General features: G+C 65.0%; 58 protein-coding genes and 1 tRNA gene (1 of these 59 only partly in view). 22 read left to right on the top strand and 37 right to left on the bottom strand.

The window, feature by feature from the left end; translation table 11 throughout:
* Positions 1-99: 99 nt before the first annotated feature.
* The 6 genes from JJE66_RS13785 to JJE66_RS13760 all read right to left on the bottom strand — a co-directional run bounded on the left by JJE66_RS13785 (position 100) and on the right by JJE66_RS13760 (position 4,884).
* Entirely contained in the window at positions 100-729 is a 630-nt protein-coding gene (locus JJE66_RS13785) for a Maf-like protein (RefSeq protein WP_200470280.1), read from the bottom strand.
* A 156-nt stretch (positions 730-885) separates the two neighbouring features.
* Positions 886-1,353: a low molecular weight phosphatase family protein gene (locus tag JJE66_RS13780; RefSeq protein ID WP_200514789.1), complete on the bottom strand. Its 468-nt coding sequence runs from the start codon at positions 1,351-1,353 to the stop codon at positions 886-888.
* Between the two features lie 5 nt (positions 1,354-1,358).
* Positions 1,359-1,856: a UPF0262 family protein gene (locus tag JJE66_RS13775; protein WP_200514788.1), complete on the bottom strand. Its 498-nt coding sequence runs from the start codon at positions 1,854-1,856 to the stop codon at positions 1,359-1,361.
* Positions 1,853-3,148, bottom strand: a complete 1,296-nt coding sequence (hisD, locus tag JJE66_RS13770) for a histidinol dehydrogenase (RefSeq protein ID WP_200514787.1) — start codon at positions 3,146-3,148, stop codon at positions 1,853-1,855. The genes JJE66_RS13775 and hisD overlap by 4 nt, the downstream gene beginning before the upstream one ends.
* A gap of 136 nt (positions 3,149-3,284) precedes the next feature.
* On the bottom strand, positions 3,285-3,734 hold the full coding sequence (locus tag JJE66_RS13765) for a DUF2948 family protein (RefSeq protein WP_200514786.1): 450 nt from the start codon (positions 3,732-3,734) through the stop codon (positions 3,285-3,287).
* A 211-nt stretch (positions 3,735-3,945) separates the two neighbouring features.
* Entirely contained in the window at positions 3,946-4,884 is a 939-nt protein-coding gene (locus JJE66_RS13760; RefSeq protein ID WP_200514785.1) for an SDR family oxidoreductase, read from the bottom strand.
* An 89-nt stretch (positions 4,885-4,973) separates the two neighbouring features.
* Here JJE66_RS13760 and JJE66_RS13755 point away from each other — a divergent pair, with 89 nt between their 5' ends.
* Positions 4,974-5,627, top strand: coding sequence for a TetR/AcrR family transcriptional regulator (locus JJE66_RS13755; protein ID WP_200514784.1), 654 nt, complete (start codon positions 4,974-4,976; stop codon positions 5,625-5,627).
* 12 nt (positions 5,628-5,639) lie between these two features.
* Here the strand turns inward: JJE66_RS13755 and JJE66_RS13750 are convergent, their stop codons facing one another.
* The 5 genes from JJE66_RS13750 to JJE66_RS13730 form a co-directional block, all read right to left on the bottom strand.
* Positions 5,640-6,464, bottom strand: coding sequence for an alpha/beta fold hydrolase (locus tag JJE66_RS13750; protein WP_200514783.1), 825 nt, complete (start codon positions 6,462-6,464; stop codon positions 5,640-5,642).
* A gap of 25 nt (positions 6,465-6,489) precedes the next feature.
* Positions 6,490-6,999 (bottom strand): hypothetical protein, encoded by a 510-nt coding sequence (locus JJE66_RS13745; RefSeq protein WP_200514782.1) that lies wholly within the window; start codon positions 6,997-6,999, stop codon positions 6,490-6,492.
* Positions 7,000-7,289: 290 nt separating this feature from the next.
* Positions 7,290-7,598 carry an EthD family reductase gene (locus tag JJE66_RS13740; RefSeq protein WP_200514781.1) on the bottom strand — a complete coding sequence of 103 codons (309 nt, stop codon included), beginning with the start codon at positions 7,596-7,598 and terminating at the stop codon, positions 7,290-7,292.
* A 124-nt stretch (positions 7,599-7,722) separates the two neighbouring features.
* Positions 7,723-9,429, bottom strand: coding sequence for an FAD-dependent oxidoreductase (locus JJE66_RS13735; RefSeq protein WP_200515355.1), 1,707 nt, complete (start codon positions 9,427-9,429; stop codon positions 7,723-7,725).
* A 48-nt stretch (positions 9,430-9,477) separates the two neighbouring features.
* On the bottom strand, positions 9,478-9,669 hold the full coding sequence (locus JJE66_RS13730) for a hypothetical protein (RefSeq protein ID WP_200514780.1): 192 nt from the start codon (positions 9,667-9,669) through the stop codon (positions 9,478-9,480).
* 316 nt (positions 9,670-9,985) lie between these two features.
* Between JJE66_RS13730 and JJE66_RS13725 the strand changes: the two genes are divergently transcribed.
* Positions 9,986-10,060, top strand: a tRNA-Thr gene (locus JJE66_RS13725).
* A gap of 866 nt (positions 10,061-10,926) precedes the next feature.
* Positions 10,927-11,670, top strand: coding sequence for a DUF5131 family protein (locus JJE66_RS13720; protein ID WP_200514779.1), 744 nt, complete (start codon positions 10,927-10,929; stop codon positions 11,668-11,670).
* On the opposite strand, the gene tcmP is transcribed toward JJE66_RS13720, so the two are convergent.
* The 4 genes from tcmP to JJE66_RS13700 all read right to left on the bottom strand — a co-directional run bounded on the left by tcmP (position 11,626) and on the right by JJE66_RS13700 (position 14,518).
* The gene (gene tcmP / locus JJE66_RS13715; RefSeq protein ID WP_200514778.1) at positions 11,626-12,525 is read right to left on the bottom strand and encodes a three-Cys-motif partner protein TcmP; all 900 of its coding nucleotides are present in this window, start codon (positions 12,523-12,525) and stop codon (positions 11,626-11,628) included. The two genes, JJE66_RS13720 and tcmP, sit on opposite strands and share 45 nt — an antisense overlap.
* 251 nt (positions 12,526-12,776) lie before the next feature.
* Positions 12,777-13,244: a Crp/Fnr family transcriptional regulator gene (locus JJE66_RS13710; protein ID WP_200514777.1), complete on the bottom strand. Its 468-nt coding sequence runs from the start codon at positions 13,242-13,244 to the stop codon at positions 12,777-12,779.
* A gap of 138 nt (positions 13,245-13,382) precedes the next feature.
* Positions 13,383-13,979 (bottom strand): ferric reductase-like transmembrane domain-containing protein, encoded by a 597-nt coding sequence (locus tag JJE66_RS13705; RefSeq protein ID WP_409362808.1) that lies wholly within the window; start codon positions 13,977-13,979, stop codon positions 13,383-13,385.
* A gap of 35 nt (positions 13,980-14,014) precedes the next feature.
* Positions 14,015-14,518, bottom strand: coding sequence for a Twin-arginine translocation pathway signal (locus JJE66_RS13700; protein ID WP_200514775.1), 504 nt, complete (start codon positions 14,516-14,518; stop codon positions 14,015-14,017).
* Positions 14,519-14,790: 272 nt separating this feature from the next.
* Here JJE66_RS13700 and JJE66_RS13695 point away from each other — a divergent pair, with 272 nt between their 5' ends.
* The 5 genes from JJE66_RS13695 (at position 14,791) to JJE66_RS13675 (ending at position 19,473) form a co-directional block, all read left to right on the top strand.
* Positions 14,791-15,786 carry an LLM class flavin-dependent oxidoreductase gene (locus JJE66_RS13695; protein ID WP_200514774.1) on the top strand — a complete coding sequence of 332 codons (996 nt, stop codon included), beginning with the start codon at positions 14,791-14,793 and terminating at the stop codon, positions 15,784-15,786.
* A gap of 221 nt (positions 15,787-16,007) precedes the next feature.
* Positions 16,008-17,303: an O-acetylhomoserine aminocarboxypropyltransferase gene (locus JJE66_RS13690; protein ID WP_200514773.1), complete on the top strand. Its 1,296-nt coding sequence runs from the start codon at positions 16,008-16,010 to the stop codon at positions 17,301-17,303.
* Between the two features lie 4 nt (positions 17,304-17,307).
* Positions 17,308-18,090 (top strand): alpha/beta fold hydrolase, encoded by a 783-nt coding sequence (locus JJE66_RS13685; RefSeq protein ID WP_200514772.1) that lies wholly within the window; start codon positions 17,308-17,310, stop codon positions 18,088-18,090.
* Positions 18,091-18,157: 67 nt separating this feature from the next.
* Positions 18,158-18,661: a DUF6496 domain-containing protein gene (locus JJE66_RS13680; RefSeq protein WP_200514771.1), complete on the top strand. Its 504-nt coding sequence runs from the start codon at positions 18,158-18,160 to the stop codon at positions 18,659-18,661.
* Positions 18,662-18,741: 80 nt separating this feature from the next.
* Positions 18,742-19,473, top strand: a complete 732-nt coding sequence (locus tag JJE66_RS13675) for an SDR family NAD(P)-dependent oxidoreductase (protein WP_200514770.1) — start codon at positions 18,742-18,744, stop codon at positions 19,471-19,473.
* Between the two features lie 133 nt (positions 19,474-19,606).
* Here JJE66_RS13675 and JJE66_RS13670 read toward each other — a convergent pair whose 3' ends face one another.
* The 9 genes from JJE66_RS13670 to phnG are packed head-to-tail and all read right to left on the bottom strand — an operon-like array spanning position 19,607 to position 26,556.
* The gene (locus JJE66_RS13670) at positions 19,607-20,218 is read right to left on the bottom strand and encodes a pyridoxamine 5'-phosphate oxidase family protein (protein WP_200514769.1); all 612 of its coding nucleotides are present in this window, start codon (positions 20,216-20,218) and stop codon (positions 19,607-19,609) included.
* Positions 20,219-20,245: 27 nt separating this feature from the next.
* Complete coding sequence (gene phnN, locus JJE66_RS13665; RefSeq protein WP_200514768.1) at positions 20,246-20,842, bottom strand: phosphonate metabolism protein/1,5-bisphosphokinase (PRPP-forming) PhnN; 597 nt, start codon at positions 20,840-20,842, stop codon at positions 20,246-20,248.
* On the bottom strand, positions 20,839-21,990 hold the full coding sequence (locus tag JJE66_RS13660; protein WP_200514767.1) for an alpha-D-ribose 1-methylphosphonate 5-triphosphate diphosphatase: 1,152 nt from the start codon (positions 21,988-21,990) through the stop codon (positions 20,839-20,841). Before JJE66_RS13660 ends, phnN begins: the two co-directional genes overlap by 4 nt.
* A 16-nt stretch (positions 21,991-22,006) precedes the next feature.
* Positions 22,007-22,705, bottom strand: a complete 699-nt coding sequence (gene phnL, locus JJE66_RS13655; protein ID WP_200514766.1) for a phosphonate C-P lyase system protein PhnL — start codon at positions 22,703-22,705, stop codon at positions 22,007-22,009.
* 22 nt (positions 22,706-22,727) lie between these two features.
* Positions 22,728-23,525, bottom strand: coding sequence for a phosphonate C-P lyase system protein PhnK (phnK, locus tag JJE66_RS13650; protein WP_200514765.1), 798 nt, complete (start codon positions 23,523-23,525; stop codon positions 22,728-22,730).
* Positions 23,518-24,414 (bottom strand): alpha-D-ribose 1-methylphosphonate 5-phosphate C-P-lyase PhnJ, encoded by an 897-nt coding sequence (locus JJE66_RS13645; RefSeq protein WP_200514764.1) that lies wholly within the window; start codon positions 24,412-24,414, stop codon positions 23,518-23,520. The genes phnK and JJE66_RS13645 overlap by 8 nt, the downstream gene beginning before the upstream one ends.
* Positions 24,411-25,526, bottom strand: a complete 1,116-nt coding sequence (locus JJE66_RS13640; protein ID WP_200514763.1) for a carbon-phosphorus lyase complex subunit PhnI — start codon at positions 25,524-25,526, stop codon at positions 24,411-24,413. The genes JJE66_RS13645 and JJE66_RS13640 overlap by 4 nt, the downstream gene beginning before the upstream one ends.
* A gap of 3 nt (positions 25,527-25,529) precedes the next feature.
* Positions 25,530-26,138 (bottom strand): phosphonate C-P lyase system protein PhnH, encoded by a 609-nt coding sequence (gene phnH / locus JJE66_RS13635; protein WP_200514762.1) that lies wholly within the window; start codon positions 26,136-26,138, stop codon positions 25,530-25,532.
* A 4-nt stretch (positions 26,139-26,142) separates the two neighbouring features.
* Complete coding sequence (phnG, locus tag JJE66_RS13630) at positions 26,143-26,556, bottom strand: phosphonate C-P lyase system protein PhnG (protein WP_246756372.1); 414 nt, start codon at positions 26,554-26,556, stop codon at positions 26,143-26,145.
* Positions 26,557-26,726: 170 nt separating this feature from the next.
* Here phnG and phnF point away from each other — a divergent pair, with 170 nt between their 5' ends.
* Positions 26,727-27,455, top strand: a complete 729-nt coding sequence (phnF, locus tag JJE66_RS13625) for a phosphonate metabolism transcriptional regulator PhnF (RefSeq protein ID WP_200514761.1) — start codon at positions 26,727-26,729, stop codon at positions 27,453-27,455.
* Positions 27,456-27,576: 121 nt separating this feature from the next.
* On the opposite strand, the gene phnE (JJE66_RS13620) is transcribed toward phnF, so the two are convergent.
* From phnE (JJE66_RS13620) to phnC, 4 genes are all read right to left on the bottom strand, one after another.
* Complete coding sequence (gene phnE, locus JJE66_RS13620; protein WP_200514760.1) at positions 27,577-28,422, bottom strand: phosphonate ABC transporter, permease protein PhnE; 846 nt, start codon at positions 28,420-28,422, stop codon at positions 27,577-27,579.
* Complete coding sequence (gene phnE / locus JJE66_RS13615; RefSeq protein WP_200514759.1) at positions 28,419-29,303, bottom strand: phosphonate ABC transporter, permease protein PhnE; 885 nt, start codon at positions 29,301-29,303, stop codon at positions 28,419-28,421. The genes phnE (JJE66_RS13620) and phnE (JJE66_RS13615) overlap by 4 nt, the downstream gene beginning before the upstream one ends.
* Before the next feature lie 71 nt (positions 29,304-29,374).
* A complete protein-coding gene (gene phnD, locus JJE66_RS13610; protein ID WP_200514758.1) occupies positions 29,375-30,304 on the bottom strand; it encodes a phosphonate ABC transporter substrate-binding protein in 930 nt (309 codons plus the stop codon).
* 64 nt (positions 30,305-30,368) lie between these two features.
* The gene (gene phnC / locus JJE66_RS13605; protein ID WP_200514757.1) at positions 30,369-31,178 is read right to left on the bottom strand and encodes a phosphonate ABC transporter ATP-binding protein; all 810 of its coding nucleotides are present in this window, start codon (positions 31,176-31,178) and stop codon (positions 30,369-30,371) included.
* Positions 31,179-31,361: 183 nt separating this feature from the next.
* Here phnC and JJE66_RS13600 point away from each other — a divergent pair, with 183 nt between their 5' ends.
* Genes JJE66_RS13600 through JJE66_RS13590 form a run of 3 tightly spaced genes read left to right on the top strand, consistent with a single transcriptional unit; the run spans position 31,362 to position 33,925 of the window.
* Positions 31,362-32,018 (top strand): chloramphenicol acetyltransferase, encoded by a 657-nt coding sequence (locus JJE66_RS13600; RefSeq protein ID WP_200514756.1) that lies wholly within the window; start codon positions 31,362-31,364, stop codon positions 32,016-32,018.
* On the top strand, positions 32,015-33,208 hold the full coding sequence (locus tag JJE66_RS13595) for an alpha-D-ribose 1-methylphosphonate 5-triphosphate diphosphatase (protein WP_200514755.1): 1,194 nt from the start codon (positions 32,015-32,017) through the stop codon (positions 33,206-33,208). The genes JJE66_RS13600 and JJE66_RS13595 overlap by 4 nt, the downstream gene beginning before the upstream one ends.
* Positions 33,209-33,226: 18 nt before the next feature.
* A complete protein-coding gene (locus JJE66_RS13590) occupies positions 33,227-33,925 on the top strand; it encodes a DUF1045 domain-containing protein (RefSeq protein WP_200514754.1) in 699 nt (232 codons plus the stop codon).
* Positions 33,926-34,034: 109 nt separating this feature from the next.
* On the opposite strand, the gene JJE66_RS13585 is transcribed toward JJE66_RS13590, so the two are convergent.
* From JJE66_RS13585 to JJE66_RS13565, 5 genes are all read right to left on the bottom strand, one after another.
* Entirely contained in the window at positions 34,035-34,976 is a 942-nt protein-coding gene (locus JJE66_RS13585; RefSeq protein ID WP_200514753.1) for a dihydrodipicolinate synthase family protein, read from the bottom strand.
* Between the two features lie 121 nt (positions 34,977-35,097).
* Positions 35,098-37,179: a methyl-accepting chemotaxis protein gene (locus JJE66_RS13580; protein ID WP_200514752.1), complete on the bottom strand. Its 2,082-nt coding sequence runs from the start codon at positions 37,177-37,179 to the stop codon at positions 35,098-35,100.
* Between the two features lie 117 nt (positions 37,180-37,296).
* Positions 37,297-38,067: an enoyl-CoA hydratase gene (locus JJE66_RS13575; RefSeq protein ID WP_200514751.1), complete on the bottom strand. Its 771-nt coding sequence runs from the start codon at positions 38,065-38,067 to the stop codon at positions 37,297-37,299.
* A gap of 12 nt (positions 38,068-38,079) precedes the next feature.
* On the bottom strand, positions 38,080-38,565 hold the full coding sequence (locus JJE66_RS13570) for a MarR family winged helix-turn-helix transcriptional regulator (protein ID WP_200514750.1): 486 nt from the start codon (positions 38,563-38,565) through the stop codon (positions 38,080-38,082).
* Positions 38,566-38,596: 31 nt separating this feature from the next.
* Complete coding sequence (locus JJE66_RS13565) at positions 38,597-39,217, bottom strand: TetR/AcrR family transcriptional regulator (protein ID WP_409362807.1); 621 nt, start codon at positions 39,215-39,217, stop codon at positions 38,597-38,599.
* A gap of 141 nt (positions 39,218-39,358) precedes the next feature.
* On the opposite strand from JJE66_RS13565, the gene JJE66_RS13560 reads away from it, so the two are divergent.
* Together JJE66_RS13560 and JJE66_RS13555 are read left to right on the top strand one after the other, a co-directional pair.
* Positions 39,359-40,615 (top strand): HlyD family secretion protein, encoded by a 1,257-nt coding sequence (locus tag JJE66_RS13560; RefSeq protein WP_200514748.1) that lies wholly within the window; start codon positions 39,359-39,361, stop codon positions 40,613-40,615.
* Positions 40,557-42,179, top strand: coding sequence for an MDR family MFS transporter (locus JJE66_RS13555; RefSeq protein WP_200514747.1), 1,623 nt, complete (start codon positions 40,557-40,559; stop codon positions 42,177-42,179). Before JJE66_RS13560 ends, JJE66_RS13555 begins: the two co-directional genes overlap by 59 nt.
* A 142-nt stretch (positions 42,180-42,321) precedes the next feature.
* Here the strand turns inward: JJE66_RS13555 and JJE66_RS13550 are convergent, their stop codons facing one another.
* The 3 genes from JJE66_RS13550 to serA form a co-directional block, all read right to left on the bottom strand.
* A complete protein-coding gene (locus JJE66_RS13550; RefSeq protein WP_200514746.1) occupies positions 42,322-43,776 on the bottom strand; it encodes a GntP family permease in 1,455 nt (484 codons plus the stop codon).
* 3 nt (positions 43,777-43,779) lie between these two features.
* The gene (locus JJE66_RS13545) at positions 43,780-44,799 is read right to left on the bottom strand and encodes a patatin-like phospholipase family protein (RefSeq protein WP_200514745.1); all 1,020 of its coding nucleotides are present in this window, start codon (positions 44,797-44,799) and stop codon (positions 43,780-43,782) included.
* A gap of 110 nt (positions 44,800-44,909) precedes the next feature.
* Positions 44,910-46,154, bottom strand: coding sequence for a phosphoglycerate dehydrogenase (gene serA / locus JJE66_RS13540; RefSeq protein WP_200514744.1), 1,245 nt, complete (start codon positions 46,152-46,154; stop codon positions 44,910-44,912).
* Positions 46,155-46,297: 143 nt separating this feature from the next.
* Here serA and JJE66_RS13535 point away from each other — a divergent pair, with 143 nt between their 5' ends.
* The 3 genes from JJE66_RS13535 to JJE66_RS13525 all read left to right on the top strand — a co-directional run bounded on the left by JJE66_RS13535 (position 46,298) and on the right by JJE66_RS13525 (position 49,389).
* Positions 46,298-46,915 carry an HAD-IIIA family hydrolase gene (locus JJE66_RS13535; RefSeq protein WP_200514743.1) on the top strand — a complete coding sequence of 206 codons (618 nt, stop codon included), beginning with the start codon at positions 46,298-46,300 and terminating at the stop codon, positions 46,913-46,915.
* 110 nt (positions 46,916-47,025) lie between these two features.
* On the top strand, positions 47,026-48,177 hold the full coding sequence (locus tag JJE66_RS13530; protein WP_200514742.1) for a UDP-galactopyranose mutase: 1,152 nt from the start codon (positions 47,026-47,028) through the stop codon (positions 48,175-48,177).
* The gene (locus JJE66_RS13525) at positions 48,178-49,389 is read left to right on the top strand and encodes a class I SAM-dependent methyltransferase (RefSeq protein ID WP_200514741.1); all 1,212 of its coding nucleotides are present in this window, start codon (positions 48,178-48,180) and stop codon (positions 49,387-49,389) included.
* Positions 49,390-49,395: 6 nt separating this feature from the next.
* On the opposite strand, the gene JJE66_RS13520 is transcribed toward JJE66_RS13525, so the two are convergent.
* Positions 49,396-50,178, bottom strand: coding sequence for a TylF/MycF/NovP-related O-methyltransferase (locus JJE66_RS13520; protein WP_200514740.1), 783 nt, complete (start codon positions 50,176-50,178; stop codon positions 49,396-49,398).
* Between the two features lie 217 nt (positions 50,179-50,395).
* Here JJE66_RS13520 and JJE66_RS13515 point away from each other — a divergent pair, with 217 nt between their 5' ends.
* The 5 genes from JJE66_RS13515 to JJE66_RS13495 all read left to right on the top strand — a co-directional run.
* Entirely contained in the window at positions 50,396-51,133 is a 738-nt protein-coding gene (locus tag JJE66_RS13515) for an SIS domain-containing protein (protein WP_200514739.1), read from the top strand.
* A gap of 164 nt (positions 51,134-51,297) precedes the next feature.
* The gene (locus tag JJE66_RS13510) at positions 51,298-52,068 is read left to right on the top strand and encodes a transaldolase (protein ID WP_200514738.1); all 771 of its coding nucleotides are present in this window, start codon (positions 51,298-51,300) and stop codon (positions 52,066-52,068) included.
* Between the two features lie 15 nt (positions 52,069-52,083).
* Complete coding sequence (locus tag JJE66_RS13505; protein ID WP_200514737.1) at positions 52,084-53,076, top strand: NAD(P)-dependent oxidoreductase; 993 nt, start codon at positions 52,084-52,086, stop codon at positions 53,074-53,076.
* On the top strand, positions 53,077-54,084 hold the full coding sequence (locus JJE66_RS13500) for an NAD-dependent epimerase/dehydratase family protein (protein WP_311979865.1): 1,008 nt from the start codon (positions 53,077-53,079) through the stop codon (positions 54,082-54,084).
* On the top strand, positions 54,081-54,984 hold the 5' portion of the coding sequence (locus JJE66_RS13495) for a PfkB family carbohydrate kinase (RefSeq protein ID WP_200514736.1). It continues 656 nt past the right edge of the window; the window shows 904 of its 1,560 coding nt (coding positions 1-904); the start codon lies at positions 54,081-54,083; the stop codon falls past the right edge of the window. The genes JJE66_RS13500 and JJE66_RS13495 overlap by 4 nt, the downstream gene beginning before the upstream one ends.

The following is a 54,984-nucleotide window of genomic DNA, read 5'->3' as shown; positions in this document are numbered from 1 at the left end:
GGAACGCGGCGCTGAAATTCCGCAGGTCCCACAAGCGCCGTTCTACTGTGCATGGGGTTGTTTTCGCGGTTTGGGAGCAGCGAGGCCAGTTCCCGCGCCTCACACGGCGGTGGCGTTGAGCCAGCCGAAGCGAATCGGAAAGCCTTCGCCGCCGAGCAGCGTCGTGGTCTCGTACAGCGGCAGGCCGACCACGTTGCTGTAGGAGCCCACCATCTTCACCACGAACGAGCCGGCGATGCCCTGCACGGCGTAGCCGCCGGCTTTGCCGCGCCATTCGCCCGAGCCGATATAGGCCTGGATGTCGTCCTCCGAGAGACGCTTGAAGCGGACGCGGGTCTCGACCAGGCGCTGGCGGAACGCCTCGCGCGGGGTCACCAGGCAGATTGCGGTGTAGACGCGGTGGTTGCGGCCCGACAACAGCCGCAGGCACTGCGCGGCTTCGTCGACGAGATTGGCCTTGGGCAGGATGCGGCGGCCGACCGCCACCACGGTGTCGGCGGAGAGGATGAAGGCGCCGCGCAGCTCATCGTCGAGCTGGACCGATTTCAGCGCCGCATCAGCCTTGGCCCTCGCGAGGCGGTTGGCACAGGCGCGCGGCAGCTCGCCCCGCTTCGGCGTCTCGTCGACGTCGGCTGGCCGGAGCGCGTCCGGGTCGATGCCGGCCTGGTTGAGCAGCGACAGGCGCCGCGGCGAACCGGAGGCAAGAACGAATTTGGGGCGGCCGAGCATCAGGTGATTTGGGGAGCGAGGCAGGGGGTGAATTGCGCGCGGAACCTATCGGACGGGGGCTGATTTCACAACCCGGGAACCCGAGGTTTGGTGATTCGAGGTGTCCGACATGCGTGTGCCCTTAGTCTGTGACGCGGGTGTTACGGGCGTCGAAGACTACCCGCTCGCCGCGCCGACCTTCGCGAACCGCCGGCGAATCCGCATCATCAGCTGGTCGCAGACCTCGCGATAGGCGGCGAGCTTCTGGTCGCGGCTGCCTTCGATGGTGGTGGGGTCCTGCGTCGGCCAGTATTCGACGTCGGCCGCGAGCGTGCGGGTCAGCTCCAGCGCCTTGTGGTGCGCCTCCGGCGACAGCGTGACGATGAGGTCGAAGTTCAGCCCCTCCCAGTCCTCCAGCTCCTCGAAGGTCTGCGGCTTGTGGGTGGAGATGTCCTGGCTGAGCTCGCCCATCACAGTGACGGCGAACGGATCGAGCTCACCTTTTCGGGCGCCGGCCGACTTCACGTAGAGGCCCTGCGGAAACATGTGCCGCAGCAGGCTCTCGGCCATCGGCGAGCGCACGCTGTTCATGGCGCAGGCGAACAGCACCGATTGAGGATTGCTTGCGCGTGGCGGACCCGCCATCGCGCCTAGCCCTTCCAGTGCAGGACGGTAATGAGCGTGAACAGCCGGCGCGAGGTTTCGAAATCGACCCGCACCTTACCCTTCAAGCGCTCCTGCAGCGTGCGCGATCCCTCGTCATGGATGCCGCGGCGGCCCATGTCGATGGCCTCGATCTTGTCCGGGGTCGCGGTGCGGATCGCCTGATAATAGCTGTCGCAGATCATGAAATAGTCCTTCACGATCCGCCGGAACGGCGTCAGCGACAACAGATGCGCGACCACCGGCGTGCCGTCCTCACGGCGGATGTCGAACATCAGCCGGCTGCCGGTGATGCCGATATGCAACGTGAACGGTCCCTGGCCGTCGGCGCCCTCGGGCGCAAACAAATTCTGCTCGACCAGGTCGTAGATCGCAATCGCGCGCTCATGCTCGATGTCGGGCCCGGAACGGCCGATCGAGACTTCGTCGAGGGTGACCGCAACGATGCGATTGGTCGAGTCGTCCTGTTCGGGCGGCTTTGTCATGACAGATTGAGGCGCAATCCAATCGAGCGCGAATGGGCGTCCAGCCCCTCCGCTTGTCCGAGCGTCATCGCGGCCGGGCCCAGCGCACGCAGCTGGTCCGGGCCGCATTTCAGGATCGAGGTGCGCTTGATGAAATCGGCGACCCCGAGGCCTGAGGAGAATCGCGCCGAGCGCGCCGTCGGCAGCACGTGGTTGGAGCCGCCGACATAATCGCCGATCGCCTCCGGCGTATGCGCGCCGAGGAACATCGCGCCGGCGTTGCGAATCTTGGCCGCGAGCGCGTCCGGATCATCAGTCATGATCTCGAGATGCTCGGCGGCGATCGCATCGGCCAACGGGACGGCGTCGGCCAGAGTCCTCACCATGATGATGGCGCCGAAATCGGCCCAGGAGGCACTTGCGATCGCGGTCCGCGGCAGCGTCTTCAGCTGCGCTGCGACGGCCTTTTCGACATCGGCGGCAAGACGCAGCGAGTCCGTGATCAGGATCGACTGCGCGCTGGCATCGTGCTCGGCCTGCGCGAGCAGGTCGGCAGCGATCCAGTCGGCATTGCCGGTGTCGTCGGCAATCACCAGCACCTCGGAGGGACCGGCGATCATGTCGATGCCGACCTTGCCGAACACCAGCCGTTTTGCGGCGGCGACATAGGCATTGCCGGGACCGACGATCTTTGCGACCGGGGCGATCGTCGCGGTGCCATGGGCGAGCGCGGCCACGGCCTGCGCGCCGCCGACGCGGTAGATTTCGGTGACGCCGCCGAGCGAGGCTGCCGCCAGCACCAGCGGATTGAGCTTGCCGTCGGGCGACGGCACCACCATCACGAGGCGCCTAACGCCGGCGACCCTTGCGGGCACCGCGTTCATCAGCACCGAGGACGGATAGGCCGCAGTCCCCCCGGGCACGTAGAGGCCGGCGGATTCGATCGCGGTGTAACGCCAGCCGAGCTCGACGCCGAGCGGATCGGTGAAACGCTCGTCCTTCGGCAGCTGGCGGGAATGGTAGGTCTCGATCCGGTCGCGTGCGAGCTTGAGCGCATCCAGCGTCGCGGCATCGCAAACCTTCACGGCAGCTTCGATCTCGGCGGCCGAGATGCGAAGGCCGGATGCATCCAGCGTCAGCCGGTCGAACTTTGCGGTCGCCTCGAGCAAGGCAGCATCGCCGCGCTTGGCCACGTCGTCGACGATGGCGCGCGCGGCCGCCTCGACGTCGGCCGAGACCTCGCGCTTGGCGGCCAGGAAGGCTACGAATCGCTGGTCAAAATCGGCGCTGCTACGGTCGAGACGAACTGGCATTTTTCGATGGTCTTTTGGCTGGTCTTTGGGGGCAGATCGACGTCACAAGGCCCCTGCTCAATGGCGCGGCGGCCCCCTTCCGTCAACCCTTGGCCGGAATGAGACCGGGGTTTCGCTGGTATACCGCAAGCGTGGCTCACCCTCCCCCTTCGACCTCCAACCCCGTTCCCAGCTCGTCCGCCCCCAGATCAGTCAGCTCGCATTCCAGGCATTCGACGTCGAGGCGGATGGCGCCGCCCTGGGCGAACAACAGCAACGCGCTGCCGCCGGGCTCCTCGTCGCGGCCGTCCTGAGGATGAAACTCGATGCCGACAAGGTCGAGGACCGCCTCTGGCGCCGCAAGATCGATGTCGCGCGACTTGCAGGCAAGCACGCGGTCGAAACGAAGCGCCGAAACCAGCCGGCGCGGCTCGGCCTCGCCCTCCAGCGTCTGCTCCCAGTCCAGCCGGCTCATGCCGACCACCAGGCGCTTCTCGCCCTGCCGCCAGATGATGTCGGAGGGCTGGACGCGGGCATCCTGCACATGGGTCGAGATCACGGCGAGATCGTCGGCGTCGAGTGCGATCAATTTAAGCTGGGGGGACATTCGCCGGCCCTTCTCCTGCGATGCAGATGAGGCACAACGCGCGCGGGTGCCAAAATATCCTCAAAGCTAACCACAGGGCGGATCAGAGGCTATTGATATCCGTCATCTCCAGCAGTTTCCGCGGAAAGCCCTCGCGGGCGACCCGGATCATGCCGCGGCAGTCGCGCCGAAATGATGACGCGCATCGGGACGTCCCCACCGAGATCGCCGCTCATGCGGCGGCCGCGATCTCGTCGAAGGATACACCGGTCAACGTCGCCGAGGCATCCCACAGCATGGCAGAAGAAGCGAAATCCTTCGCCTGCGGCATGATCCGCGCCGGCGCCGGCGGGCCCTTCAATTCGTAGAACCCATTCGGACCGTAATAGCCGCCGGGCTCGGCTTCCGCCGATGTCGCAGCGAACAACGTGGGCAGCGCGCCTTCGGCCGCGGACTGGCTGATCAAGGGCTGTAGCCACCGGCTCACCCGCCACTGGAAGGTATTGGCGCCCGGACCATTCGGAATGAGATCGGTGCGCGCATAGCCGGGATGGGCGCCGAGGCTCATCAGGCCCCAGCCAGACGCGAGACTGCGGCGTTGCAATTCGAGAGCAAACATCAGCATGGCCAGCTTGGACTGGCAGTAGGCGCGCCAGGGACGATAGGACCGCGTGCTCTGGAGATCGTCGAAATTGATCGCGCCGGAGCGGTGCGCGAGGCTCGAAAGATTGACCACACGCGCAGCCTTCGCACGACGAAGCTGCGGCAACAGATGTGCTGTCAGCGCGTAGTGGCCGAGGTAATTGGTGCCGAGCTGCATCTCGAAACCATCCTCGGTCTGCTGCCGCTTCGGCAGCGCCATCACACCGGCATTGTTGACGAGGAGGTCGAGCTGGTCGTTGCTGGCGGCAAAGCGCCGAGCGAAATCGGCAACCGACGACAGGCTGGCGAGATCGAGATGCTCATAGGCGATCAGGGCGTTGGGAAACCGCGCGCAAATGCCCTCGATCGCCCGCAGGCCCTTTGCGTCGCTGCGCCCGGTGAGTATGACAATGGCACCAGTGCCCGCCAACGCCAGTGCCGTCTCGTAACCGAGGCCGCCGGTGGCCCCGGTGACAACGGCAGTCTTGCCGCTGAGCGAGGGGATGTCTGCCGTGGTCCAGTCGGTCATGCCTTAAACTCCAGACTATCAGGGGTTGGAAGAGGCCCGCGACCGGTCTAAATGTGCACTGAGTGCAAATTTGCAAGAGGTGAAATAGTTTGAAGGCTTCGAAGCCCACCGGGACATCGGCCAGGGAACGCGCCAAGCCATTGCCGGCAGGGACAAAATCCCCTGATGGGTCAGGTTTGCGGCAGCGCAAGCAGCAGCAGACCCGCGAGCGGCTGAAGCGCGCGGCGATGGCGCTGTTCCTGGAGCGCGGCTTCGAGGCCACGACCATCGACGACATTGCGGCTGCGGCCGACATGTCGCGGCGGAGCTTCTTTCACTATTTCGCATCCAAGGAGGACGTGGTCGCCGCCTGGCAGGAGGATGCGGCGGCAGCGTTGGTCACCGAGATTCTCGCCCGGCCTGCGGAGGAGTCCATGCTGGCGGCGGCGGAGAACGCGATTGCAACGGCGATCAAGCGGATCGATCCGACCGAGGCGGCGGCGATGTCGCGGCTCAAGCGCGACAATCCCGCGCTTCAGGCCCGCGATCAGCTGAAATACGAAAAGCTCGAGCGCGCGCTGGCGGACGGCCTGACGCAACGCTCCGGCCGCAAGTCGGACCGGCTGAAAGCGCGGCTCGTCGCCATGATCGCCACCGGCGCGATGCGCGTCGGTGGCGAGAGCTGGCTCAGCGAAGGCCCGCGCGACAAGCCGGAGGCTTTTGTCAAACGGACCTTCGACGCGATCAGGGCGATCCTGCAATGAGGTCGTGCGACCTCACTCCTTGAAGAACGCCAGCAGGTCCGCGTTGATGGTTTCGGCATGCGTGGTCGGCATGCCGTGCGGAAAGCCTTTGTAGGTCTTCAGCGTGCCCTTCTTCAGGAGCTTCGCCGACAACGGGCCGGCGTCGGCGTAAGGCACGATCTGGTCGTCCTCGCTGTGCATCACCAGCACCGGCACGTTGATCTTTTTCAGATCCTCGGTGAAATCGGTTTGCGAGAACGCGACGATGCCGTCGTAATGCGCCTTGGCGCCGCCCATCATGCCCTGGCGCCACCAGTTCTGGATCACGGCTTCCGAGGGTTTCGCATCCGGACGGTTGTAGCCGTAGAACGGGCCGGCGGCGACGTCGCGATAGAATTGCGAACGGCCGGCGGCGAGCGCTGTCTGGAAATCGTCGAACACCTTCTTCGGCAGGCCACCGGGATTGGCCGCGGTCTGCACCATCAGCGGCGGAACCGCGCAGAGGATCGCGGCCTTCGCGACCCGGCTCTCACCATGGCGCGCGATGTAATGCACGACTTCGCCACCGCCGGTGGAATGGCCGACGTGAATGGCGTTCTTCAAGTCGAGATGCGCCGTCACCGCCGCGAGATCGTCGGCGTAATGATCCATGTCGTGACCGTCGGAGACCTGCGCCGAGCGGCCATGGCCGCGGCGGTCATGCGCGACGACGCGATAGCCGCGGGTGACGAAGAACATCATCTGCGCGTCCCAGTCGTCGGACGACAGCGGCCAGCCATGGCTGAACACGATCGGCTGGCCCGAGCCCCAATCCTTGTAGAAAATCTCGACGCCGTCTTTTGTGGTGATGGTGGGCATTGGGGACTCCTTTAGCGAGATACGATCAGGCGAACGCCATCGGCTTGTAGCGGCGCCAGGTGCCGATGGTGAGCAAGACGAAGAACACCAGGACGATGCCCTGCACCACGGCGAATACCGGGCCCGACGGCGGCGCCGGCGGCACGGCAGGTGCGAGCGCGGCCAGTGCCGGCACCTTCAGGAACGACTGGATGATCAGCACGAAGACGTTGAAATAGAGCGAGATCATCGCGGTCACGATGTAGATCGGGCGCCAGGCGCCCGCGAGCTTCATGCCGTAGAGCGCGATGCACGCGATCGCGAGCAGCACCAGCGAGATGGCGGCGATGATGTACGAGGGCAGCAGCTCCTTGAACGGAAACAGGGAGCCCGTCGCATTGGTCAGGATCGTGAATAGCAGGAAGATCGCGGTCAGGCCCGGCATCGGCTTCGAGCCGAGCAGGCCGAACATCACGACGAGGCCGGCGACGATACCGATCAGGCTGATGATGACATGGACCAGTGTAAAGGCTTGCAGGCTCATCCCGAGAACCATGGCATCTCTCCTATTCTCTGCATTGAGATCAAGAGACTGATATTACGGTCCTCATCGGATTGCCACATGCGCCGGCATCACATATACGCGCCCCGCCATGCGTCATCGTGCGAATCGACAAAACGCATGGCTGAATTTTTTGCAGCGCTGTCACAAACGACAGCAATTATAGCCCGGATGGAGCGCAGCGAAATCCGGGATTCTCGCGTGTGAATGCCGCTGTCCCGGATTACGCTTCGCTCCATCCGGGCTACGAGCTTGTAGCTTTCGACGAAAGTCGAATCGAAGATTCACACGTCCTTGGTGTCGAAGATCAAGAGGTCGGCACCGCCGCTGGCGAATTTGGGCACGTCGCCTGCGGCCGCTTTGCCTTCTTCGCTGCCGAACGCCTTCTGGATGTCGCTCACGCTGTCAAAGCTGAGAATCGCGACGAGGTGAACGCCGGATGGCCCGGCGGGCGAGCCGACCGGCCCTGTGCTGACGGCGTATTTCTTCAGGCCGGGCAATTTCTTGGCGAGCGGAATGTGGGTCTCGGCGTAATGCTTGTCGAAGGCGGCAGCGTCCTTGGGCGTCTTGTAGAGCACGACGAGTTCGGCCATTGAGTCCTCCCATTTAAATCTTTGTTCTTCCGCGCGCGATTGGCCTCGCGACGAAGGGATAGTCCGTGGGACACGGCAAGATGGCAAGTCACATTCGACCTGCCCCTGCTTGTCTTCTGCTTGACTAAAGCGCCGGTTTTGCGGCGTCGCCGAGATAGCCGTGCAGGGAGGCCACGACCTGCGCGCCTTCGCCGATGGCGCCGCCGACGCGCTTGACCGAGCCGGAGCGGACGTCGCCAACGGCGTAGACGCCGGGGACGGAGGTCTCCAACGGCGCCACCAGCTTGCCCTGGTTCTGCTCGGACTGCGCGCCGGTGACGACGAAGCCGCCGCGATCGAGCGTCACGCCACAGCCGTCGAGCCAAGTGGTGGCGGGATCGGCGCCTACGAATAGAAAGAGATTGCGGATGTCGGCAACCTCCTCGTCATCAGACAGCCGGCTCTTCAAGCGGATCCGCCGCAGCAGCGAGGCCTCGTCGCCTTCGAGCGCCGATATCTCGGTGTTGAACAGCAGCTCGATGTTCGGCGTCGCTTCGATGCGCTCGATGAGATAGCGCGACATGCTGGCACCCAGGCCGCCGCCGCGGATGATCATCAGCACCTTCCTGGCGTGGCCCGACAGGAACACGGCGGCCTGCCCTGCGGAATTGCCGGCGCCGACCAGAGCCACCTCTTCGCCGGCACAAAGCCGCGCCTCGACTGGCGAGGCCCAGTACCAGACGCCGCGGCCCTCGAACTTGTCGAGGTTCTCGATCTCCGGCCGGCGATAGCGCGCACCGCTCGCGACCACCACCGCGCGCGAGCGCAGGGGATCGTTGCCGTCGAGCGCCACGGCAAAGACGCCGTCCTTGCGCGTGCAGTCGAGCGACTGCACCGTCACGGGAATCATGATGTCGGCGCCGAATTTCTGCGCCTGGTTGAAGGCGCGGGCCGTCAATGCCTGGCCGGAAATGCCGGTCGGAAAACCCAGATAATTTTCGATGCGCGCGCTGGCGCCGGCCTGGCCGCCGAAGGCGCGGGTGTCGAGCACGGCGACCGACAGCCCTTCGGATGCCGCGTACACGGCAGTCGCGAGCCCCGCCGGTCCGCAGCCGACGATCGCAACATCGTAGATGCGGTCGTTGCGCGGGCCGCCGATCATGCCGATCGCGCGTGCGAGCTCGGTCTCGCCGGGATTGCGCAGCACCGCACCGTCAGACGTGACCACCAGCGGCCAGTCTTCGGGTTTCGGCGAATAGCGCGCGATCATTTCGGCGGCGTCGCGATCACGCTCGGGGTCGAGCAGATGATGCGGCTGGCCGTTGCGGGTGAGGAAGCCCTGTAAACGCACCACGCCTGCCGAATGCGAGGGGCCAATCAGCACGATGCCGCCGACGCCGGCCTGGAGCAGGTTGACCCGGCGCAGGATCAGCGCGCGCATGATGCGCTCGCCCAATTCGGCCTCGGCGACCAGGAGTGCCCGCAGCCGCTCCGGCGGCAGCAACAGCGTCTCGACGTCGCCTTCGGCGCGGCCATCGACCAGCGCCGGACGTCCCGAGAGCTGGCCGAGCTCGGCCAGGAATTGCCCCGGCCCCTGGTCGATCAACGGGGTGACATGGCCAAGCCCGTCACGCTGGGTGATGGCGACGTGGCCCTTCAGCACGACGAACATGCCGGGCCCCGGCTTGCCGGTCTCGAACAGCAGCTCGCCATCCTGATACGTGCGGAGCTCGCCAAAACGCCGCATGCGCTCGATCTCGTCGGATGTCAGCGTCGGAAAGGTCTGCTCGGGGCGAGTGAACCGCGACATCATCGCGTCGCGCCCCGTTCGTCGTGATTCGTCCTGCCCCATTGTCACTGCATGCACTCCAAAAAATTCTGGCCGCTGGTCGTCAGTCTTCTATTCGTCGCCAGTTTTGCCGACGGCCCCCTCATTTAGGGAACCATCGTCGTTCTGCGAGAGGTCGGCGCTTGCGGCGCGTTCACGCGCCTGCATCTTTCGCCGCTTCAGGTTCTCCCGCAGCGCTGATTTCAGGCGGTCGTCGCGCGCTCCCCTCGCCTGCTTCGCGCTCTTGTCGTTCTCGTCAGCCATCACGGGTCCCATACAGCGGTCGGTGATAACTTGCCCAGAGAATGCGGCAGCTCAATAGGCCGCATGGTCCCGATCGTGCGAAACTCAAAATGGGTCGAATCTGCCGCGCCGGCCAACTGGCCAGTTGGCGGGGGGAAGCGGAACCCAGATCGGCGGAAAGTCGGTCGTTTCGGGCCCAAACAGCCGTTTTGCCCCCGATATCGGCCCGATTTTCTCGTTTTGACAGGGCCTGCAAGCTTGCGCAGCGGGGAGGCCTGTGGCAGATATCGGCCCGCTTGGTAGGCCCCTCGGGCGGCCGATTCTTATCCCAGCACATGCTGCCGTAGCTCAGTGGTAGAGCACTCCATTGGTAATGGAGAGGTCGACAGTTCAATCCTGTCTGGCAGCACCATTCCATCTCTGGAAATGAGCATAGATCGGCATTCTCGCGGCGGGAGAGGCCCGAGTTTTGCTCTCCGCTTTCGCCCTCCTCTGTGAAGAAGGCGCAGGGAAGACCGGGTGCCGACGGGCACCCGCGGTCCGCTGCGCGAAAGTGCAGCGCAAGGAAACCGCACAGCAGCATACAGGTGACGCCGAACACTCGGCCTTCCCTGCGCGATGGGTTGACGGCGTATGCCGTGCTCTCCCTGGCGACGAGTTCCTGTTGTCACCATCACTTCGCGACCCGTTGACGCACCGCGCCCGGTTGGGACGATGCATCGTCGCAGAAGCTTGGCTGTAGCGACGACAGCCGAGACCACACGGTTTTGCCGTACGCAGCGATTCCGGCTCCGCCCAGGGGCTACGCCGGACACGCCGGCTAGACTCAAGGCTTCACTGGATACAGGCGCCGTTCGTTCGACACGGCTTGCGGTGAGCTCACGGGGTTCGGCTCAATCCTCTGCCCGCCCTGCTCCCACATCCGCGCCGGCGCTGCCGCGTCCACCGCACCCCAACCCACGTTCGTGACGACGTACGATCGCCCCTCTCCATCGGGCCGGGATGGCGGATAGATACCGCCATTCCGAATTTCGGTAAAGTGGAATATTTTTGCGGGGGAGGGTTGACGGGGTTTGGCGGGAGGTGGGTGTTTTGCCCGACGGGTCGGGTCGGCGAAGCGGCTTCGGTCGCTGTCGTTGTTGCAGGGGGGTTTGAGTGCAAGACAGGTCCCCAGCTGCCGCGCAACGCGCAAGCGCCTTAACGCTCGCCATGGATTCGAGAAACGGCTATTTAACCGTGTGTCGCGATACTCGCGGTTGAATGCGCGGGAGAACTCTGATGGCTGAGACGTCGATTGAGTGGACAGACGCTACCTGGAACCCTGTCGCTGGCTGCACCGTGCTTTCGCCGGGATGCACGAATTGTTACGCAATGCGGATGGCGGCGCGACTTGACGCGATGGGTGCGAAGAAGTACCGCGCGCTTACTCGCACGAGCGGTGGACGTGCGGTCTGGACCGGTAAGATCGTTCTTGACCGAGAGGCTTTGGCAGTTCCTGTGAGGTGGAAGAAGCCGCGGCAGATTTTCGTCAACTCGATGTCCGACCTGTTCCATGTGAATGTGCCCGCCGAGTTCGTCGCCGAGGTGTGGTCGACGATGGAAGCGACACCTCAACACACGTATCAGATCCTGACGAAGCGGCCTGATCGGATGGCTGCGATCACATCGTCGTTGGCGCTCTTGCCGAACGTGTGGCTGGGCACGAGCGTTGAGAGCGCAAACTATCTCGATCGGATCGACGAACTGCGCCGGGTTCGATCCGCGATCAGGTTCATTTCGTTTGAGCCGCTTTTGGGCTCGGTCGCTGCGGCAGATCTTTCCGGGATTCATTGGGCGATTGTCGGCGGCGAAAGTGGGCCGCGTGCCAGGCCGATGAATCCGGCGTGGGTTGATGAGATCGAGCGAACGTGTCGTCGGTACGACACTTACTTTTTTTTCAAGCAGTGGGGCGGGAAGAACAAGAAGGCGACCGGTCGTCTATTGCGTGGGCGGACGTATGATGAGATGCCGCTTCGGGTCTAACAGGTAATTGCCAATGCGGCGTGCGAGGCCAATGGCTTCTGGCGATTTGTTTGAAATGCACAAGAACAGCGAGAACATCTGCGGACCGCGGTCGATAGGAAGGGCGAGAGGATCGAGCACAGCGGCGAAAATCTCGCTCAACCTCCGTTGCACGTATCGTTCCAATCCTCTTGGATCAAGTTCGCGCCGCCGCTCCGGAAGATCGCCGAACATGTCAGGCGCGCCGCTGGGATAAAGCTCGGTTTCCCAAGAATCTGAGCCAAACATCCTGGTAAGGGCTGTGCGTTTGTGATCGTCGATATCCGTGAGCTTACGGGTCGCCTGCCGAAACAGGCCTGCCAAAGGGAATAAGAACCAGACGTCTATTGCCTCCGTGCCAGCTAGCGCCTGTAGAGTGGTCCACTCCACTTCCATGCCGTAAGGATCGAGGAAAACCACGGCGCGCTTGTCCAGCCATGAGTTGTTCGCTACCAGCGACTTCAAGGCCGAATTCGCATCCTCCTCTGCCACAAAGATTCTGCGCTGAAGGTACTTGGCGGCGAGATCATGCAGTGCGGCAGCGTAGTTCCTGTTCTTTTCAATGAACACGATGAAGTCAAAGGCCGGGTTGACGTCCAGTGCAATTTGCGCCGAGCCGCGGCGCTTTTCGATGACTTCCGGCACCGGCGTCTCGACTAATGTTGCTCCGCGTCGCTCAGTGCGGACCGTGCGGCTACCTGTCCCCGCGAAGGCATCGATGTACCAAAGATGTTTGAAGTAGGTGCGCAGCGCGAGCGTGTAGGCATTGAGATAGCCTTCAACGATCGACAATTTCAGTTCGGTGTGTTGTCCCCCAAACTCGTGATCGACCGGCATCGACGCCCCCTGGGTATGAAAGCGAGCATGTTCTTGCAACCAGCAGGCGAATGCAAGGCCGGGGACGCGCGACGGCTTAGTGGATCAACCGATAGCTCTGGACCGCCTAGCGGCGCTCGATTGATCGGGCAGCTTGTCATGGCTGAACTCAGATGGGTAGAGTGAAGCGAAACCCACCGAGACCTTGTTCGGTGGCCAAGCATGATGGGTCTCGCAAGCACTCCACCCATCCTACGCTCCATCGCTTGCCGTCACGAAACCTGATGCCCCGTGAATCGCTCATCCGATCGGCGCAGCCGCCGGCATAATTCGCGATTGATGTTCTGCAGGACGATCACATAGGCATGGATGTCGGCCTTGTAGCAGGCGTAGAGCTTTTGGGCCGTCAGCTCGTACAGCACCGTCGGATTCTCCGCGATCACCGTGGCGGATCGGTTCTGCATTTCGATCAGCGTCATTTCACCAAAGAAATCGCCGGGCTTCAGAACGGAAATCGGGACGACGCTTCCCGAGTCCGCCCGTTTGCTCACCGCCAGCTGGCCGGATTTGACGATGAACAACGAGCGTCCCGGTTCGCCTTCCGCCACGACGGCCGCGCCGGCATCGAAGCGGCACTCGACCAGCATCGATATCAGGAGATCAAGGCTCGCATCGGGGAGACCGCCGAAGAACGGCGTCGCGAGCAGGAACGCTTTCAGATCGGGGGAACTCGCAGTCATCGCGCGAAGATATCTCCCGTCGCCATCAGCGGCAAATCAGTGGCGTAGCCCGGATGGAGCGCAAGCCTAATCCGGGACCATCAGCAACGGACGCAATTGTCCCGGATTGCGCTTCGCTCCATCCGGGCTACGAACCTCCTACGCCCTCTCGCCGCGCAGCGTTCGCTTTCGCCAGAGGTCGGCCATGACCTTGATGGTTGCCGCAAGCACAGCTGCGCAAAGCACCGCCTTCGAGATCGTCTCCATCGTCCCCTCGATCAGCAGGCAATGGGCCACGCTGCAGGCGACGATGACGATCGCGAGTGGAATATGGGCGATGCGCCAGGTTCGCAGTCGCAGTCCCAACCGCCGGCGCAGTGCAGCCAGAAGCGCGACCGCGAAGATGGCCCACATCGCGATCACGCCAAAGGGGGAGAACGGCGTCGGCGATGAGAAGGTCAGGGCGTCGACCATGTCGGGCGGGCTGGTGATCCAGAGGCCGGCGACATGGATCACCACCGCCAGAGCCAGCGCGCCGCCGATCCAGTGATGGGCGCGCCGTGTACGGTAAGCCGACAGTCCCGGCAAATATCCACCAATCAGCAGCGGCTGAACCAGCACGAGGCCGAGGGCAACGATGCCTGCGAATCCGGCGAGGATGTAGATCGGACCGCGCCATGCGATCTGCTCGCTCTCTGCTGCGAGCGCGATCGGCACGGCAATGGCCACAGCAAGGGCGGCCCAGATCAGGGTCACCCGGGCCGATCTCCACTCCTGCACTTGCAACGCGGTCAGGCCGGCTGAAGCACGAAGTGCGCCTCGAGGCTGGTCTCCTTCGCGCTCCGCATCACCGGCCGCAGAAAGACGGTTTTGAATTCGCCGCTGTCATAAGCGAGGTGACCATGCGGCTGGCCGAAGATGGGAATGATCTGCGGCATCTCGAGCCGGAACGCCCCGTCCTTGTCGGTGAGCGTGGCGCCATGGCTCTGCGGCTCGGGCTCCTGGCCTTCGACCGTGTGCGCCCAGATCTGGATGCGCTGCCCGGCAAGCGGTGCCCCGTCGCCGGCGCGACGCACGGTGCCGCTCATCCAGAAGCCGCCCTTTCCGATCCGCTCCACGATCGGCGCGCCCTTGCGGTAGTTGTTCGCCCCGCCCGTCATTGATTCAGTCGGCGCGAGGCCTTCCGCACGGGCGGGCAGCAGCAGGCCAGAAGCTCCGGCCGCCAAAATTCCGGTTGCAATGACGGAGCCGCCGGCGGCGAGCAGGTTGCGGCGGTTGAGTACGACGATGGTCATGTCGGTTCCTCCGGGCAGATGGCGCGACGGTTCTGCGGAAGGTACAACAACACGTGCGAAACGCCCAGTTCGGAGCACGGCTGCACCAGGTCGCATAACAGGGTTGTGAACCCGGGTGCGGACGCGTCGTAGGATGGGTAGAGCGCAAGCGAAACCCGTCGCGACCTTCGACGACGAAACATGATGGGTTTCGCGAGTGCTCTACCCATCCTACGCGGTGACATTACATGTGATCCTCTCAGACGCGCAGATCCCCCTCACCGGACCTTCCCATGATCCCCTTCTCCGTGCTTGATCTCGCTCCCATCCGCCAGGGCAGCGACGCCGCGCAGGCATTCCGCAATTCGCTCGATCTCGCCCAGCATGCGGAGAAGTGGGGCTTCAAGCGGTTCTGGCTGGCCGAGCATCACAACATGGCGGGGATTGCCAGCGCGGCCACATCCGTGGTGATCGGGCATATCGCCGGCGGGACGAAAACGATCCGCGTCGGCTCCGGCGGCGTGATGCTGCCGAACCATTCGCCGCTGGTCATCGCCGAGCAGTTCGGCACGCTGGAATCGCTTTATCCCGGACGGATCGATCTCGGACTTGGGCGCGCGCCGGGCACCGACCAGCTCACCGCGCGGGCGATGCGCCGCGATCTCGCCACCGCTGCCGAGAATTTTCCGCATGACGTGCTGGAATTGCAGGCGCTGCTCGGCGATGTGCAGCCGAACCAGGCGATCCGCGCCGTGCCCGGCATGGGGACCAAGGTGCCGCTGTGGATCCTCGGCTCCAGCATGTTCGGCGCGCAGCTCGCGGCGATGCTCGGGCTGCCCTTCGCCTTCGCCTCGCATTTCGCGCCGCAGATGCTGATGCCGGCGCTGCGCGAATATCGCGCGCGGTTCGAGCCGTCGGCGCAGCTCGACAAGCCCTATGCGATGGTCGCGGTCAACGTGTTCGCCGCCGACAGCGATGTCGAGGCGCAGCGCATGCTCACCTCGCTGCAGCAGCAATTCATCAATCTGCGCCGCGGCACGCCCGGCCCCCTGCCGCCGCCGGTCGACGACATGGACGCGCTGTGGTCGCCGGCCGAGAAGGCCGGCGTCGGCCAGTCGCTGTCGTTCTCCGCGGTCGGCACGCCTGAGGTCGTCGCGCAGAAGCTGAGGGCGATCATCGCCGACACCGCTGCGGACGAACTGATCACGACGGGGCAGATCTACGACCACGCCGCGCGGTTGCGCTCGTTCGAGATCGCAGCCGGGGTGCGCGACAGACTGGCGGCGTGAGAGCGGCGCGCCCGGGAGTGCGATAAGATCAGGTTTTGTCGCGACGACGGAGGTGCGCTCCCTCCCTCGCTTGCGGGGGAGGGAGCGCACCGCGTTCGACGCCACAGCTCGCATCACACGTCATCGCTGCGAGCCGTCACGCGACGCTGTCAATGGGCTGACGTGCCGCACCGTTTTGTGGCACAAGGGCGGCCTCCGCCGACCGATCAACGAGGCCACGCATGCCCGCGCCAAAACCGCCTGCCTTCGAGACCCTGAGCCTGCATGCGGGCCAGCACCCGGATCCCGCGACCGGGGCCCGCGCGGTGCCGATCTACCAGACCACGTCCTACGTGTTCCAGGACTCCGATCACGCCGCCGCGCTGTTCAATCTGGAGCGCGCCGGCCACATCTACACGCGCATCTCCAATCCGACCACCGGCGTGCTGGAAGAGCGGCTCGCGGCGCTGGAAGGCGGCGTCGGCGCGATCTGCACCGCGAGCGGCATGGCCGCGCTGCATCTCGCCATCGCGACGCTGTTGAACGCCGGCGACCATATCGTGGCGTCGAGCTCGCTCTATGGCGGCACCATCAATCTGCTGGCGCACACGTTGCCGCGCTTCGGCATCACCACCACATTCGTCAAGCCGCGCGATCTCGACGCGTTCCGCGCGGCGATCAAGCCGAACACGAAACTGGTGATCGGCGAGACCATCGGCAATCCCGGACTCGAGGTGCTGGACATTCCAAAGGTCGCGGCGATCGCGCATGACGCAAAAATTCCGCTGCTGATCGACAACACGTTTGCGACGCCCTATCTCAGCCGTCCGATCGAGCTCGGCGCCGACATCGTGATGCATTCGGCGACCAAATGGATCGGCGGCCACGGCATCGCGATCGGCGGCGCCATCGTCGACGGCGGCCGGTTCGACTGGCGCGCATCGGCTAAGTTCGGCGTGCTGACCGAACCCTATGGCGGCTATCACGGCATCGTCTTCGACGAGCAGTTCGGCACGGCCGCCTTCATCATGCGCGCCCGCACCGAGGGCCTGCGCGATTTCGGCGCCTGCCTGTCGCCGACCAACGCGTTCCAGCTGTTGCAGGGCGTCGAGACGCTCGGCGTGCGCATGGACCGCCACATGCAGAACACGCATCTGGTGCTGGAGGCACTGAAAGCCAACAAGGCCGTCGACTGGGTGCTGCATCCTTCACTGGAAAACCATCCCGACTATCAGCTCGCAAAGACGTTGCTGCCGCGTGGCGCCGGCTCGATCGTCTCCTTCGGCATCAAGGGCGGCCGGCCCGCGGGCCGCAAGTTCATCGAGTCCCTGCGCATGGTCAGCCATCTCGCCAATGTCGGCGACGCCAAGACGCTCGTGATCCACCCTGCCTCGACCACGCATCAGCAGATGGATGCCGAGCAGCTCAGGGCTGCCGGCATCGGCGAGGAGCTGGTGCGGCTGTCGGTCGGCATCGAGACGGCCTCCGACATCATCGACGATCTGGCGCAGGCACTGCGCATCTCGCAGAAGGTTTGACACGATGAAGCTCTCCGTCAACGGCGCCGAGGTTTTTGTCGCAACCGGCGGCCGCGACTTCGACAAGGCGCTGCCCACCGTCGCCTTCATCCACGGCGCCGGCTTCGACCATTCGACCTGGGCGCTGCATACGCGCTGGTTCGCCCATCACGGTTTTGGCGTGCTGGCGCCCGACCTGCCCGGCCACGGCCGCTCGGCTGGACCGTCACTGTCTGATATCGCAGAGATGGCCGACTGGACGGCCGTGCTGATCACCGCCGCCGGCGCGACAAAGGCGCATCTGATCGGCCACTCCATGGGATCGCTGATCTCGCTGGAGACGGCCGCGCGGCATCCCGACAAGGTGTCGGCGCTGAGCCTGATCGGCACGGCCGTGACCATGACGGTCGGCCCGGATCTGCTCAAGGCCGCCGAGGCCAACTCGCAGGATGCAAACGACATGGTCTCGATCTGGGGCCTCGGCTTCAACGCCGAACTCGGCGGCAGCCTCGCACCGGGACTGTGGATGCACGGTGGCGCGCAGGCGGTGCTAAAGCACTGCGAGCCAGGCGTGCTGTTCAAGGATTTGTCCGCCTGCAATTCCTACACGAATGCGCTGGCGGCGGCCGCGACCGTCAAGGTGCCTGCGACCCTCATCCTGGGCGAGCGGGACATGATGACACCCGTGAAGGCCGGTAAGGCGCTCGCCGCGGCGATCCCGCATGCCAAGACCATCGTGGTGCCAGGCGCCGGCCACATGATCATGACCGAGCGTCCGGATGAATTGCTGGCGGCGCTGAAGGGCTGAGTGGATCAATCATCCGTCCTGTGCGTTGCGGTCAGACATCCCTGTGAATCCTGGAGGGAACTGACTCATGCCAAGACAAAACATCATTCGCAAAGCCAAGCAGGACAAGCGCGCGGGAAAATCGTCGAGCACGCAGGCCGGCGAATTCGTCAAAGACGAGATCGACAAGATCAGGAAGGGCAAGCATGGCGCGCGCTCGACGAAGCAGGCTATCGCCATCGGCTTGTCCGAGGCGCGCCGCGCCGGCGTCGATCTGCCGCCGCCCCGCAAGGGGCGCACCAAGAAGTCGACACGCCGTAGCGCCAAATATGCCTATGAAGTCGGTCAAGGCAAACGCACCCCGAAGCGGCGGCCGCGCGTGTCGCGCGCGGTCGAAGGCGTCTTGAAGAAGGAGCCGCGCTCGACGGCATCGCGCAGCGCGCTGTCGAAGCAGGGCAAGCGCGCCGCGAGCGGGCGAACCGCTGCGTCGCGTTCGGCCGCCGCGCGGAAGGCAAGCCATACCAAGGGCGCCAAGGTCCGCTCCGCCGCCGCAAAGAAGGCGGCCCGCACCAGGGCGCGCCGGCGGAGCTGAAATCGTGTAGCGACCTTGTGAGTTGAATGCCGCCGGTTGCTGCCGGACGATCCGGTCATCGGGGTGGAACGGAACCTGCCATGTCAGACAGATACGAGGGGCGCACGGCGCTCGTTACCGGCGGTTCGCGCGGGATCGGTGCAGCCGTCTGTCGTGCGCTCGCCAATGCCGGCGCGGCCGTCGCGATCAACTGCCGCGAGCAGATCGCGCAGGCCGAGCAGCTGGCGGAAGACATCGGTAAGCGCGGCGGACGCGCCATGGCCGTTGCCGCAGATGTGTCGCAGCGCGAGGCCATCGCCGCAATGGTCGAACGTGTGACGGCGGAGCTCGGACCGATCGACATCCTCGTCAACAATGCCGGCATCGCCATCACCCGCGGCATCGACGATCTCACGGAGGACGATTTCGACCGCACCATGCTGGTCAATCTCAAATCCGCCTTCCTGTGTACGCAGGCGGTGCTGCCGGCCATGCGCGCGCAAAAATGGGGCCGCATCGTCAACATCTCCTCCGGCGCTGCCCGCGGCGCCGGCTCGATCGGCCCGCACTACAACGCGTCAAAGGCCGGCATGGAGGGGCTCACGCGCGGCTATGCGGCGCGGCTGGTGAAGGAGGGCATCACCGTCAACGCGGTGGCGCCATCGCTGATCGAGACCGACATGATGAGCGGCCAGCCGCAGCTCGTCAGCCGCATTCCGCTCGGCCGCTTCGGCACGGCGGATGAGGTGGCGAAGGCCGTGATGCTGCTGGTCGACAATGCCTACATGACCGGGCAGACCGTCGCGCTGAGCGGCGGGATGGCGTTTAATTGAGCACTCACCGTCATGGCCGGGCTTGTCCCGGCCATCCACGCCTTAAGGGTGGCGCGAAGAACGTGGATGCCGGGACAAGCCCGGGCATGACCACCCCACCTGTGAATGCAGAGGCGCGGCGCTCCAAGCGCCCTCACCACATCGTCGCGGCCGCACGCGCCGGCCAGGCCCGATCATATTCTTCGCCGCCGACCTTGTTCTCACTCATCTCCGCAAGGATCTGGCCCGGCGTCGGCAGTGTCTTCGGGTCGATCCGCTTGTCGGGATTCCAGAGGTCGGAGCGGACGATGGCGCGGGCGCACTGGAAGTAGATCTCGTCCACATTCATCACCATGACGCTGCGCGGCGGCTTGCCTTCGACCTTGAACGAGGCCAGCAGCTCGGGATCGATCGAGAGATGCGCGCGGCCGTTGGCGCGGACGGCGTTGCCGGAGCCCGGGATCAGGAACATCAGCGACACGCGCGGGTCCCGCACGATGTTGCGCAGGGAATCGACCCGGTTGTTGCCGCGGCGATCCGGCAGCATCAGCGTGTTCGCATCATGGATGCGGACGAAGCCGGGAAGATCGCCGCGCGGCGAGCAGTCGATGCCCTCGGGTCCTATGGTCGCGAGTGCGGCGAACGGCGCCTTCTCGATGAAGATGCGGTAGAGCGGGGTGACATGGTCGGCAACTTTTACGGTCGAGGCATCGTTGGTGGCGCCGTAGATGGCTTCCAGCTCTTCGACCGTATTGATCACCGTCATTCCACACTCTCCTGGTTGCGCCGGCCGTTACTCGTGCCAGCCTTCATTCCTGATCACGCGCAGGAGCTGGCGGCCGTGATAGTCCGCGCTGCCGGCGTTGAGGATGGTGACGTCGGCATTGGCCGACGCATCATCGACGCTGCGCGCAAGCCGGTCGGCGACATTGCCGTCACTGTGCCGGGCGCGGGCGGCAAGCCGCTGCGCCAGCACGTCCGGCGGCGCGGTGATCGCGACCACCACGACATCGGCGTAAGCTGCGCGCAGCGCGCCAATCACGGTGCGTGAAACGTTGACGACGACCGCTCGCCCGGCCCGGATGTCGTCGTTGATTTCGAGCGGGAGGGCGTAGGAATGCCCATGCGCCTCCCAGGACACGGCGAAATCGCCGTGCTCGCGCGAGCGACGGAATTCATCCGTGCTCATCGCGATATTGTCTTCGTCCGTCGACGACTCACGCGTCACGACACGGCGCGGAAAGACGATGTCGTGATCGTCGGTGCAGGCCGCCTGCGCCAGCCGCAGCAAGGTGTCCTTGCCAGCGCCGCTGGGACCGACCACGAGCACGAGCCGGCCCGGGCCGATCGCACCCGCCTCGCCCTCGGCCATGGTCGAGGTCTCGCTCATGCGACACGGCCCCCTTCGCGCCAGACGCTGCGGACCACGGGAACGCTGCCCGCGACGTGCACGCGGATGAGGTCGGCGCGCTTGCCGATTGCGATCTCGCCGCGGTCGGACAGGCCGACCGCCTCGGCGGGCGCCTTGGTCACGGTGCGGACCGCCGCCGGCAGGCTGATTGCGGGCACGTGCTCCGGCAATTGCAGCGCGGCCATCAGAAGGCTGGATGGGATGTAGTCCGACGACAGGATGTCGAGCAGGCCTTCGCGGGCGAGATCGACCGCGGCGATGTTGCCCGAATGCGAACCACCGCGCACCACGTTCGGCGCGCCCATCAGGATGCCGATGCCGGCCTGATGCAGGCCGCGCGCGGCCTCCAGCGTGGTCGGGAATTCCGCCACCGAAACGCGATCGCGCACGGCGTCCGCGACGTTCTCCTCGGTGGTATCGTCGTGGCTCGCGAGCGGAATATTGTGCCCATGCGCCAGCGCCACGATCTCACGCATGTTGGTCGCGGCGTAGAGCTTCTGATATTCGAAGCGCTTGGCGAACAATTCATCGAGCTCGGCGTCGGTCTTGCCGCCGCCTTTGCCACGATAATAGTCGCGCAGCTTGACCGCGTCGCGGAACTGGCGCTGGCCGGGGGTATGGTCCATCAGCGACATCAGCTTGACGTCGGGGCGGTCGATCAGCTCCTTGGCTTCTTCGACCACGCTCGGCATCGGGATTTCGCAGCGCAGATGCAGGAAGTGATCGGCGCGCAGCAGATCACCGTCACGCGCGGTCGTGATCGCGGCGGCAAGCACACCGGCTCGGCCATCGACCTCCTCGGCGCCGTCCTCGCGCCAGACCCGGAGCGAATCGAACACGGTGGTGATGCCTGATGTCGCGAGCTGGCCGTCATAGGAGACCACGGCAGCCACCGGATTCCAGAACACCTTTGGCCGCGGCACGTAATGCGCTTCGAGATGGTCGGTGTGGAGTTCGATCAGGCCGGGCATGATCAGGTCGCCGCCGGCATCCTCTGCGCCGGCCGGTGCCCTGCCCTCGCCGATCTCGGCGACGCGTCCATCGGCGAGCGCGAGCCACCCCTGCTCGATCACCCGGTCAGCCAGCACGATCCTGGCGTTGGCGATCACGATGTCGTTCGGCTTCATGTCCTTGTCTTCCCTCTCAGGCCGCGGCGGCAAAGCTGGTGACGTCGACGATGCGGTCGGCGATCAAATGGCGGATTTCATCGTCATGGACAATCGCAACCATGGCGACGCCCTGGCGCTTCTTCTCGGCGACCAGCTCGACCACGACGGCGCGGTTGGCGGCATCCAGCGAGGCGGTCGGCTCGTCCAGCAGCAGGATCGGCAGGTCCGAGATGAAGCCGCGCGCGATGTTGACGCGCTGCTGCTCGCCGCCGGAGAAGGTCGCGGGCGGGAGCTGCCACAGCCGTTCCGGAATGTTGAGGCGATGCAGCAGTTCGCCGGCGCGCGCTTGCGCATCGGTGCGGGCGAGGCCGTTGACGATCAGGGGCTCGGCGACGACGTCGATGGTCGCAACGCGCGGCACCGCCCGCAAAAACTGGCTGACATAGCCGATGGTGGCGCGGCGGACGTTGAGGACCTGCCGCGGCTCGGCGGTGGCGAGATCGATCAGCGTGCCGCGATGGCGGATGCCGATGCGGCCGCTATCGCAGCGATAATTGCCGAAGATCATCTTCAGGATAGACGATTTGCCGGCGCCGGACGGGCCGGACAGGACGACACATTCGCCGGGGTCGACGTGAAACGTCACACCGCTGACGACAGGCAATTCGATGCCGCCTTGCAGGTGCATCGTAAAGGTCTTCTTGGCGTCGGCGATGTCGATCATGGCGGTCATAGGAAGGCTCATCTTGGAAGGCTTATGGCGGCAGAATCGAGGAAACGAGGAGTTGCGTATAGGGCTCGCGCGGATCGTCGAGCACCTGGTCGGTGAGACCGGTCTCGATGACGCGGCCGCCCTTCATCACCATCACGCGATGCGACAATAGCCGCGCGACCGCGAGATCGTGGGTGACGATGATAACGGCGAGATTCAGCTCGGCGACGAGGCTGCGCAGGAGGTCGAGCAGACGCGCCTGCACGGAGACATCGAGGCCGCCGGTCGGCTCGTCCATGAACACCAGCCGCGGCTCGGTGACGAGGTTGCGGGCGATCTGGAGGCGCTGGCGCATGCCGCCGGAATAGGTGCGCGGCGCATCGTCGATACGCCCGACGTCGATCTCGACGCGGCTGAGCCAGTCGGATGCAGTGTCGCGGATACGGCCGTAGTGATTCCACCCGACCGCCATCAGCCGCTCACCGACATTGGCGCCAGCCGAGACCGCCATGCGCAGCCCCTGCGCGGGATCCTGGTGCACAAAGCCCCAATCGGTGCGGAACAGGAAGCGCCGCTCGGCTTCACCGAGCGCGGCGAGATCGCGGGTGATGCCGTCGCGCATCCGATACGACACCTGCCCGCCGCTGGCGGCGAGCTGGCCCGACAGGAGCTGCAGCAGCGTCGACTTGCCGGAGCCGGATTCGCCGACGATCGCCAGCACTTCGCCGGGATAGAGCGAGAACGAGACGTCACGGCACGCAGCAATGCGGCCGTAGGACTTGCTGAGGCTTTCCGCGACCAGCAGCGGCTGATCGGTTTCGAGCAGATCTTGATCAGCCATTTGCACCCCCCTGTGCCTTGCCCTTGTAGGGCGCAGCACTCAAGGCGCCGTGATGGCCGGCGGCCTGACGTCCCTCGCAATAATCGGTGTCCGAGCAGACGAACATGCGGCTGCCCTGGTCGTCGGTGACGATCTCGTCGAGGTAGGAATTCTCGGCGGCGCACAGTGCACAGGGCGCGTTGAAGCGGTAGGGCTCGAACGGGTGATCCTCGAAATCGAGCGACACCACCTGAGTATAGGGCGGGATCGCATAGATGCGCTTCTCGCGGCCCGCGCCGAACAATTGCAGCGCCGGGCAATTGTCCATCTTGGGATTGTCGAATTTCGGCGTCGGCGACGGGTCCATCACGTAGCGCGCGTTCACCTTCACCGGGTAGGCGTAGGCGGTCGCAATATGGCCGAAGCGCGCGATGTCCTCGTAAAGCTTCACATGCATCAGGCCGTATTCGGCGAGCGCATGCATGCGCCGTGTCTCGGTCTCGCGCGGCTCGAGAAAACGCAGCGGCTCCGGGATCGGCACCTGATAGACCAGCACCTGGTTTGCGTGCAGCGACGTCTCGGGAATTCGGTGACGGGTCTGGATCACCGTTGCCTCGTCCGTCGACGTCGTCGTGGCCACGCCGGCGGTCTTGGCGAAGAATTTGCGGATCGAGATCGCGTTGGTGGTGTCGTCGGAGCCCTGGTCGATCACCTTCAGCACGTCCTGCGGCCCCAGGATCGCGGCCGTCACCTGCACGCCTCCGGTGCCCCAACCATAGGGCATCGGCATTTCGCGGCTGGCGAACGGCACCTGATAGCCGGGGATCGCGATCGCCTTCAGGATCGCGCGGCGGATCATCCGCTTGGTCTGTTCGTCGAGATAGGCGAAGTTGTAGGCGGGCGCGTTCATTCCGCGGCCTCCTTCATGGCGTCGGTGGCGTTGGCCTCGTTCGAGGCTTCAGCGAATTCCTTGCGCAGCTTGCGCAGAAGGCCGAGCTCGGACTGGAAGTCGACATAGTGCGGCAGCTTGAGATGCTCGACGAAGCCGGTCGCCTGGACGTTGTCCGAATGTGACATGACGAATTCTTCATCTTGCGCCGGGGCTCCCACCTCTTCCCCGAGCTCGCGGGCGCGAAGCGCCCGATCGACCAGCGCCATTGACATGGTCTTGCGCTCGCTCTGGCCGAAGGCAAGGCCGTAACCACGGGTGAAGCACGGCGCTTCCGTCACTGAGCCCTTGAACTGGTTGACCATCTGGCACTCGGTCAGCTCGATCGAGCCGAGCGGAACGGCGAAGCCGACGTCCTCTGCCAAGTATTCGACCTCGACCCCGCCGAAGCGGATCTCGCCGGCGAAGGGATGGTTGCGGCCATAGCCGCGCTGGGTGGAGTAGCCCATCGCCAGCAGAAAGCCTTCATCGCCGCGGGCGAGATTTTGCAGGCGCAAATCGCGGTCGGCCGGGAAATTCAGTGGCTCGCGGGTCAGATCGCCGACGCTGGCGCCGTCTTCGGCTTGCGGCGAGGTCTCGATCAGCCCGTCGCGGCCGAGAATATCGGTCACGCGCGGCGTCGGCGCGGTCGAGGCTTCGACCACAGCCGGCGGTTCCGGGACAAACCCTTCGGCCAGCGAGGGATCGAGCAGGCGATGGGTGTAGTCGAAGGTCGGCCCGAGGATCTGGCCGCCGGGAATGTCCTTGAAGGTCGACGACACCCGCCGCTGCACCCGCATGGCGCCGGTGTCGACCGGCTCGCTGGCGCCGAAGCGCGGTAAGGTGGCACGGAAGGCGCGGACCAGGAAGATCGCCTCGATCAGATCGCCGCGCGCCTGCTTGATCGCCAGCGCCGCGAGCTCGCGGTCATAGAGCGAGCCCTCGCTCATGACGCGATCGACGGCGAGCCCGAGCTGCTCCGAGATCTGGTCGAGGGAGATTTCCGCAACGCTTTGGTCGCCGCGGCGCGCATTGGCGAGCAGGCGATGGGCGTTCTCGATGGCCCGTTCGCCGCCTTTGACTGCGACATACATGCGTCAGCCTCCCTTACTCACGATTCGCGTGGTGCGCGGGACCGCAACCACGGCGTCATCGGCGACCAGAACCAAATCGATGCCACGCGGAAACAGCGTCTCGTTGAAACGCAACTGCTCGAACAGATCGAAGGGCTTGATCGAGGCCTGGAGCGTCGCGACACCGTCGATGCCGGGGCCGCGCAGCTCAAAGCTCCGTCCTCTGTCCAGGCTCTCGACCTGAATGATCACCGTGGTCGAACGATCCGGATATTCGTTGGTACCGAGCGCGAAGCGCTCGAGCGGCGGAAGCAGAACGCCATCACTGATCAACGCGAAGGCCGCGATCGACGAATCCTGCACCACCGGCGCGCCGGTGTGGAACTTCAGCCATTTCGTCACGTCGGAGCTTTCCGACATCCGCGCATCGAGCCAGAGCGGCGTGTCGTGATCGAACAGTGTCAGCGCGATTGCGGCGGTACCGCGCATCATCGCCCCTGCTGTTCCCGCCATCGGCACGATGCGCTGGACCGAGCCCGGTCGCGCCATCGCGTCCATGACCGAGCGAAAGGTGGATTGCGCCGACAACACCTTGTCGACGAAGCCGGGCGGCAGTTCCGCAATCGTGGTCATGGCCTCACCCCTCACCGCGCACCATGGTGTAGAAATCAACCTTCGTCGCAGCGGTCTCTTCCGCCGCCTGCTTGCGGCGAATCATAAGCTGCTCGCGCAACGGCGCGATAACGTCGCGCTCCACGAGTCCACCGAAATCCCGCGACTGCACCAGCGCGTCGCACAAGGCGATCAGCCGCGCCTTCTCGCCATCGCGCCCGAGCGTGTAGCCAAAGCCGACCTCGCCGCTCGCAAGCCGCACCGCCGCGCGCGACACCGTTGCCTCGCCGAGATTGAACGGCGCGCCGTCGCCGCCGACCCGGCCGCGCAGCATTACCAATCCGTTCTCCGGCACACGCAAATCCTGATGGCCGGGCAAAGCGATAGCGCGGAGGCGAGCGGCGATCTCGCCCGCCTCCGCGTGCGCCAGCACGGCCATGGCGGCCTGGCGCTGGGCTTGCTGGGTATTGTGAGGGGTCACCGATCCACCGAACGTTTCGACACAACTTGCCGAATTCAAGTTGTCTATGATAATAGACAACTTGATACGAGAGCACCATGACTGTTTCGTGACAAAGCTGTGATTTCTGGGCTAGGCTCGCCGGCGACATGAGCATGCAGGACACCGCCTCTTCAGGCGTCGCGCTGTGGCGCCTCGTTGCCGACGGCATCGAACGCGGCATCGCCGACGGCCGCTTTGCCGCCGGCGACAAGCTGCCGGGCGAGATGGAGATCGCCGAGACCTATCGCGTCAATCGCCATACCGTGCGGCGCGCGCTGGCGGCGCTCGCCGAGCGCGGCATTGTGCGCGCAGAGCGCGGCAGCGGAACCTACGTCGAGGCGCAGAAGCTCGCCTATCCGCTGCGCTCGCGCACACGCTTTTCCGAGATCGTCGGCGCCGACGGTCGCGAGCCACACGGCCGGCTGATCGAGGCGACCGATGATGTCGCGACCCGCGAACTCGCGCGCGAGCTCGGCTTGAAGGTCGGCGCGCCGCTGCTCCGGATCGAAGCAATACGTTTGGCCGACCGCACGCCGATCTGCGTTTCCACCACCTGGCTGTCGGCGGAGCTGTTCCCGGGCGCGGGCGATGTGTTTGCCGCAACGCGCTCGATGACGAAGCTGCTCGAGCATTACGGTGTCCGCGACTACCGCCGCGGCGCCACCCGGATCACCGGCGGCATCGTCGATGCCACCGACGCCGCGCGGCTCGATCTGCCGCTCGGACGGCCGATCCTGATTGTCGACGCCACCGACCTCGATCCCGACCGCAAGCCGCTGTTGACCAAGCACTCGCGCTTTGCCGCCGAGCGGGTGGAGTTTCTGGTGGAATCGTAGGGTGGGTTAGCCCTCGGCTGCGCGAAGCGCAGTCCGAAGGCGTAACCCACCTCTTCTGTCTCCGTGGAAATAGACAATGGTGGGTTACGCCTCCGGCTAACCCGCCCTACGGCACCTTTGCTCAGGCGATCGCCCGCCGCCCAATGATCGCGAAGCGCAGCTTGCCCGAGATGAAATCGATCGCGGCGACCGCAATCAAGATCATCAGGATCAGGAACGACACTTTCTGCCATTCCAGCACGCGGATCTGTTCGGCGAGCTGGAGACCGATGCCGCCGGCACCGACAATGCCGATGATGGTGGCTGAGCGTGTGTTCGACTCGATGAAATAGAGCACCTGGCCGGCGATCACCGGCAGCACCTGCGGCATCAGGCCGAAGCGGATTTCGTGCAGCGCGCTGCCGCCGGAGGCGCGGATGCCCTCGACCTGCTTCTGGTCGGCGCCCTCGATCGCCTCCGAGAACAGCTTTCCGAAGGCGCCGAAATCAGACACCGCGATCGCGAGCACGCCGGCGAACGGGCCGAGGCCGACGACGTTGATCCAGACCAGCGCCCAGATCAGCGTATCGACGCCGCGGATCGAATCGAGGAAACGCCGGATGGGAAAGCGGACGATGCCCGGCACGACATTGCGCGCAGCAAACAGGCTGACCGGCAGCGCCAGCAGCGCCGCCAGCGTGGTGCCGAGCAGCGCAATCGACAGCGTCTCGCCCATTGCCTTCAAGTACAGCGGCAGCGACGAGCCCGGATCGGGCGGAATCATCATCATGCTGATCCAGCCGAGCTGGCTCAACCCCGAGATCAGGCGAGACGGCGAAAAATCGAGATCGACCAGGCCGAATGCGAAGATCGCGAGCGCAGCGACGAGCATCGAGGGCGTCGCCAGACGCGACGACGCCGGCCGGTTGAAGACATCGGGATAGCGCGCGCGGATCTGCGCGGTGTCGACTTGCGGCGGCTTGCTCACGTCCGCGCCTCCCTGCCGAACAGGCGGCCGCGCACCCAGCCAGTCGTGATGTCGATCAGGAAGACGGTCACGATGATGGTCACGAGGATGGCGCTGACGTCGGAATAGTAGAACTTGCGGATCGCGACGATCAGCTCCTGTCCGATGCCGCCGGCGCCGACAAAGCCCATCACCGAGGCCTCGCGGACATTGATCTCGAAGCGCAACAGCGCGTAGCTGGCATAGCCGGCCGAGACCTGCGGCAGGATCGCAAAGCGCATGCAGGATACCCAGCTCGCACCGGTGGAGCGGATGCCCTCGACCGGCTTCATGTCGGCGTTCTCGACGATCTCCGAGAACTGCTTGCCGAGCGCGCCGGTGGAGTGAATGGCAATCGCGAGCACGCCCGCCATCGGCCCGAGCCCGAAGGCGATCACGAAGATCAGCGCGAAGACGATGCCGGGCACGGTGCGGGCGAATTCAAGCAGGCGCCGCACCGTGAAGCGCAGCCAGATGGCAGGCGAGGTGTTTTCAGCCGCGAAGAAATTGAGCAGGAAGGCGAGGACGGCGCCGATCAGCGTGCCGACATAGCTGATCAACAGCGTCTCGCCGAGCAGTTTTAGCCACTTGTGCCAGCCCCAGAACCACTCGCCGAAATTGGTCCAGACCCGTTGTCCGCTGTCGAGGGTGAGGATGCGATCGAAATAGCTGATGAAATGACCGAAATAGGTGAAGAGGGTGCGCAGATTGACCTCGGCGCCGATCGAGGCCACGATCAGCGCAGCCACGAATAGAGCGAGGCCTGCCAGCAACCGCAGACGTTTGCGCGCAACCGCCTTGCGGTAGGCGGCGTTGAGGGCGGCGAGCTGCTGCTCGGGTAGGATCGCAACCGCAATCGTCATCGATGACAGGGTCCATCAAGAAAAAGAGCCGGGTCCATCGACCCGGCTCGAGGTGCGTCGTCCCGACGAAATCAGGATGCCTTCTTGCGCAAAGCGTCGACGAACTTAATCAGCTCGATGGTCTTGTTGTAGTCGTCGTTGGCGATCGGCTCCCACGGCTTGTTCTTGCCGTCGGAGAGCTTCTTGAACGCCTCGGGATCCTTCTGCGCCGCGTCGAGGAAGGCTTTCTTGATCGCGGCCTTCATGTCGTCGGGCAGATCGCTGAGATAGGCGTAGGGCGAGTTGATGATGAGTTCGGACTTCACGATGATGCGGAAGTCTTCCTTCTTCATCACGGTGCCGTCGGTTGACTTCACCATGCCCTTGTTGAGCATGCGGGTCAGGTTGGAATCGTCGTCGGCGTTCCACCAGTTGGCAGCGACATCGACGGTGCCCTGTGCCAGCGCCAGCACGGCATTCTCGTGGCTGCCGGTGAAGACGACCTTGGAGAAGTAGGCGTCGGGATCGATGCCCATCGCGTTCAGCTTGAACCGGGGCATGTTGTTGCCCGAGGTCGAGTTCGGGTCGACCAGGCCGAGATTCTTGCCCTTGAGGTCCTCGATCTTCTGGTACGGCGACTTCGCCAGCACATAGAACACCGAGTAATAGCCCTTCGAGCCGTCGGCATTGACGTCGATGACGAAGGCGTCGGTCTTGACGCCGGTCAGGCGGGCGCGGGCGAACGAGGCCGGGCCGTAATAGCCGATCTGGATGTTGCCGGCGCGCTGGCCCTCGATGACTGCGGCGTAGTCGTTGGCGACGCGGAGCGTCACCTTTACGCCGAGTTCCTTCGACAGATAGTTGACGAAGGGCCCGTAGCGCTCGGTGACGCCGGAGCCGTTCTCGGCCGGGATCACGGCGAAGGTGATCTCCGGATATTTGGCTTTCCAGTCCTCGGCGGAAGCGGATCCTGCGAAGGTGAGCGCGGCTGCGCCGGCGAGAATGAGTCTGCGAGTGATCATAATACCCTCTTCATCGGTTGGGTTCGGTTGACGAAAAAAATGGCAATAACGGATGCGGCGCGGCTCACGCCGCCGCAGCCGTACCAAGTGCCGGAACACCCTCGGGCGCCGGAGCAGGTGTACCGCCCATGACGTCGGCGGCTTCGAGGTCGTAGAGCTCACGCGCGACAAGGTCGGTCAGCGCGGACGGCACGCCGTCGAACACCACGCGGCCCTGCGCCATGCCGATCAGGCGGTCGCAATAGCTGCGCGCCAGGTCGAGCGAATGCAGATTACAGAGCACTGTGATGCCGAAATGCTTGTTGATGCGCAAAAGCGCATCCATCACGATCTTGGTGTTGCGCGGGTCGAGCGAGGCGATCGGCTCGTCGGCGAGGATGATGTCGGGCTGCTGCACCAGCGCCCGCGCAATCGCGACGCGCTGCTGCTGGCCGCCGGAGAGCTGATCGGCACGCTGGGCCGCGAGCGCGGCGATGTCGAACTGTTCGAGCGCCGACATCGCCAGCGCCTTGTCGTGCTCTGGCCAGATCTGCGACAGCGAGCGCCAGGCCGGCATCGTGGCAAGACGCCCCATCAGCACATTGGTCAGCACGTCGAGCCGCCCGACCAGGTTGAACTGCTGAAAGATCATCGCCGACCGGGCCCGCCACTGCCGCAGCTCCTTGCCGCGCAGCGCAGTGACGTCGAGGCCGTCGAACAGGATACGACCCTGCGTCGGCGTCGCCAGACGGTTGATGGTTCGCAGCAAGGTCGACTTGCCAGCGCCGGAGCGCCCGATCACACCGACGAAGCCGCCGGGGGAGATTTGAAACGAGGCGTCGTCCACCGCGGCTTTTGCGCCGAAGCGGCACGTCAGACCTTCCACCACCAGCATGCAGGGCTCCAGAGTAGCTGGGAGCCACCGCTAGCGCCGGCGCTTGACACTTGTGTGACACCCGCGCTGCGGTGCGGCGATCCTACACAGCTCATCCCTGTCATCGTTTGTCATTGTGTCGTCATGATATTGTCATCGAGCCACTCGAAGACGAGCGCCCGCCCTCGAGCTTTCGGATGCAACATGGCCAAGGTGCTTTCGGTCGAACCGACCATCGACGCTTCCGCGAAGCTGCACGAGACCAGGCTCGGCGCCTATACCGAAGTCGGCGCGCGCACGATCCTGCATGAAGTCGCGATGGGCGATTACTCCTACGTCGTGAACGACGCGCAGATCACCTACGCGACCATCGGAAAGTTCTGCTCGATCGCGGCGATGACCCGCATCAATCCCGGCAATCACCCGATGCACCGCGTGACGCAAGCGCACTTCACTTACCGCTCGAGCGCCTACTTCCCGGGCGAGAGCGACGACACCGACTTCTTCGACTGGCGGCGCCAGCACCATGTTCACATCGGCCATGACGTCTGGATCGGCCATGGCGCGATCGTGCTGCCGGGTCGCAACATCGGCACCGGCGCGGTGATCGCGGCCGGCGCCATCGTCATCAAGGACGTGCCGGCCTATACCATCGTTGCCGGCAATCCGGCGCGCATCGTCCGCCGCCGGTTTTCGGAAGAGGTTGCCGGACGGCTTGCCATGCTGGCATGGTGGGACTGGGATCACGACAAATTGCGTGCGGCACTGCCCGATTTCCGCAAGCTCGCGATTGAAGATTTCCTGACGACATACGAAGCAGGGGAACATTCCTCTGCCAGCAAACGAAGCGCGGTCGCGTGACAGACATTTTCATCGAGGGTGGCCGGACCCTGATCGGCTCCGAGCTTGTCGAAACCTCACTCGCGGTATCCGGAACGGACATTACGCAGATCGAGGCATCGCGCGGCCGCGCACGGCTGGCGATCGATGCGCGCAACCTGCTGGTGCTGCCCGGCATCGTCGACATTCATGGCGATGCCTTCGAGCGGCAGATGATGCCGCGCGCCGGCGTCGACTTTCCGATCGACGTCGCGCTCGCCGACACCGACCGCCAGGTCATCAGCAACGGCATCACCACGGTGTTTCACGCCACGACCTGGTCGTGGGAGCCTGGCCTGCGCAGCGGCGACAATGCGCGGCGCCTGCTGGAGGCGATTGAACGGCAGCGTCCGCAGTTCGCCGCCGACACCCGCTTCCATCTGCGGCACGAGACCTACAATCTCGATGCCGAGGCCGAGATCGCCCAGTGGCTCGCCGAGGGCCGCGTCGACCTGTTTGCCTTCAACGACCACATGGACGGCACCATCGGTGACATGGCCAAGCCCCGCAAGCGTAACCGCATGGTGGAGCGCACTGGCCTGTCGAGCGAGGAGTTCGACAGCCTGGTCGCGCACATCGTGTCGCGCGCCGCCGAGGTTCCGGCGTCGATCGCCCGGCTCGCGGCGGCGGCACGTCGCGCCGAGGTGCGGATGCTCTCGCATGACGATGCGACGCCGGCGATGCGGCAGGGCTTTCGGGCCATGGGCGTGATGCTCGCAGAATTTCCGATCACCGAAAAGACGGCGCGGGAGGCCGCGGCCGCCGGCGACGCCATCGTCTACGGCGCACCGAACGTGGTGCGCGGCGGCAGCCACACCGGCTGGACCAAGGCCTCGGACATGATCGCGCAAGGGCTCTGCTCGGTGCTGGCCTCCGATTATTATTATCCGGCACCGCTGCTCGCCGCATTCCGGCTCGCTGCCGATGGCGTGCTACCACTGACGGAATCCTGGAAGCTGGTCTCGGCAGCGCCGGCACAAGCCACCGGCCTGACCGACCGCGGGACGCTCGCCGCAGGCCGTCGCGCCGACATCCTGCTCGTCGACGACAGCGCGCCGCTGCGGCCGCGGCTGGTCGCGGTGATCGCCGCGGGCCGGCTCGTGCACCTGACCGATGCGACGCGGCTGCTCGCCACGGCGGCGACGCCGCGCGAGACTGTCGTCGCGGCATAAATTGGCTATGCTCGGACGATGATAGGCTTCCCCCGCTACGCGATCTATTATGCCGCCGGTGCCGACCACGCGCTATCCCGCTTCGGCGCCGGGCTGTTGGGCTACGATGCCTATACCGGTGACGAGGTTTCATTTCCGCAGGACGCGTTGCATGTCGCACCTGACTGGCACGACATCACCGCCGATCCCCGCAAATATGGCTTTCACGGCACGCTGAAAGCGCCGATGGCGCTGGCACCCGGCAAGACCGAGGCCGAGTTCGTGGCGGCCTGCGCGATATTCGCCGGAAAGGCGCGCCAGATCCCGGTGATCCGCCCCGTGGTCGATTCCATCAGCGGTTTTGTTGCTGTGATCCCGGGAGAGCCGGTCTCCGAGCTTCAGCGGCTCGCTGCGGATTGCGTCCGCGATTTCGATTCCTTTCGCACGGCCCTCACGGCGGAAGACCGCGCGCGCCGAAAGCCCGAAAAACTCAGCGAGCGCCAGCGCGATTATCTCGATCGCTGGGGCTATCCTTACGTGATGGAAGAATTCCGCTTCCACATGACCCTGACGGGTCGGCTGGATGCGGAACGGCGCGGGCCGATTCTGGAGATGCTGCGGGCGAAGTTTGCGGGGCTGAAGCTCGATACGCTGGCGATCGATCGCATCGCGCTGTTCAGGCAGGATGATGCCAAGGCGAGATTCCGCATCGTCGACGAGTGGAAGCTGGCCCGTTAGTCTCAACAAACTCCGTCATTGCGAGCGAAGCGAAGCAATCCAGAATTATCCGCGGTGATGGTCTGGATTGCTTCGTCGCAAGAGCTCCTCGCAACGACAGTAGAGAGACCTACTTCCCCCACCGCAGCGCCAACGCGTCGCGTTCCTTGGCCAGTTCCAGCAGTCCCGCCCGCGTCGCCGGATGCAGCGGCTGGAGGGGATGGCGCACCGCATCCGACTTGATCACGCCGCCGGCCTGCATCATCGCCTTGCAGGCGATCAGGCCGCATTGGCGGTTCTCGTAATTGATCAACGGCAGCCAGCGCTCATAGGCGGCCTTCGCCTTCTCCCGATCACCCGCGAAATAGGGATCGATGATCTGGCGGATGCCGTCGGGGTAGCCGCCGCCGGTCATCGCGCCGGTCGCCCCGGCATCGAGGTCGGCCATCAGCGTGATCGCCTCCTCGCCGTCCCAGGGACCTTCGACATCCTTGCCGCCTGCCTCGATCAGGCTGCGGAGCTTTGCAGCGGCGCCGGGCACCTCGATCTTGAAGTAGCGGATGTTGGAGTAGTCGCGGGCCAGCCGCGCCAGCAGCTCGACCGACAGCGGCGTGCCCGCGACCGGCGCGTCCTGGATCATGATCGGGATGTCGATCGCGCCCGACAGCACTTTGAAGAACTCGACGACGCCCTTCTCGGGCACGCGAAAGGTGGCGCCATGATAGGGCGGCATGACCATGACCATGGCGGCACCGGCGGCCTCGGCCTGCTTGCTGCGCGCCGCGCAGACGGCCGAACTGAAATGGGTGGTGGTGACGATCACGGGCACGCGACCCGCGACCTGTTCCAGCACCGCATGCATCACGGCCTCGCGCTCGGCATCGGTCAGCACGAACTGCTCGGAGAAATTGGCGAGGATGCAGAGACCGTGCGAGCCGGCATCGATCATGAAATCGATGCAGCGGCGCTGTCCGTCGAGATCGAGCTCGCCGCGCTCGTCGAAGATGGTGGGCGCCACCGGGAACACGCCGCGATAGGGGCGCTGGGCTTTATGGTGTGGCGTGACCGGCATCGAATTCTCCATCCCTGATGTTCTCTTACGTCTATCGCCGCCTTCGCGGCGTCACAGATGTACCCGCCGCGCGGATCGGCGGCAATGCCGATCCGCGCGCCGTTGGAACAGGGGATGAAAGCTATGCGGTCTTCACCGCGCCGAGGAAGCCCTCGACCGCGACGCGCAGGCGGTCTGCGTCGGCCGACATCTTCGTCACCGACTGGGACAGTACCGTGCCGGCGTTGCCGGTCTCCTGGTTGAGCTTGGCGACGCTGCCGATGGTGTCGGTGACCTCGCGGGTGCCCTGGGCGGCATGTTGGAAGTTGCGCGAGATTTCGGTGGTGGCCGCGCGCTGCTGTTCGACGGCAGCGGCGATCGCGGTCATCTTCTCGTCGATACCGCTGATGGCACCGCCGATCGAGCGGATGGCGGCGACCGCCTGCCCGGTCGCACCTTGGATCTCCTCGACCTGACGCGAGATTTCTTCCGTCGCGGTCGCGGTCTGCGCCGCGAGGCTTTTGACTTCGCCGGCAACCACCGCAAAGCCACGGCCGGCTTCGCCGGCGCGGGCCGCCTCGATGGTCGCGTTGAGCGCGAGCAGGTTGGTCTGGCCGGCGATGGCGTGGATCATCTTCACGACTTCGCTGATGCGGCTCGCGGTCTGGTCGAGGATCTCGACCGTGGCGTTGGTCTGCGCCACCTGCGACACCGCTTCGCGCGCGTCGCGTGCGCTGGCCTGCACCTGTGCAGAGATTTCGCCGACCGAGGCCGAAAGCTCCTCGGTCGCAGCCGCGATGGTCTCGAGATTGTTGGTGGCCTGCTCGGCGGACGAAGCGACGGCAGCCGTCTGGGTGCTCGATTCCGACACCAGCGTGCGCACATCGGTCGCGGTGGCGTCGAGTTCCTTCGCCGACGCCGCAACGCTGTGGATGACCGCCTGCACGGTGTCGTCAAAGCTGCGGCAGGCCTCGTCCACGGTGCCGGAGCGCGCGAGCTGGAGCGCCTGCTGCGATTCGCGCTCTTGGCCCAACCGCTCCGCGGTTGCCGCACTTTCGCGCAGGCTTTCGAGTGCAGCGGCCATGGTGCCGAACTCGTCGGGATATCTGGATTGCGGAACCGGTGTCGCATAATCGCGGGCGCTGATTCGCGCGATGGCGTCCAGGATGGCACGGACCGGGCGCATCAGGCGATTGCGCACGACGTAGACGCCCGTCAAGGTCACGGCGAGCGCCAGAAGGAAGGCAAGCGACTGGATCACAAGGTTGGTCAGCGCCTTCGCCTGCACGGTCTCGGCCCGGGCGATCGACTGGTCCAGCGCCTTGGTCGCGACCGCGACGATGAGCGGGAACGGCGACTGGCACAGCGTGTTCCACTCCGAGGCAGGCATCGCGGGCTTGCCGCTGCCGTCAAAGTTCTTGGTGATCTCGCCGATCTGCTTGAGCACGCCCTCGGTCTTGATCTTCGCGTCCGTGGCTGCGGTCACCAATTCCGCCGTCACGTCGGGCGCGGCCAGCAGTTCGGCCATGCCGGACCAGCCGGAGGCGATGGTGCCGTCCCATTGCGCCAGCAACCGCTTCTGGGTGTCGTCGAGCGGCTTGCTGCCGTTGACGTTCGAACGCAGCATCGAACAATGGATTCCGTAGCGGTCGCGCACCTGCCAGGCGAGACGGCGGATCTGGATCATGCGGGCGATGAAGGGATCGTTCATCCAGGCACGGTTCGACACCGCGGTGGAGGCCAGGTTGGCCGTGTCGATCACCTTGGTGACGGCATTGTACCAGGAGTTGGTCCGCTCGATCTTGCGCTCGGCGCGCGGAAGCTTGGCCTCGGCGTAGAACAGCTGGAATTGCGGTGAGGCCTCACCCCAACGCTGCTTGAGCGTGCTTGCGAGCTCGTCGCGGCGGGCGAAATCGACAGTGGCGAGCGCAGCCCCGATGCCGTCATAGCCGCCCTGCTCGGCCTTCTCCGCTTCGCCGAGCTTGGCGCGCGGATCGTCGTCACCGAGGATGGCGCTCTGGGCATCGCCGCGATTGTTGCGCAAGGACAGCACGCCGTGGAATATCGCCTTGTCGGCGGCGGCGAGCCGTGCGGTCTCGAGACTGTCGCTGTAGCGGCCGAAGGCCCCGACCATCTGGATCGCCGTGCTGGCGAGCGCACCGGCCGCCAGCAGGGCCATCAACACCAGGAGAAGCGAACTTACCGATTTCTTAAACATGGACATGGGTCAGGGGCCTACTCTTCACGAGAGGCCACCTTGCACCGCGACATGCCAATGTTCCGTTAAGGTTTTAGTCGAATCGAGGCGGTTCCGGCTGCCCGCATTCGGGCAGCCCTGGTGTCACGAAACTTTCGTGAAATCCGGTGGACGCCGCTCGGCAAAGGCGGTGAAGGCCTCGCGCGCCTCCGCTGTGCGCAGGCGCCGTGCGAACTGTTCGCCCTCGGCCTGCATCTGCGCGACCAGCGCCTCGCCGTTGCGCATCAGCTTCTTGGTCGCAGTCAGCGCACCGGCCGGCTGCCGGGCCAGACGCTGGGCGAGCGCGAGCGCTTCGGCATCAAGCTTGTCGAGCGGCACCACGCGGTTGACAAGTCCCCATTCCAGCGCGGCCTTGGCCGACACGGTCTCGCCGAGCGCAAACATTTCATAGGCACGGGCATAGCCGATGCGCGCCGGCATCAGCAGGCTCGACGCGGCCTCCGGCACCAGCGCGAGGCTGACGAAGGGCGTCGACAACTGAGTATTTTCGGCGAGCACGACGAGATCGCAATGCAGCAGCATCGTGGTGCCGACCCCGACGGCGCGGCCCTGCACCGCCGCAACCAGCGGACGGGTGCAACGCGCCAGCGACTGGATGAAACGGCCGACATTGCGGCTACCCTCGGACTTGCCGCTCGCCACGGCTGCAAACTCGCCGACATCGTTGCCGGCAGTGAACATATCGCCCTCGCCGCGGATCAGCAGCACGCGCGCGGACGGATCGGACTCGGCGGATTCGATGGTGTCGGCGAGCTTGCCGTACATCGCGTCCGTCAGCGCATTCTTCTTGTCGGGGCGCGCCAGCGTGAGGGTGAGAATTCCGCCCTGGTTCTCGATCCGGACATGCTCGGTCATGGCTCTCTCCTGTTATTCCTCTGGATCTGTTGTCGGGTCTCTTGTTGTGTCTCTTGCAGCGTCTCTTGGAAACTTGTGCTGAATGCTCGTCAGCCAGCGCGCGACGATGTCGATCTCCGCGCTGGTAAACCCGTCCGTCAGCGCCGCATTGACTGCCGCCGTGCCGGCCTTTGCCTGCGCCAGCGCGGTTCGCCCCTTCGGCGTCAACCAGACCCGCCAGGCGCGTCCATCCTCGCGATCGGCCCGCCGCTCGACCAGCTTCGCCGCGGCACTGCGATCGACGAGGCCGGTTATGCCGGCCGGCCCGAGATCGAGCGCCGCCCCTGCCTCGCCCATCAAGACGCCGTCCTGCTTGCCGAGAATGAACAACAACCCCGCCTGCGCCGGCGTGACCTCATTCCCGGGCTGGGCGGCCATCCAGCGCTGCAACCGCCGTTGCGCGACGCTCAACAGATAGATCAGCCGATGGCGCCCCGCTGTGGTCCCATTATTTCGCATGCGAAATAGATAGCGGCGGCGGAGAGGATTGTCAAAGGGGCCGCTGGTCCGGCGCGGCGCGGCAACCGTTCAGGAACAGGACCGCGCAATTGCGCACGCGCCGCGCGATGTCCTTCCGCGACGGCAAGGGCAGACCGCCGTAGATCGCCGCGCGCTGCGGCGCCGATGCGACCATGCCGATCAGGATGCCGGCGGCCTCGTCGACATCGTCGAGCATGATGAGCTTCTTTTTCACCTGCACGCGCAGCCAGCGCGCGAGTGCCGTGACGGTGCGGGAAATGCCGTTCTTGTAGAAATTGGCGGCGAGATCGGGGAATGCGGCGGACTCCTGCAACACCATGCGCTGCAACGCCACGACCTCTGGATCGAGCGCGAGATCGGCGCAGGCGAGCAGCGCAGCGCGCAGCCCCGTCTCGATATCGACGTCGCCGCTCGCCTGGAGGTCGACGGCGGACAACAGCTGCTCGAGCCGGTCCGCGCACATCGCCTCGAACAGCGCCGCCTTGCCTGGAAATAAACGATACAGCGTTTTGGTCGAGATGCCGGCGGCGCGTGCCAGCGCTTCGGTGCTGGTCGCGGCATAACCGTCGACGGCGAAGGCGTGCCGGGCGGCCTCGAAGACGATCTGCTTCGTCTCGTCGTCGCTGCGCACCGGCGGCCGCCCGCGCGGGCGGCACTCACTTTCCGATTTTGCCTGAGCCATGTTTTTAAATGATGCCTGTCATTCCATTGACTATCCCGAAGCTAGTCCTATTTTGGAAATCGTCAAGTTTCCTAATTCAGGGAGCCGGCCATGACCGCGCACGCCAACCCGTCCAAGATTGAAGCCAACGTGGTTCCAACCGCGGCTCCGGAGGGCGTCCTGCCCACCGTGCCGCGCCGAAAGCTGAACCTTCGCAAGCTGTTGCTGGCGGGGGTGGCCGCCCTGACCCTCGCCGGGGCGAGCTGGTACGGTTACGATTACTGGACCGTCGGCCGCTTCCTCGTCTCCACCGATGACGCCTATGTGAAGGCCGACAACACCACCATCGCGCCGAAGGTCAGCGGCTATCTCGACCGCGTCGTGGTCGGCGATAACGAGCATGTGAAGGCCGGCCAGGTGCTGGCTCGCATCGACGACCGCGACTTCCGCGTCGCGCTCGACCAGGCCAGAGCCGATGTCGCGGCTGCGAATGCGACGATCACGAGCAAGCGGGCGCAGCTCGATGTTCAGGACGCGGTGATCGCCGCGGCGAGAGCGACCATCGACGTCGACACCGCCGCGAAGACCTTCGCCCAGCAAGAGAACAAGCGCTACACGGATCTCGCCGCGACCGGCTATGGCAGCGTGCAGAACGCCCAGCAGGCGCAGTCGCGCAACGCCGGCGCCGAGGCCGCGATCCAGCGCGATACCGCCAATCTCGCCTCCGCCCTCAAGCAGGTCGAGCTGCTGAAGGCCGAGATCGCGCAGGCCAACGCTGCGGCCGCCCGCGCGGCCGCACTTCAGCACCAGGCCGAGCTCAATCTCGGCTATACCACGATCGTCTCCCCGATCGACGGCGTCATCGGCAACCGCACGCTCCGCGTCGGCCAATATGTGCAGGCCGGAACCCAGCTGATGTCGATCGTGCCGGCCGAGGGCGCCTATGTGGTCGCCAATTTCAAGGAGACCCAACTCACCCAGGTCCGCGCGGGACAAGAGGTCGAGATCGAGGTCGACACGTTCCCGGGCCAGGTCGTGCACGGTCACGTCGATTCCATCGCGCCGGCCAGCGGCCAGGAGTTCGCCCTGCTGCCGCCGGACAACGCCACCGGCAATTTCACCAAGGTCGTGCAGCGCATCCCCGTGAAGATCGCGCTGGATGCCGAGACGCAGCCTGCGATCGAGCTGCGGCCTGGCATGTCCGTGATCCCGACGATCGCAACCCGTTCAGCGCCGACCGCGCAAGCGGCAACGACGCCCAAGGCGACGTCTAAGGCGAAAGCAAAGCTTGTTTCCGGAGGGTCGTGCCATGTCAAACAGCATCTCAATCTCGACGCCAGCACGAGCAACACCGGCCGCGACGCCTGAGCGCGTCGTAGCCGATCCCAATCGCGCCAGTGCCACGATCTGGATCGCCGTGTTCGCGGCGATGATCGGCGCCTTCATGGCGATCCTGAACATCCAGATCACCAACGCCTCGCTGCTCAATATCGAGGGCGGCATCGGTACCGGCGTCGACAACGGATCCTGGATCTCGACGTCGTATCTGATCGGCGAGATCATCGTGATTCCGCTGACCGACTATCTGTCGCGGGTGTTCTCGTTCCGCAACATCATGCTGAGCTTCGCGACGCTGTTTGCGGCCTTCTCGGTGGCCTGCGCCTTCACCCACGATCTGCCCTCGATGATCGCGATGCGCGGTTTCCAGGGCTTCTTCGGCGGCGTGCTGATCCCGATGGCCTTCACACTTGTCTTCACCAAGCTGCCGAAGGGCCAGCAGCCGATCGGCCTTGCCATGTTCTCGCTCGCCGTGACCTTCGCGCCCGCGATCGGCCCGACCATCGGCGGCTTTCTCACCGAGAACTACGGCTGGCAGACCATCTTCTATGTTAACGTGCTGCCCACCGCGATTATGGTGACCATCCTCTTCTTTACACTTGAGCGTCAGCCAATCAACCTCGGACTGTTGCGCGAAGGCGACTGGTTCGGCATCGCGACCATGGTGATCGGCCTGGCCTCGCTTCAGGCGGTGCTCGAGGAAGGCAACAAGGACGACTGGTTCGGCTCGCCCTTCATCGTGCGGCTCGCGATCATCGCCGCGGTCAGCCTGTCGCTGTTCATCTATAACGAGCTGGTGGTCGAGAAGCCGCTGCTGCGGCTGCGCCTGCTGACGCAGTGGAATTTCGGCGTCGGCACGATCGCCGCAGTGTTCCTCGGCTTCGCGCTGTTCGGCTCGGTCTATCTGCTGCCGGCCTATCTCGGCCAGGTGCAAGGGTATAATGCCGAGCAGATCGGCAACGTACTGGCCTGGACCGGCCTGCCGCAGCTACTGCTGATTCCGCTGGTGCCGAAACTGATGCAGCGGTTCGACACGCGCTACATCGCAACGGTCGGCCTGCTGCTGTTCGCCGTGAGCTCGTTCCTGAATATTCAGATGTCGCTCGACTATTCCGGCGATCAGTTCTTCATTCCCAACGTCGTGCGCGCCGTGGGCCAGGCCTTGACGCTGGCGCCGCTGTCTGCGCTGAGCCTCGGCAGCGTTGCGCCGCAAGACGCGCCCGCCGCCTCCGGCATCTCCAACATGATGCGTAATCTCGGCGGCGCCATCGGCACCGCGGTGTTAGCTACTATCGTCACCAAGCGCGAGCAATTCCACTCGAACATCATCGGTCACTCCGTGACGCTCGGCCGCGAGGAGGTCCGCACCCGGATCGCGCAGCTCACCAACTACTTCATCGCCCACGGCGTGCCCGACCCGAATGCCGCGCGCGAGCAGGCCATCATCGCGCTCGGCAAGACGGTCAAGCGCCAGGCGCTGGTGATGGGCTATTCCGACACCTTTGCCGTGATCGGCGTGGTGCTGGTGCTGGCCGCAATCGCGGTGATGCTGACGCGGCGGGTGAAGGCGGCCGGCAGCGGAGGCGCGCACTAAGTCCTCTCCCTCTTCCCACACGCGGGGAAAGGTCGTCATGCCCGGACCCGTCCCGGGCATCCACGTTCTTTGTACAGCAGGAAAACGCGTGGATGGGCCGCGTAGCGGCTTAGGCAGCACTCACGGCTGCGCACTCATTGCTTCAAAACGACCCAAGCGCGCTGCCCAGGGCGATCACGGCCACCAGCGCTACGAGCGACGTCACGATGCCCACCATCACGATGTCAAAATAACTGTCGCGATGGGTCAGGCCGCAGATCGCGAGCAGGCTGACCACCGCGCCATTGTGCGGCAGGATGTCCAGCGTGCCCGAACCGATCACCGCAACACGATGCATCAGTGCGAGGTCGGTGCCGGTGCGCGCGGCAAGCTCGACATAGGTCTGGCCGAGCGCATCCAGCGCAATGGTCAGACCGCCCGACGCCGAGCCGGTCAGCGCCGCCAGGATGTTGGTCGCGACCGCGAGCGACACCAGCGGGCCGCCTTCGATCGCGAGCACCCACTCGCGCACCAGCGCGAACGCCGGCAGCGCGGCGACGACTGCTCCGAAGCCGACGAGGCTTGCGACGCTGAACGCAGGCAGCACCGAAGCATTGGCGCCAGCGTCCATGGTCTGCCGCAACGCCGGCAGGCGCGTCCAGTTCAGCACGATCGTCGTGACGATCGCTGCGGTCAAGGCGACCGCGACCGACCAGACGCCCGCCACGGCAGCGAGCGACGTTTCACCAAAGCGCGGCTCGGCGAGATAGCCGACGTCCAGCCGCGGCAGCACCATCAGCGACATCACGAGATTGACCGCCACGACGACAATCAGCGGCACAATCGCGCTGACAACCGGCGACGGCCCGCTGCTGCGATGGCCGTGCTGCAGCTCCGCGGGATCGAACTCCCGCGCCGTCGTCGCGCGTTCGCGCACGAGCTCGTCGGCGGCGGCGCGTTCAGTCGCATCCTCGACATCGTCGCCATAACCCTCCCCGGCACGGCGCGCCGCGGCTTCGGCGCGATGCAGCCACCACAATCCCGTGCCGAGCATGATCAGCGAAGCGACGATGCCGAGACCGGGCGCCGCAAAGGGCGTGGTGCTGAAGAACGGCATCGGGATCGCATTCTGGATCGACGGCGTACCAGGCAGAGCCGACATCGTGAAGGTCGACGTGCCCAGCACGATCGCGGCCGGAATCAGACGACGCGGAATTGCGGCGGCACGAAACAGCGAGCGGGCCATCGGGGCGATGACGAAGAACGCGACGAACAGGCTGACGCCGCCATAGGTGACCATCGCACCAGCCAACACCACCGCCAGGATCACGCGGCGCTCGCCGAGACGTTTCGCCATGAAGGCAGCAACCGACGTCACCGCACCGCTGTCATCCATCAGCTTGCCGAAGACGGCGCCGAGCAGAAAGATCGGGAAGAACTGCGCGAGAAATCCCGCCGCATTCGCCATGAAAACCTGGGTCAGGTTCGCAAGCAGCGGCTCGCCGCTGAACAACGCGGCGACCAGCGCAGCGAACGGCGCGAGCAGGAGTACGCTCCAGCCGCGAAAGGCAAACAGGACGAGCAAACCTAGCCCGACGAAGAGGCCGAGAAGACCCATGCCTCAGCACTCCGACAACAGGACATCGAGATCGGCGGTCGAACGCTGGCCGATCTCCGCGCCGTGCTCGCCGAGAAACGCCTCGGCTGCCTGACATCCTTCGGCGCGCAACATCGAGACGAACTCCCATTCCGCGTTGAGCTTGGACGACGCGCCGAACTTCGCCAGCATGTCGCTCTTGATGCGGTGTGTCCGCATTTTGGCCCAGCGCGCGCCTTCACCGCCACCGGGATCGGCGGCATGGCGCAGCAGCGCGATCATGCGCAACTCCTTCATCAGGGGCGAGTTGAAGGAAATCTCGTTGAGCCGGTTGAGGATCTCCGCGGCGGTCCGTGGCTCGTCCAGCCGCTCGGTCGGATTGATCTGAACGAGGATGGTGTCGTGCGCGTCGCTCTCGCGCACCAGCGGCGTGATGGTGGGGTTGCCGGCATAGCCGCCGTCCCAATAGGGCTCCCCGTCGATCTCGATCGCGCGGAACATGGTCGGCAGGCAGGCAGATGCCAACAGCACGTCCGCCGTAATCTCGGCGTTGCGGAAGATCCGTCCACGCCCGGTTCGCACTCGTGTCGCGGTGACGAACAGCTTGATCGGCGAACGCGCGAGCCGTTCGAAATCGATGCTCTCCGCCAGCACCGCGCGCAGCGGATTATAGCCCATCGGATTGAGATCGTAGGGCGAGAGCACCCGCGACATCAAATCGGTCAGGATATAGAAAGGCGATGTATCGAGCGTCCAGCGCCCCATCAACCGATCGAGCGGCGAGCGCTGGAGCGGGCTGAAGGCGGCTGCCTTCGACACGCGGCGCCAATATTGTTCGAGCGCAGCGCGTGCGCCTTCGGCGCCACCGGCCGTCCACCCATCCGCCAGCACCGCCGCATTCATGGCACCTGCGGAGGTTCCGGAGATCGCGGCGATGGTCAGCCACTTCTCCTCCAGCAGGCGGTCGAGCACGCCCCACGCGAAGGCGCCGTGCGAACCGCCGCCTTGAAGCGCGAGATCGATCAGTACGGCGTCCCGTTCCATGGCGGCACCCACGCAACTGAAGCTCAAATTCGACGCGAATTGTCTCGCGCAGAAGATGATACAGTTTAGAGAGCTTACGCCGAGCAATGCAACCGGAACGTGACGGCTACCTAGTGCTCGAATACCAGGCGCGCGCCGACCGTGCCCTCGAGCGCGCGGATCTGCGCCAGCAGCGCGCCTGAATCCTGACCACCGAGATCGGCATCGAGCACGACGTAGCCGAGGTCGCCCGCGGTCTCCAGATATTGCGCGATGATGTTGATGTCGCGCTGGAGGAAGACCTCGTTCAGCCGGCGCAACATGCCCGGCACGTTGCGATGGACGTGGCTGAAGCGCACGCCGGAGGGACGCAAATGCAGCTGCACCTCCGGGAAATTCACCGCGCCCATGGTCGATCCCGAGATGAAATAGTCGACCAGCTTGCGCGCCACCTCGCCGCCAATCCGCTCCTGCGCCTCCTCGGTCGAACCGCCGACATGCGGCGTGAGGATGACGTTGGCGAGGCCTTGCAGCGGGCTCTTGAAGCGCTCCGCGTTCGACGACGGCTCGACCGGAAAAACGTCGATGGCGGCACCCGCAATGTGGCCGTCACGCAGCGCGCCTGCGAGCGCGTCGAGATCGACCACGGTGCCGCGGCTGTTGTTGATCAGGAACGAGCCTGGCTTCATCGCCCGCAGCTGCTTCTCGCCGATCATGCCGGCGGTCTCCGGCGTCTCCGGCACGTGCAGGCTGACGACGTCGCTCTGCGCCAGCAGCTCTGCCAGCTTCTCGACCGGCTCGGTGTTGCCGTGGCGGAGCTTGTCGGTGCGGTCGTAATAGATCACCCGCATGCCCATCGCCTCTGCAAGCGTCGACAGCTGCGAGCCGATATTGCCGTAGCCGATGATGCCGAGCGTACGGCCCCGCACCTCGCGGCTGCCGGTCGCCGACTTGTCCCAACCGCCGTCATGGGCCGACACCGATCGCGGAAAGATCTGCCGCAGCAGCATCACGATCTCGCCGATCACGAGCTCGGCGACGCTACGCGTATTGGAGAATGGCGCGTTGAACACGGGGATGCCGCGCTTGCGTGCCGCCAGCAGATCGACCTGGTTGGTGCCGACGCTGAAGCAACCGACCGCGAGCAGCCCATCGGCGGCTTCCAGCACCTCGTCGGTGATCTGGGTGCGCGAGCGGATGCCGAGCAGCGACACGCCCTTGAGCGCCCGGCGCAGCGCCTCGCCGTCCAGCGCCTTGGTCAGACGCTCGACATTGGTGAAGCCCGCGCTCTTGAACAGATCCACGGCGCTATCGTTGACACCTTCAAGCAGCAGCGCCTTCGCGCTCCGCTCAGGGCTTTGGCCTGGGGCTGGCATAGAATCTCCATGAATGGCGGCTTTGCCGCAGCTCTTAGACCGCGGACGAGGCGCAGCACAATAGGGTTTGGATATGGGATTTCGCTTCGCTCCGTCCAAATGACGCACTAAAAGCATACCGAACCGGCCGGAAAGTCCGCCTGATGCGACCTGCCATCTTCTTCGACTGTGACGGCGTGCTGAACGAGGAGCCGGGCGGCCACGGCGTGCTGGGGCCGGACGATATCCGGTTGATCCCGGACGCAGGCGGGGCCGTGCGGGCGGCGCGAGAGGCGGGCTACCTCGCCATCATCGTCACCAACCGCGCGCAGGTGGCGAAGGGCTTTGTCACCCTTGCCGGCCTCGAGACGATTTTCGCACGGCTTCGCGAATTGCTGGCGCAGGACGGCGGCCTCGTCGATGCCATCTATTTCTGCCCGCATCATCCGGAGCGGGGAACAGCGGGCGGCGCGCCGGATTTCCAGATCGCCTGCGAGTGCCGCAAGCCCGGAACACTGCTGTTGCGCCGGGCGGTTGCCGATTTCGACATCGATATCAGCCGTTCCGCGCTGATCGGCGACAGCCTGCGCGACATTGGCGCTGGCCACGCGATGGGATTGAAGAGCTACGGCGTGCGGACCGGCTATGCCTGCCGCGATATCGAGCGCTATTCGGATCGCGCGCCACCGACGCCCGACCGGATGTTTTCCGACGTTGGCGAGGCCGTCGCGTTCTGCATCGCCCATCCTGGGGAATACGGACAAGCCGGCCAGCCCGATTGACGCGGTCCGGCCGTTCGCCGATACCGGCTTGACCTGTATCGACAAGGCTTACCGATTCGTGTCTTGCCGATTTGTGTCTTGCCGATTCGCGAGGGGACTGGACCGGACCGATGAAGACAGCTCTGGTGATCGGCGGCGGCATCGCCGGCTGCGCGGCGACACATCAGCTCATGAAGCTGGGCGGATGGGACGTGACGATCGTGGAGGCCGCGCCGTTCCTCGGCGCCGGCGTTCGCACCTTCTGGTATGGCGGTCATCCCTATACCTTCGGCCCGCGCCACTTCCTGACCCAGAACCGCGCCGTGTACGACTACATGGACGCGATCGTTCCGTTGCGCTCCTGCGCCGATCACCAGTTCATCACCTATGTGGAGCGCGACAACGCCTTCTACAATTATCCGATTCACGAGGACGACATCGCGCTGATGCCCGACAGCGCGAAGATCGCCGCGGAGCGCCAGTCGGCGCGCGGCGTCTCTGAGGCAAAGAACCTCGAGGAATACTGGGTCGGCTCGGTCGGCCAGACGCTCTATGACAAGCTGATCGACAAGTACAACAAGAAGATGTGGCTGGTCGACGACAACAAGCGCATCGACACCTTCAATTGGTCGCCGAAGGGCGTCACCATCAAGAGCGGCTCGCGCGCTGCGTGGGACACCGCATGGTCGGCCTATCCGCATGCGGAAGACGGCTACAACCGCTATTTCGGCGTAGCGACCGAAGGCGCCCGCGTGCTGCTGTCGACCCGCATCGAGCGTTACGATTTGCCGGCACGTGCGGTCTGGTTCGGCGGCGAGAAGCACACATACGACGTCATCATCTCGACCATCTCGCCGGACGAGCCGTTCGGCCGCTGCCATGGCGAGCTCGCCTTCATCGGCCGCGACTTCCACAAGATCGTGCTGCCGACCGAGCACGTCTTCCCCGAACACGTCTATTTCCTCTATTACGCCAACGACGAGGCCTTCACCCGCCTCGTCGAATACAAGAAGTTCACCCACCACAAATCGCCGACCAGCCTCGTCGGCATGGAGATCCCCTCGCACAACGGCAAGCATTATCCGCTGCCGTTCAAGTCCGAGCAGGAGCTCGCGCGCAAATATTACGCACTGATGCCCGACCACGTCTATTCGATCGGCCGTGCCGGCAGCTATCGCTACGGCCTCGACATCGACGACTGCCTCGAGCAGGCGATGGTGATGGCGCGGCAGATCGCCGAAGGCGGCCGCGATCATCCGGTGCCGATCGAGGCCTGGCGCTAGATGACTAAGCCCGCCGCCACGCCGCATCGCTGCGTCGTCTGCGGATCGGGCGATGCGGTGACGATATGGTCGGTGGCGCGCACGCCGATGCACGCCGTGCGGCCGACCGGCATGACGGATGCCGCCAGCGGCTTCGGCCAGCTGGACATCGTGGCATGTAGTGTGTGCGGTCACCTCTCCAACCGAGCCTTCGACACTGACGCAGCCGATGAGCTCTATGGCGCGCTGGTCCTGACCAACGAGCCGGTGAGCCCCGGCATGATCGCCGCCGTGGACGAAACCGCGGCGCTGATCATGCGGCATCTGAAACAGGACCCCGCCGTGCTCGAGGTCGGTGGCGGCGGCGGCGCGCTGTCGCTGGCGCTGGCACGAAGATCCGCGCGCGTCGATCTGGTCGAACCCAGCCGTGCGCTTCGGCCCGAGCGCTTTGCCGGCACCGGCGTAACGCTGCACCGCGCGATGTTCCCGGTCCCGGCATTGGCCGGGCGCCGCTTCGATGCAGTCGTGTGCCGCCAGGTCATCGAGCATGTGCCTGAGCCTGCGCCGTTCCTGGCCGCGCTGCGCGTGAGCCTTGCCGATGACGGCATCGCCTATCTCGAACTGCCGAGCGCCGACGACATCTTGCGCCGCCATTCGATCGTCGATTTCCACTATCCGCACGTGCACTACTACCGGCGCGCCGAGATGGAGTGGCTGCTCGCGCGTGCCGGCTTTGCGGTCGCGGAGGTGTTCGACATTAAGCAGGGCCATGATGTCGGCTTCCTGCTGCGTGCCGCGGAGCCGCAGGCGCGGGAGGTCCCCGCCTCGTCCGAGATGTCGTCCGAAGGCTTGTTGGCGGCGTTGGCCGAACGGCGCGCACGGGCGGCACGGCGCCTCGCCGCGATCGACGGTCCGATCGCACTCTACGGCGCCAACGCCTATGCGCAGGCGCTGCTCGGCCTCTATCAGGAGAGCACCCCCTTCGCCGCTGTTTTCGACGACACCGCCTCCTATGCGGGACGCTGCGTCTACGGCCCTGCGGGCGAGATCGCGATCGAACCACCGCGCGGCGAACGCCTCGCCGGCATGGCGGCCATCGTCATCGCGGCCTATCTGCACGATGCCGAGATCGCACGAAAAATCTCGGCGATGGGATATCGCGGGCCCGTCTACACGTTGCGTGCAGCGGATCCGGATAGTCCGGGCCTGATCGCGAGCCTGTTCGACCCGTAAAGCGCCTCAGATCAGATCCGTCTCGGTCTCGGAGGCGATATAGGACCGCCCCCACCAGCCGATGTCGAGATGGCGGACGAAGCGCCAGCGCGAGCGCTGGCGGTATTCGACAAAGGCCCGCGCCAGGCCGCGGCCGGGATTGCCGCGGTTGCCGACGAAGAGATCGTCGATATAGAGCACCGACCCGGCCTGAAGTAGCGGCTCGATGAAGTCGAACACGGGGACGGCGGACTCATAGAGATCACAGTCGATGGTCGCGAGCGCGATTTTGCGCCCGCTGTCTGCGAATTGCTGTCTCAGGGCGGATGTAAGTGAATCGCCATAGAGGCCTTTCACTGTGCGCACCTTATCCGTGTAGATGCCGTGCTCGCCGATCAGGCGCAAGAACTCCTGTTCCGAGGTCGCGAGCGCGCCTTGCGTCCATTTGCCGACGCTGGTCTCGGTTTCGGGCGCAGGCAGGCCGGCAAAGCTGTCGAACGCCCAGAACGCCATGTCGCCAAGGTTCTTGCGCCGTGCCTCCGTCAGCGCCATGCGGAAGGTGCGCGCGCGGTGGCAGCCAAATTCGTGGTAATCGCCGGCGATCTCGTTCTCCTTCAGGAAATCGAAGACCTGGCGGAAGAATCTCAGCTTCTCGCTCTGCCGGTTCTGCTGGTTGTAGCGGATCTCGTCCTCCGCCGACCAGTTCGCAAGCGCAGCACCATCGGCGATCTCGACCCAGGGCTCGCAGGCGAGCGACCTGATCCCGGTCGCAGGCTCCGGGGGGACGTCGTCGCTACGATCGCTGCTCATGGCGCTTCACCGGCTGGAGATATTCTGTGTTCCCCCCTCCGGTATCGGGCCGCGGGATGGAATCAGCGCGTGATAGCTTAAGCGAGCCGCCGATCAAGGCCAGCGGGCGCTTGCGGCGCCTGATTGGGGCGGTGCGGGAGGCGTTTCGGCGCACGACCTGTTGATAACTGCCCCCGGCCTATCGTTCGGCGGCCCCGAATCGACTCAGAACACAGACATGGAACAGCAATCCGCGGACACACGTAAGACTACGGTGGCGCGGATTGCGGCCGTGCGTCGGGATTCGCGGCGGGATAATCAGGTCAGCGGTGATTCGCCGGCTGGCCCGCACACCGGGCTCGACGACACACAAACGGGGCCGCTCGCGAAGGTGGAACACGTCGCCCAATATTTGCGGGAGGTCTGCGAGATCGCGCAGGCCTTGCCGGCAGGCGAGATCGAGGCGCTCTGCGACGAGCTCGTCGGCTTACGTGAGCGCGGCGGCCGGCTGTTCATCCTCGGCGTCGGCGGCAGTGCCGCGAACGCGAGCCACGCCGTCAATGACTTCCGCAAGCTGTGCGGCATCGAGGCCTACGCACCGACCGACAACGTCTCGGAACTCTCCGCCCGCACCAATGACGAGGGCTGGCCGAGCGTGTTCGCCGAATGGCTGCGGGTCAGCCGCATCGGAGCGCGCGACGCCATCCTGGTTCTCTCGGTCGGCGGCGGCAATCTCGAACGCAATGTCAGCCCCAACATCGTCGCAGCGGTGAAGGAGGCGAAGGCGAAGAACGCGCGCGTGCTCGGCATCGTCGGACGCGACGGCGGCTATGCGAAACAGGCCGGTGACGTCGTCGTCGTCATTCCTACCGCGGCTGAGCAGCGTGTCACGCCGCATGCCGAAGCGTTCCAGGCCGTGGTTTGGCATTGCCTGGTTTCGCATCCGAAGTTGCAGCGCAGCGCCACCAAATGGTGAGGCGCTGGCCTGGGGACTCCGGGGGGAGTATTTTGCGTCGTGCGTGAGTCGTCTTGTTGCGCCGGGCGGAACCCGTCCGGCACAAGAGTGGATGAGTTTGACCTGGCAGGCCGGACGCTTTTGGGGCGATCCGGCGGGCAACGAGCTGAAGGGGCTTACGCGACATGAACGCACTGAGCATTGACGCGCTCAATATCCAGATCTTTGGCGACGGCGCGGATCTCGCGACGATCCAGCGCACCTCGCTCGATCCGCGGATCAAGGGCTTCACGACCAACCCGTCGCTGATGCGCGCGGCGGGCGTCGGCGACTACCGCACGTTCGGCTGCGCGGCGCTGGGTATGGTGCGCGACCGGCCGATCTGCTTCGAAGTGCTGGGCGACGACCTCGCCACCATCACTCACGAAGCTCGCGAGATCGCCTCGTGGGGCCCGAACGTCTATGTCAAGCTTCCGGTGACGACCACCCGCGGCGAGTTCTGCGGCCCCGCCATCGCCGAGCTCGCGCGCGAGGGCGTGAAGGTCAACGTCACTGCCATTCTCACGCTGAGCCAGGTCGAACGCGTCTGTAAAGTGCTCGACCCCAAGACGCCGGCGATCGTCTCGGTGTTTGCCGGGCGCATCGCCGACACCGGCCGCGATCCGGTCGCGATGATGGCGGAGGCTCTGGAAATCCTGGTCGATCGTCCGGCTGCACAACTGCTGTGGGCCAGCCCGCGCGAGTTGCTCAATCTGTTCCAGGCGGATGCCATCGGCTGCCACATCATCACGCTGTCCGCCGACCTGCTGAAGAAATTCGACCTGGTCGGCAAGGACCTCGACGTTTACTCGCGCGAGACCGTCGCCATGTTCCGCAATGACGCGCTCGCGGCCGGCTACGAGTTGTCGCCGCGCAAGCCGGCCAGGAAACGCGTGGTCGGGCGTATCGATCGTTAACGACACCGGATTGCAATGCTCAAGAACGTCCTCGTCACCGGCGGCGCCGGTTATGTCGGCCATGTCCTGGTCCCGCGCCTGCTCGCCGACGGCTACAACGTCACCGTCTACGACCTCCTGTTCTTCGGTTGCCGGCTGCCGAACCATCCGAACCTGCGCGTCGTAAAGGGCGACATCCGCGACACCGCGAAGCTTGCCACCCATCTCAAGGGCCAGGATGCCGTGCTGCATCTCGCCTGCATCTCCAACGATGCGAGCTTCGAGCTCGACGAGAACCTCTCCAGGACCATCAACTACGACTGTTTCGAACCGATGGTGGTCGCAGCGCGAAGAGCGGGCGTGAAGCGCTTCGTCTATTGCTCGACGAGTTCAGTCTACGGTGTCAGCGACGCGCCCAACGTGACCGAAGAGCATCCCCTGGTGCCGCTGACGCTCTACAACAAGTTCAAGGGCATGTGCGAGCCGCTGCTGTGGAAGCACAAGGCGGACGACTTCACCTGCGTCACGGTGCGGCCCGCGACGGTCTGCGGCTACAGTCCGCGCACGCGGCTCGACCTCTCCGTCAACATCCTCACCAACCACGCCGTGAACAAGGGCGTCATCACCGTGTTCGGCGGCAGGCAGATGCGGCCCAACCTCCATATCGAGGACATGGTCGACGCCTACCGGCTGATGCTGACGGCGCCGCACGACAATATCCACGGCGAGACCTTCAATATCGGCTTCGAGAACCACGCGATCGCCGACCTCGCCAGCATGGTGAAATCCGTCGTCGAGGCGAGGAGCGGCCGCGAGATCGGCATCGTTACCACGCCGTCGGACGACAATCGCTCCTATCACGTGAATTCCGACAAGATCCGTCGCGTGCTCGGCTACGCGCCCGCACGGACGATCGAGGACGCAATGCGCGACCTCGCTCGCGCCTTCGTCAATCACCTGCTGCCGAACAGCTTTGACGACGACTGGTACTACAACGTCCGCACCATGAAGAAGCTCGGGGCCAGATGAGTGCGCGTCCGGACCGCACTGGTAACGGGTGGCGCCGGCTTCATCGGCAGCCACATGGTGGAGCTGTTGCTGGAACGGGGCTACCGGCTGCGCGTCATCGACAATCTCGTCGGCGGCCGCGAGGCCAATCTTGCCGCGCACGCCAATAATCCCGATCTCGCCTTCGAGCGGGGCGATATCCGTGATTTACAGCCGGGCAGCGCACTATTCCGCGACGTCACCCGCGTGTTCCACTTCGCTGGAATCGGCGACATCGTGCCCTCGATCGAATCCCCGCTCGACTACATGCAGGTCAACGTGCAGGGCACGGCGCAGGTGCTGGAATGCGCCCGGCACGCCCATGTGCGCAAGCTTGTCTATGCGGCATCGTCCTCCTGCTATGGACTCGCTGCGACGCCGACCCGCGAGGACCACCCGATCTCGCCGCAATATCCGTACGCACTGAGCAAATATCAGGGCGAGCAGGCGGTGCTGCACTGGCACGCCGTGTACAAGCTCCCGGTCAATGTCATCCGCATCTTCAACGCCTATGGCACGCGCTCGCGCACCTCGGGCGCCTATGGCGCGGTGTTCGGCGTGTTCCTGCGACAGAAGCTGGCCGGCAAGCCCTACACCGTCGTCGGCGACGGCACCCAGACGCGCGACTTCGTTTATGCCAGCGATGTCGCAGACGCCTTTTTGCGCGCCGGCGAGACAGAACTGACCGGCAATATCTGGAATCTCGGCGCCGGCAATCCGCAATCGGTCAACCATTTGGTGGCGCTGCTTGGCGGCCCCGTGATCCACATCCCCAAGCGCCCGGGCGAGCCGGACTGCACGTTCGCGGACATCGCTAAGATCCGACGCGAGCTCGGCTGGGAGCCGCAGGTGAGCTTCGAGGAGGGCGTCGGCCGCATCCTAGCCGAGATCGACTATTGGCGCGACGCACCGCTCTGGAACCCGGAGACCATTGCCGCGGCGACGTCGGCGTGGTTCAACGCCCTCACGACCAAGGGAGCGCCGGCATGATGGACGATGCGACCCATCGCATGGTGAGCCACAAGCTGAAGAGCGCAGCCGAGATCGCTGCGCTGATCGGTCGGCGTCCACGCAAGCGCAAGGCCATCATGTGCCACGGCACCTTCGACGTCGTGCATCCCGGCCATGTCCGCCATCTGCTCTACGCCAAGAGCAAGGGCGACATTCTGATCGCGAGCCTGACGGCGGACGCACATATCCTGAAAGCGAATTTCCGGCCCTTCGTGCCGCAGGAGCTCCGCGCCTTCAACCTCGCAGCGCTCGAGGCCGTCGACTACGTGATGATCGACCCGAAGCCGACGCCGATCGAGAACATCCGCCTGATCGAGCCCGACATCTTCGCAAAGGGGTACGAATACACGGCAGCCGGGCTGCATCCCCGCACAGCCGAGGAGAAGGACGCGGTCGAGGCCTATGGCGGCGAGCTGATCTTCACGCCGGGCGACATCGTGTTCTCGTCCTCGCACATCATCGAGACGGCGCCGCCCTCGATCGCGACCGAAAAGCTCCTGACGCTGCTCTATGCCGAGCACCTCGATTTCGACAGCCTGCGTGGCGTGCTCGACCGCTTTCACGATCTGCGCGTCCACGTGATCGGCGACACCATCGTCGACACCTACACGCGCTGCGCCGTGATCGGCGGCGGTACCAAGACGCCGACCATGAGCGTGCGCTTCGAGGAGAAGCAGGATTTCGTCGGCGGCGCCGGTATCGTCGCTAAACATCTCGCCAGCGCCGGCACAAAGGTGACCTTCTCGACCGTGCTGGGCGATGACGCGACCGGCGGATTCGTCAAGCGCGACCTCGGCAACACCGACATCGATTTCCACGCCATCGTCGATCCGAACCGGCCGACGACCAACAAGGACGTCATCGTCGCCGCCGGCCATC

The sequence above is a fragment of the Bradyrhizobium diazoefficiens genome (assembly GCF_016612535.1).
GTDB classification, from domain to species: Bacteria; Pseudomonadota; Alphaproteobacteria; order Rhizobiales; family Xanthobacteraceae; genus Bradyrhizobium; species Bradyrhizobium diazoefficiens_C.
Note: the sequence above shows the minus strand (reverse complement) of the source record. Positions and strands in the feature narration are given on the sequence as shown.

Bases quoted from the DNA above. Each gene is read 5' to 3' on its own strand.
- hisD (WP_200514787.1), bottom strand. From the start codon at position 3,148: ATGCCAGTTCGTCTCGACCGTAGCAGCGCCGATTTTGACCAGCGATTC.
- JJE66_RS13765 (WP_200514786.1), bottom strand. From the start codon at position 3,734: ATGTCCCCCCAGCTTAAATTGATCGCACTCGACGCCGACGATCTCGCC.
- phnK (WP_200514765.1), bottom strand. From the start codon at position 23,525: ATGGCTGATCAAGATCTGCTCGAAACCGATCAGCCGCTGCTGGTCGCG.
- phnN (WP_200514768.1), bottom strand. From the start codon at position 20,842: ATGAGCGAGACCTCGACCATGGCCGAGGGCGAGGCGGGTGCGATCGGC.
- phnH (WP_200514762.1), bottom strand. From the start codon at position 26,138: ATGACCACGATTGCGGAACTGCCGCCCGGCTTCGTCGACAAGGTGTTG.
- JJE66_RS13525 (WP_200514741.1), top strand. From the start codon at position 48,178: ATGACTAAGCCCGCCGCCACGCCGCATCGCTGCGTCGTCTGCGGATCG.
- JJE66_RS13530 (WP_200514742.1), top strand. From the start codon at position 47,026: ATGAAGACAGCTCTGGTGATCGGCGGCGGCATCGCCGGCTGCGCGGCG.
- JJE66_RS13580 (WP_200514752.1), bottom strand. From the start codon at position 37,179: ATGTCCATGTTTAAGAAATCGGTAAGTTCGCTTCTCCTGGTGTTGATG.
- JJE66_RS13555 (WP_200514747.1), top strand. From the start codon at position 40,557: ATGTCAAACAGCATCTCAATCTCGACGCCAGCACGAGCAACACCGGCC.
- JJE66_RS13745 (WP_200514782.1), bottom strand. From the start codon at position 6,999: ATGGTTCTCGGGATGAGCCTGCAAGCCTTTACACTGGTCCATGTCATC.
- JJE66_RS13680 (WP_200514771.1), top strand. From the start codon at position 18,158: ATGCCAAGACAAAACATCATTCGCAAAGCCAAGCAGGACAAGCGCGCG.
- JJE66_RS13515 (WP_200514739.1), top strand. From the start codon at position 50,396: ATGGAACAGCAATCCGCGGACACACGTAAGACTACGGTGGCGCGGATT.
- JJE66_RS13775 (WP_200514788.1), bottom strand. From the start codon at position 1,856: ATGACAAAGCCGCCCGAACAGGACGACTCGACCAATCGCATCGTTGCG.
- JJE66_RS13710 (WP_200514777.1), bottom strand. From the start codon at position 13,244: ATGACTGCGAGTTCCCCCGATCTGAAAGCGTTCCTGCTCGCGACGCCG.
- JJE66_RS13600 (WP_200514756.1), top strand. From the start codon at position 31,362: ATGGCCAAGGTGCTTTCGGTCGAACCGACCATCGACGCTTCCGCGAAG.
- JJE66_RS13535 (WP_200514743.1), top strand. From the start codon at position 46,298: ATGCGACCTGCCATCTTCTTCGACTGTGACGGCGTGCTGAACGAGGAG.
- JJE66_RS13670 (WP_200514769.1), bottom strand. From the start codon at position 20,218: ATGACGGTGATCAATACGGTCGAAGAGCTGGAAGCCATCTACGGCGCC.
- JJE66_RS13560 (WP_200514748.1), top strand. From the start codon at position 39,359: ATGACCGCGCACGCCAACCCGTCCAAGATTGAAGCCAACGTGGTTCCA.
- JJE66_RS13590 (WP_200514754.1), top strand. From the start codon at position 33,227: ATGATAGGCTTCCCCCGCTACGCGATCTATTATGCCGCCGGTGCCGAC.
- JJE66_RS13660 (WP_200514767.1), bottom strand. From the start codon at position 21,990: ATGAAGCCGAACGACATCGTGATCGCCAACGCCAGGATCGTGCTGGCT.
- JJE66_RS13640 (WP_200514763.1), bottom strand. From the start codon at position 25,526: ATGTATGTCGCAGTCAAAGGCGGCGAACGGGCCATCGAGAACGCCCAT.
- JJE66_RS13505 (WP_200514737.1), top strand. From the start codon at position 52,084: ATGCTCAAGAACGTCCTCGTCACCGGCGGCGCCGGTTATGTCGGCCAT.
- JJE66_RS13550 (WP_200514746.1), bottom strand. From the start codon at position 43,776: ATGGGTCTTCTCGGCCTCTTCGTCGGGCTAGGTTTGCTCGTCCTGTTT.
- JJE66_RS13785 (WP_200470280.1), bottom strand. From the start codon at position 729: ATGCTCGGCCGCCCCAAATTCGTTCTTGCCTCCGGTTCGCCGCGGCGC.
- JJE66_RS13730 (WP_200514780.1), bottom strand. From the start codon at position 9,669: ATGGCTGACGAGAACGACAAGAGCGCGAAGCAGGCGAGGGGAGCGCGC.
- JJE66_RS13780 (WP_200514789.1), bottom strand. From the start codon at position 1,353: ATGGCGGGTCCGCCACGCGCAAGCAATCCTCAATCGGTGCTGTTCGCC.
- JJE66_RS13735 (WP_200515355.1), bottom strand. From the start codon at position 9,429: ATGGGGCAGGACGAATCACGACGAACGGGGCGCGACGCGATGATGTCG.
- phnE (WP_200514759.1), bottom strand. From the start codon at position 29,303: ATGACGATTGCGGTTGCGATCCTACCCGAGCAGCAGCTCGCCGCCCTC.
- JJE66_RS13685 (WP_200514772.1), top strand. From the start codon at position 17,308: ATGAAGCTCTCCGTCAACGGCGCCGAGGTTTTTGTCGCAACCGGCGGC.
- JJE66_RS13510 (WP_200514738.1), top strand. From the start codon at position 51,298: ATGAACGCACTGAGCATTGACGCGCTCAATATCCAGATCTTTGGCGAC.
- serA (WP_200514744.1), bottom strand. From the start codon at position 46,154: ATGCCAGCCCCAGGCCAAAGCCCTGAGCGGAGCGCGAAGGCGCTGCTG.
- JJE66_RS13760 (WP_200514785.1), bottom strand. From the start codon at position 4,884: ATGACCGACTGGACCACGGCAGACATCCCCTCGCTCAGCGGCAAGACT.
- JJE66_RS13545 (WP_200514745.1), bottom strand. From the start codon at position 44,799: ATGGAACGGGACGCCGTACTGATCGATCTCGCGCTTCAAGGCGGCGGT.
- JJE66_RS13720 (WP_200514779.1), top strand. From the start codon at position 10,927: ATGGCTGAGACGTCGATTGAGTGGACAGACGCTACCTGGAACCCTGTC.
- JJE66_RS13690 (WP_200514773.1), top strand. From the start codon at position 16,008: ATGCCCGCGCCAAAACCGCCTGCCTTCGAGACCCTGAGCCTGCATGCG.
- JJE66_RS13695 (WP_200514774.1), top strand. From the start codon at position 14,791: ATGATCCCCTTCTCCGTGCTTGATCTCGCTCCCATCCGCCAGGGCAGC.
- JJE66_RS13570 (WP_200514750.1), bottom strand. From the start codon at position 38,565: ATGCGAAATAATGGGACCACAGCGGGGCGCCATCGGCTGATCTATCTG.
- phnC (WP_200514757.1), bottom strand. From the start codon at position 31,178: ATGCTGGTGGTGGAAGGTCTGACGTGCCGCTTCGGCGCAAAAGCCGCG.
- tcmP (WP_200514778.1), bottom strand. From the start codon at position 12,525: ATGCCGGTCGATCACGAGTTTGGGGGACAACACACCGAACTGAAATTG.
- JJE66_RS13645 (WP_200514764.1), bottom strand. From the start codon at position 24,414: ATGAACGCGCCCGCCTACAACTTCGCCTATCTCGACGAACAGACCAAG.
- JJE66_RS13575 (WP_200514751.1), bottom strand. From the start codon at position 38,067: ATGACCGAGCATGTCCGGATCGAGAACCAGGGCGGAATTCTCACCCTC.
- phnF (WP_200514761.1), top strand. From the start codon at position 26,727: ATGAGCATGCAGGACACCGCCTCTTCAGGCGTCGCGCTGTGGCGCCTC.
- phnD (WP_200514758.1), bottom strand. From the start codon at position 30,304: ATGATCACTCGCAGACTCATTCTCGCCGGCGCAGCCGCGCTCACCTTC.
- JJE66_RS13675 (WP_200514770.1), top strand. From the start codon at position 18,742: ATGTCAGACAGATACGAGGGGCGCACGGCGCTCGTTACCGGCGGTTCG.
- JJE66_RS13585 (WP_200514753.1), bottom strand. From the start codon at position 34,976: ATGCCGGTCACGCCACACCATAAAGCCCAGCGCCCCTATCGCGGCGTG.
- JJE66_RS13520 (WP_200514740.1), bottom strand. From the start codon at position 50,178: ATGAGCAGCGATCGTAGCGACGACGTCCCCCCGGAGCCTGCGACCGGG.
- phnG (WP_246756372.1), bottom strand. From the start codon at position 26,556: ATGGCCGTGCTGGCGCACGCGGAGGCGGGCGAGATCGCCGCTCGCCTC.
- JJE66_RS13700 (WP_200514775.1), bottom strand. From the start codon at position 14,518: ATGACCATCGTCGTACTCAACCGCCGCAACCTGCTCGCCGCCGGCGGC.
- JJE66_RS13740 (WP_200514781.1), bottom strand. From the start codon at position 7,598: ATGGCCGAACTCGTCGTGCTCTACAAGACGCCCAAGGACGCTGCCGCC.
- phnL (WP_200514766.1), bottom strand. From the start codon at position 22,705: ATGACCGCCATGATCGACATCGCCGACGCCAAGAAGACCTTTACGATG.
- JJE66_RS13750 (WP_200514783.1), bottom strand. From the start codon at position 6,464: ATGCCCACCATCACCACAAAAGACGGCGTCGAGATTTTCTACAAGGAT.